A 55816-nucleotide genomic window follows, 5' to 3' on the forward strand; every position below is an offset into this window, starting at 1 on the left:
GTGGCCGCGCGACGGCGTGCCGGCAAAGCCGGAGGCCTGGCTGCTGTCGGTGGCGCGCCGGCGCGGCATCGACGCGGTGCGGCGGCGGCGGACCGGCGAGGAGGCGCGGCCGCATCTCGCGCTGATCGCCGAGGAGGCGGAAGCCATGCAGGCCAGGCAAAATGACATTCCCGACGAGCGTCTCCGGCTGATGTTCGCCTGCGCGCATCCCGACATCGAGCCGGGCATACGCGCGCCGCTGATCCTGCAGACGCTGCTCGGCCTCGACGCGGCCGCGATCGCCTCGGCCTTCCTGGTGCAGCCCTCGGCGATGGCGCAGCGGCTGGTGCGGGCGAAGGCGCGCATCCGCGAGGCAGGCATCCCGTTCCGCCTGCCCGAGCGCGAGGACCTGGCCGAGCGGCTGGACGCCGTGCTGGCGGCGATCTACGCGGCCTATTCGGAAGGCTGGAGCGATCCCGCCGGCATGGACGCGCGGCGCAGCAACCTTGCCGGCGAGGCGATCTGGCTCGGCCGGCTGGCGGCGGCGCTGATGCCGGACGAGGCGGAGGCGGAAAGCCTGGTCGCGCTGATGCTGTTCGCCGAGGCGCGGCGGCCGGCGCGCCGCGACGCGGCAGGACGCTACGTGCCGCTCGGCGAGCAGAGTTTCTTGCTGTGGGATTCCGGCATGATCGAGGAGGCGGAGGCGCGGTTGCGCCGGGCGGCAAAACTGTCCGCAGGCGAGGAGCGGATCGGCCGCTACCAACTCGAGGCAGCGGTGCAGGCCGTGCACGCGGCGCGCCGGCTGACCGGGCGCACGGACTGGGCCGCGCTGGTGACGCTCTACGACGCGCTGGCGCTATCGGGGGGATCGCCCGTGGTGGCGCTGAACCGCGCCGCGGCGGTCGCCGAGACGGTCGGGCCCGAAGCGGCGCTCGCCGGGCTCGACGCGCTGGCCGAGGACCGGACCTGGTCCGGGCGGCTGGCGGACTACCAGCCCTACTGGGCGGCGCGGGCGGGGCTGCTGGCGAAGCTGGGCGATGTGCCCGCGGCGGCCCGCGCCTACGAGCGCGCGATCGGACTGGAGCGCGACCCGGCCGTGCGCGCCTTCCTGCAGGAGAAGAAGAAGGCGCTGATGCAGTGAGGCCGCTCACCCGCCGGCTGCTTCCGCCTTCTCCCGCGCCGCGTCCTTCTCCGCCGCGTGGTCGAACCAGGCGGGATAATAGTGCTTGAAGACGGCCAGGAGGCCGCTGAGAACGACGCCCGCCCGGTCGATGGAGGACATCTTTATGCCGCCCTGGCAGACGCCGGCTTCGTCCTCGTCGATATACATGTGGCAGCGGCCGCTGCGGCACTCCCGTTTGCGGCAGCGCGCCGGGGCGCCGTCGACCTCCTGCACATGGCGGAGGATGGCGAGCAGCAGCTCGGCCAGCTCCATGCCGGCATAGAGCCGGCCGTCCTCGTCATAGGCGTAGGCGCTGCCCCAATCGTCATGGCCCGCCAGCGTGCGGCGGATGTACTCGCGCTCCTCCTCCTCGAGTTCGTCAAAACGCAGGCGGGGCTGTCTGCCGACGGGCGGCGGCGGGGCGGGTTTCGGTCTTCTCCTGGTCATGCGCGTGCTCCTTTTTCTAGGGTTGGGATTTGCCGGGGGCCGCCGGGCTTCCGGCGTGCGCGGTCGTCGCCACGCTCGCCGAAGCGCCTGGCCGTTGTCCCGATCGGCCGGCGGCCTTTCGGGGAGGATGATGAAGTCGGGAAGCGACGCCCGGGCCCGCACCATCTGTTTTAGTTTGCGGCGCGGTTTCCCAAGCGTCGCCGGCGTTCTTGCCCTACCTGGAGGGGACGCAGAATCGTTTCACCGCGCGACCTCGGTCAGGGCCCGGACCTCGGGGCTCATCACCCAGCCGCGCCACCTCCGCGCGACCGATCCGGCGCCGCCGCCCTCCCCGTCATCCGGTTCATGACCCGGGTTCCCGCGAGGGCGGTGACGTCGATTATGGGGGAGGTTTTGGGGGGGTGGAGAAAGCTGGGTGAAAATTTTTTGAGGGGCGCGGCCCTTATCTCTCCCTTTGCGGGAGAGAAAGCGATTTCAACATCTTAGCTGGAGCGTGAGCGGAGGCTAAGTGTTGGAAATCGCAAGAGAGGGGATTTGTTTCGTCCACGCCGCGGACCCCCTCTCTTGCAAATTCCAAGGACTTGGCTGCGCCAAGCCCAGGAATTTGCTTCCTCCCCCGCAAGGGGGGAGATAGGGCGCTGCGTCGCCGCAGCGGTTAATCGCCGAGGTCGGGATTTGCATCGAACTCGCCCTGGAACCTCTGCGGAAACCGTGCCCATCAGAGGGAACCCGCGCCCGCGTATCAGTGGTGCAACTCATGCGGCGCTGGCGATTTGAGCGGCGACGGCGACGCGCGTTATCTCCCCCCGTGCGGGGGAGAAAGGATTTTCTCGATCTTGGCGAAGCCAAGTCGTTAGAAAATCCAAGAGAGGGGAACCCTCGTAAAGCGCCTACCCCTCGCCCTGCCTGCCCCGCGCTTCCTGCAGGATCGCCAGGCACACGCCGTCGATATTCTTCAGCACCTCGTCGTTCCAGAGCCGCAGCACGCGAAACCCCGCCGCCTCGAAATGGCGGTCGCGGACGGCGTCGCGCGCCGACTCCGCATGCCGGCCGCCGTCGACCTCGACGATCAGCCGCGCCTCGAAGCAGACGAAATCGATTATGTAGCCGTCGAGCGGAACCTGCCGCTTGAACTTCAGCCCGCCGAGCTGTTTGCCGCGCAGCGCCTGCCACAGCACGTTCTCGGCATTGGTCGAATCGGCCCGCATCGCGCGGGCGAAGGCGCGGTGGGACGGCGGGACGGGCTGGCGCAAAATGGATCCTCACAAACTCATACGTTTCGATCCGAAACGCCTACGCAAACGCGTACCGACAACCCCTAGGTTCACATTTTGTTCGACCGGCCTTGCGTAAACAGGATAAGCTTACGAACGAATCGGTTTGCTAGGGGCTACTATTGAAACTTGTTGATATATTCACGGACTTTCTGCGCGATACCGTCAACCTAAATCAAACCCGCATCGATCGTTTGGAGGAAAATATCCAAGCTTTGCAATCTTTCATTCGGAAGTCCAATTGGACTCCCAGGATTAAAGGGTTTGAAGAGCAAGGCTCCTGGGCGCATGACACAATCATTAAGCCGGTAGACGGAGGTGAGTTTGATGCCGACTTGTTGGTTATGGTTGATCCGGTAGAGGGCTGGAGCGCTAGTGATTACGTTAAAACTTTGGGGCAGCAATTTAGTCAAAGTGAGCTGTATGCCGATAAATGCAAGGTCTGGGACTATTGCGTCACTATAACTTACGCTGGGGATCGAAAGGTCGATATAGCTCCGTGCGTCGCTAGCCGCGTCTCAGAAATATCTTTAGAAGTCTGCAACAAAAAAGAAAACACTTTTGAGAGGAGCGAGCCAGTTGAATACACGAAATGGCTGAAGGAGAGAAACGACTATTCGGGATTGAATTCGTTTAGGAAGGCCACAAGGTTAATTAAATATTTGAGAGATATTAAGACGAGATTTACGTGCTCTTCAGTCCTGCTAACAACTTTACTTGGAAAACAAATTGAGTGGTTTGACAAAGGAACAAGTGATTTTTCTGATACCCCGACCACTCTGAGAACGATCTTTGCTCGACTGGATGACTGGTTACAGGAACGACCATACAAACCTCGCGTAGAGAACCCAAAACTTTCGACGGAGGACTTCGCAGGTAGCTGGACGGAAGACCAATACCGTAATTTCCGTAGCTTCATCCATAAGTATCGAGGATGGATCGACGACGCTTACCAAATGGAAGGGCGGTCAGAGAGCATAGCTGCCTGGCGTAAAGTGTTTGGTGACGATTTCGCGAAGGGGGAAGAGATCAAAGCTGTTAAATCGACTTTGGAGGAGGCTTCAGGGGTAAAGTCTCTGTTGCTCGCATCCGCAGCGCATCTCGACGGCTTGGTCGATGTGGTTCAAAAGTTTGGCCTTTCAATACTTCCTGGCAATTTTAATCGGCCTTCTCACATGCAATCGCCGCCGTGGAAGCAACTCGCGTCTCCGTCGAGCAATGTAACCGTCATTGCAGTATGGCATCGTGGACAACATAGCTCCTACGGTAGAGCGGTTCTCCCCGGCGATGTTCTTCCACGAAACGGCGGGCTTTGGTTCGACGCTAAAGTTAACGCAGGTCAGACAGTACCTTCGGGTTATCGAGTTCAGTGGAGGATAACCAACACCGGAGCTATGGCATTTGCGCGGCGTCAGTTGCGAGGTGGATTCTATCCGCCGACAATTGGGAGTCGACTCTGGGAGTCTCTCGAATATCGGGGCGTACACATCGCCGAGGCGTTTATTATACGCATGTCGGACGATGTTCTTGTGGCGCAAAGCGCGCCCTTCAATGTGGTTATCGAGTGAGCGGGGGCGACACGAATGCGAAGCGATCCCATTGCCGAGAATTACTATAAACCTTTGATCCAAGCGGAAGTCTGGTCGGATTTTCTTTTTTATCTGGCCGCAGCCACTTCCATTGCCGCAATGCTGGTTAGCGGAGAAATCTACCCAACATTCAACGGCCTCATTCAGATCGTTTTTGTAATATCTGTAATTTTTATATTCGTAATTGGAGTGGTCAACCGCCTCTATCTCAGCCCTCGTGCAGAGGAAAAGAGGCGGGAAGACTTATTGTCAAATTCATTTGACGTAAATCTTACTCATGAGAATACGGTTGGTTATTTCAACAACGATCAGAAGAACCCTATTAAGAGATTAGCAGCTTCAGTCATGGAGAGCAGCTACTTTACAGCCAAAATAACGAAGGAAATGCTATTTAGGGAGCGGCTGCGAGTTGGTATTTACTCGATCATCTGGTTGGTGTCCGCCCTGCTGCGTACCACCGACCTAAGCATAATCGCTGTAGGTGCACAGGTGCTGTTCGGAGAGCAAATCCTATTTAGATGGTTCCGACTTGAGTGGCTCAGACACAGAAGTGAGCAAACTTACAAGGCGATTCAAAGACTGCTCACAACTGCAAGAACCTTAAACAAACCGAGTTCACACGCGCAGGTTTTGGAATGGTTCGCGATCTATGAGACATCAAAATCGAATGCGTCGATGACGCTATCTAATCGGATATTCCAAAAACGAAACGAGGCGCTTTCGCAGGACTGGGAGAAGATTCGCCGAGGATTGGGCTTGTAGTGCCTCACACCCCCGCTGAGTACGCCGCGATCGCGGCCATGTTGACGATGTCGCTGTCCTTGGCTGACAGCGACACGATCTGCACCGGCTTGTTGAGGCCGACGAGCAGCGGGCCGATGACGGTGGAGCCGCCGAGTTCCTGCAGCATTTTTGTCGAGATGCTTGCCGAGTGGAAGGCCGGCATGACCAGCACGTTGGCCGGGCCCGACAGGCGGCAGAAGGGGTAGCGCTTCATCACCTCGGGGTTGAGCGCGACGTCGGCGGCCATCTCGCCGTCATACTCGAAATCGACGCGGCGCTTGTCGAGGATCTTGACCGCCTCCTGCACGCGCTCGGAGCGCTCGCCGGCCGGGTGGCCGAAGGTGGAATAGGCGAGCATGGCCACGCGCGGCTCATAACCCATCCTGCGCGCGAAGCCGGCGGCTTCCTCGGCGATGTCGGCGATCTCGACGGCGTTGGGCATGTCGTGCACGGCGGTGTCGGCGACCAGCACCGTGCGTCCCCGGCAGAGCGCGATCGACACGCCGATGACCGAGTGGCCGGGGCGGTCGTCGATGACGCGCCTGATATCTTCGAGCGCGGTCGAATAGTTGCGGGTGATGCCCGTCACCATCGCGTCGGCGTCGCCCAGCGCCACCATGCAGGCGGCGAAATGGTTGCGGTCGTTGTTGATCAGCCGCTGCGCGTCGCGAAAGAGAAAGCCCTTCCGCTGCACGCGCTCGTAGAGGTAGTCGGTGTAGACGGCGTTGCGGCGGGAGAGCCGCGCATTGATGATCTCGATGCCGGGCTTCTGGAGGTCGACGCCGGCGAGGCGCGCATTCTCGCGCACGATCTCCTCGCGGCCGACCAGGATGGCGGTGCCGAGGCGCTGGCTGACATAGGAGACGGCGGCGCGCATCACCTGCTCCTCCTCGCCCTCGGCGAAGACGACGCGCTGCGGCTTCCTGCGCACGCGGTCGTAGATGCGGCTGAGCGTCGAGGCGATCGGGTCGCGCCGCGCGTTGAGCTCCTGCGCGTATTTCTCCATGTCGACGATAGGTTTCCTGGCGACGCCGGATTCCATCGCGGCCTTCGCCACCGCCATCGGCACCGCCGAGATCAGCCTGGGGTCGAAGGGCACCGGGATGATGTAGTTGGGACCGAATTTCGGCCGGTTGCCCTGGTAGGCGGCGGCGACGTCGTCGGGCACGTCCTGGCGGGCGAGCTCGGCGAGCGCTTCCGCCGCGGCGACCTTCATGGCGTCGTTGATGGTGGTCGCGCGGACGTCGAGTGCGCCGCGAAAAATGTAGGGGAAGCCGAGGACGTTGTTGACCTGGTTGGGATAGTCCGAGCGGCCGGTCGCCATGATGGCGTCGTCGCGGATCTGCGCCAGTTCCTCGGGCGTGATCTCGGGATCGGGATTGGCCATGGCGAAGATGATCGGGTTCTTCGCCATGGAGCGGATCATCTCCGGCGTGAAGGCGCCCTTGGCGGAGAGGCCGAAGACGATGTCGGCGCCGTCGAGCGCGTCGGCCAGCGTGCGCGCGTCGGTCTTGGCCGCATGCGCCGACTTCCACTGGTTCATGCCTTCGGTGCGGCCCTGCCAGACCACGCCCTTGGTGTCGCACAGGATGATGTTCTCGGGCGAAAAACCCATCGACTTGACGAGCTCGATGCAGGCGATGCCGGCCGAGCCGGCGCCGTTGCAGACGAGTTTTGCGCTCTTCATGTCGCGGCCGGTGAGGTGCAGCGCGTTGATCAGGCCGGCCGCCGCGATGATGGCGGTGCCGTGCTGGTCGTCGTGGAAGACGGGGATGTCCATCAGCTCGCGCAGCCGCTGCTCGATGATGAAGCAGTCGGGCGCCTTGATGTCCTCGAGGTTGATGCCGCCGAAGGAGGGGCCGAGATAGCGCACGCAGTTGATGAAGGCTTCCGGGTCCTCGGTGTCGACCTCGAGGTCGATCGAGTCGACGTCGGCGAAGCGCTTGAAGAGCACGGCCTTGCCCTCCATCACGGGCTTCGAGGCCAGCGCGCCGAGATTGCCGAGGCCGAGGATGGCGGTGCCGTTGGAGATGACGGCGACCATGTTGCCCTTGGTGGTGTAGTCGAAGGCCCTGGAGGGCTCCTCGGCGATCGCCTTCACCGGCACGGCGACGCCGGGCGAATAGGCGAGGCTGAGGTCGCGCTGGGTCGCCATCGGCTTGGTCGGGACGACCTCCAGCTTGCCGGGGCGGCCCATGGCGTGGAAGTGCAGCGCTTCCTCCGCGCTCACCGACGGGCCCGCGTTCTCCGGTTTCTTGGCCATGCGAAATATCCCCTCCCAGGGAATGCTGTCTGTGGGAAGCAGCTTTGTTTTTGTGGAGCGTTCGGGATTAAGGCTACACTTCGCCACTGTAAACCGCCAACAAGGCGGGGGCAGCGGATTTTGCCGCAAACGGAAGCAACAGGTGAACGACGAGACGCCGATCAAGCGCGAGACTGCCCAGCCGGCGGCGACGCCGATGATGGAGCAGTATGTGGAGATCAAGGCGGCGAACCCGGATTCGCTGCTGTTCTACCGCATGGGCGATTTCTACGAGCTGTTCTTCGGCGATGCCGAGGAGGCGAGCCGCGCGCTCGGCATCGTGCTCACCAAGCGCGGCAAGCATCTCGGGCAGGACATTCCGATGTGCGGCGTGCCGGTGCATGCCGCCGACGACTATCTGCAGAAGCTGATCGCGCTGGGGTTCCGCGTCGCGGTGTGCGAGCAGGTCGAGGACCCGGCCGAGGCGAAGAAGCGCGGCTCGAAGTCGGTGGTGAAGCGCGACGTGGTCAGGCTGGTGACGCCCGGCACGATCACCGAGGAGAAGCTGCTTTCGCCCGCCGAGTCGAGTTTCCTGATGGCGCTCGGCCGCGTGAAGGGCGCCGGCGACAATTCATATGCGCTCGCCTGGACGGAGATCTCGACCGGCGCGTTCCGGGTGGCCGAGACCAGTGCCGAGCGCCTGCTGTCCGACGTGCTGCGCGTCGACCCCCGTGAGCTGATCGTCGCCGACAGCGTGTTTTACGACGAGGAACTCAAAGCGACCTTCGACGTGCTCGGCCGGGTGGCGAACCCGCAGCCGGCGCAGCTCTTCGACAGTTCCGCCGCGGCAAGCCGCGTCGCGCGCTTCTACGGCATCGCGACGCCCGACAGTTTCGGCAGCTTCAGCCGCGCGGAACTGTCGGCCATCTCGGCGACAATAGCCTATGTCGAGAAGACGCAGATCGCCGAGCGGCCGCCGCTCGATTTCCCCGAGCGCGAGGAGAACGGCGCGACGCTCTTCATCGACCCGGCGACGCGCGCCAACCTCGAACTGATGCGCACGCTGTCGGGCAGCCGCGACGGCTCGCTGTTCCGCGCCATCGACCGCACGGTGACCGGCGGCGGCGCGAGGCTTCTGGCGGACCGGCTGACCGCGCCGCTGACCGACCCCGCCGCGATCAACCGGCGGCTGGATTCGGTTTCCTTCTTCCTCGCCGAGACGAGATTGTGCGAGGCGCTGCGGCTCTCGCTGAAGGGCGTTGCCGACATGCCGCGCGCGCTGACCCGGCTGGCGCTCAACCGAGGCGGCCCGCGCGACCTCGGCGCGCTGCGCGCCGGCTTCGCCGCGGCCGGCGAGATCGCGACGCTGTTCGCGAATGCGCCGCTGACCGATGAGTTGATGCAGGCAATGCGGGCGATCGCGGCGCTGCCGAAAGAATTCGCTGGGCATCTGGAGGAGGCGCTCGCCGAAGAGCTGCCGCTGCTGAAGCGCGACGGCGGTTTCCTGCGCGAAGGCTATGACGGCGACCTCGACGAGGCGCGCGGACTGGCGACGGAGTCGCGGCGCGTGATCCTCGGCATGGAGCGCGACCTCCAGGAGGAGACCGGCATCCGCTCGCTGAAGATCCGGCACAACAATGTGCTTGGCTATTACATCGAGGTGACGGCCAATCATCAGGCCGCGATGAACGGCACCGACGAATTGAAGGGCCGCTTCATCCATCGCCAGACGATGGCGAACGCGATGCGCTTCACCACGACCGGGCTTGCAGGGCTGGAAAGCAAGATCGCCAATGCCGCCGATCGCGCGCTGACCATCGAGCTCGCTGCCTTCGAGCGGCTGGTGACGGAGGCGGTCGCAGCGGCGGAAGAAATCCGCGCGGGGGCGCAGGCGCTCAGCGTGCTCGACGTGTCGGCTGCGCTCGCCTGTCTCGCGCTGGCCGAGGACTATGCGCGTCCCCTCGTGGACGACAGCCTCGCCTTCGCCATCGAAGCCGGGCGGCACCCTGTCGTGGAGCAGGCGCTGCGCCGGCAGGCCGAGGCGCCCTTCGTCGCCAATGACTGCGACCTCTCGCCGGAGGACGGCGGCAGGAACGGCGCGATCTGGCTGCTGACCGGCCCGAACATGGGCGGTAAATCCACCTTCCTGCGCCAGAACGCGCTGATCGCCATCCTGGCGCAGATGGGTTCCTACGTGCCCGCGCGGTCGGCCCATATCGGCGTAGTCGACCGGCTGTTCAGCCGCGTCGGCGCGTCGGACGACCTGGCGCGGGGGCGCTCGACCTTCATGGTCGAGATGGTGGAGACGGCGGCGATCCTCAACCAGGCCGGCGAGAGGAGCCTCGTCATCCTCGACGAGATCGGGCGCGGCACCGCGACCTTCGACGGCCTGTCGATCGCCTGGGCGGCGGTGGAATATCTGCACGAGAAGAACAAGGCGCGTGCGATCTTCGCCACGCATTTCCACGAGATGACGGCGCTCGCCGGAAAATTGAGCCGGCTTCACAATGTGACGATGCGCGTGAAGGAATGGGAAGGCGACGTGGTCTTCCTGCACGAGGTGGCAAAGGGCGCGGCCGACCGCAGCTACGGCGTGCAGGTGGCCAGGCTTGCCGGCCTGCCGGCGGCGGTTGTTGCGCGCGCGAAGGACGTTCTGGCGCAGCTCGAAAGCGGCGAGACCGCCAACAAGGCGGAAAAACTGATCGACGACCTGCCGCTGTTTTCGGCCGCGCTCCGCCGCGAGGCGCCGGCGGCTGCGAAGAGCGATCCGGTGGCGGAGGCGCTGGCCGGCATCAACCCGGACGAGATGTCGCCGAAGGAGGCGCTGGAAGCGCTTTATCGGCTGAAGGGGCTGGGGAAGTAGGTGGAGCGAGAGTGTCCGTAATCAAGTGCGGCGCGTAAACTGAACCAACGAAACCCTTGCGGCAATGTGTTTTACGGTCGCGTAGACGATAGTCCCCTCAGCGTCTTCAAGTTCGATAGGTTCATTGACTACAAATGTTGCAGGCTGCTCTTTCCGCCGTCGATCGCAATGTTTCCGCGTAGAGATAGGTCCGTCGCGACGTGTCCAAATCAGATTGAGCCTTCCCTTCAGTCCCGGAATGTACCCGGTGCTATGCATGCTGACCGAGCCGACGTTGTCGATGCGCGGAGGGCGATCTCAATGCCTTCGGATGGATCAACCTTTTCAATTATGGTGGCAGGGAAAGCCGAATGAGCTGCCAAGAGACGGAACAGACGCCTTGTTTTTATCTCAAGCGAGCACTTACCTTCCTTATCGGTCTTGACGTCAAGCGTAGTGCCATTGTCGGCTGGCAGCTTCGCTGACAATGGCGCGGCTGCCAACAGCCACATCGACGGCGGCCGTGAGGGCCGCCGAAAGACCTCAATAGACTCCAAAGCCCTCACCTCAATGCCGGGCGACGCCGGCCTGCTCGTCTCGCTCGGAGGCGGTTGCCGTCTTGAGCCCGATCGCGGCTGCCACGAGCAGCAGCAGCACGATGGCGGCGACGATCACGCCGAAGAAGGCCTGGTCGAAGGCGGCGCGGGCAAGCGCGGCAAGGCTGGCGGACTGGTCGGCGGCGAGGCCATTCGCGAGGATCAGCGCCTCGTCGAGGCTGTCGCGCGCCTGTGGCGCCACCGACATCCCTTCCGGCACGATCATGGCGTAGGTGTAGAGCGCCGACATCAGGCTGCCGAGCAGGGCGACGCCGAGCGCTCCGCCCAGCTCGAAGGAAACCTCCTCGATCGACGCCGCCATTCCCGCCCGCTCGGCGGGCGCCGACAGCATGATGGTGCTGGAGGCGGCGGTCATCGCCGCGCCGACGCCGAAACCCATCACCGCCAGCGGGGTGAGCCAGACGAAGGTGGCCTGCTGGTGCACGAGAAGAAACATTGCGAGCGCAAGTCCGGTCAGGAGGAGGGCTCCCCACAGGATCCTGGTCGGCAGCATCCGGGACAGCGCGATCCCGGTTAGGGGTCCGGCGACGAACGCGGCGATAGGGATCGGCAGGATCAGCAGGCCCGCCTCCAGCGGCGAGTAGCCGAGCACGAGCTGGAGCCGCTGGCTGAACACCAGCTCGACGCCGATCAGCGCGCCGGACGCCACCAGCGCCGTCGCCACGCCCGCCGAGAAGCGAGGGTTGGTGAACAGCGAAAAATCGATCAGCGGATGCGTGCTGCGGCGCTGGCGGCGTACGAAGATGGCAATGCCAAGGAGGCCGATCGCCAAGGCGAGCGCCGCGACCCCCCATGAGGGATCGCGCTTGCTGACTTCCTTGATGGCATAGATGAGGCCGACGAGGCCGAACATGATCTGCACGGATCCGATCAGGTCCCAAGGCCGGTCGGCGTCGCCGGGGCGGTTGGCGAGCAGCAGGGCGCTCGCCGCAAGGGCGACGACCACGACAGGCACGTTGATCAGGAAGACCGAGCCCCACCAGTAATATTCGAGCAGCAGCCCGCCGACGACCGGACCGAGCGCCGCTCCGCCGGAGGCGACGGCGGCCCAGATGCCGATCGCCAGCGAGCGCTCCTTCTCGTCGGTGAAGGTCAGCCGGATCAGGGAGAGCGTGGCGGGCATCATCATCGCCGCGCCCGCCGCCAGAAGCACCCGCGCGGCGATGAGCGCCGCCGGCGAAGGCGCGAAGGCGGCGCACAGCGAGGCGGTGCCGAACACCGCCAGTCCGGTCATGAACATCAGCTTGTGCCCGAGCCTGTCGCCGAGCGTGCCGAGCCCCGGCAGCAGTCCGGCCACGACGAGCGGATAGGCGTTGACGATCCAGAGTTTTTCGGTCGCCGTCGCGGCGAGCTCGAGCGTCAGGGTGGGCAGCGCCGTGTAGAGCACCGTCATGTCGATGACGATCAGGAAGAGCGCGCTTGAGACGACCGCCAGGACGAGCCAACGGTTTCGATGCGACATCGGAAGATTCCTCTATGCTCCGCCACTTGGCAGAGCGAGATCGCGCATATAAATACGATCGTATTGAAATGGAAGAGGAAAAATGGTTGGACGTCCGCGCAGCATCGATCGCGACAAGGTTCTCGACGCCGCCGAGGCGCTGGTCATCGAGAAGGGCGCGGCCGAACTCAGCTTCGAATCCGTCGCCCGCGCCGCCGGCATCACCAAGAGCGGCGTGCAGTACTGCTTCGGCACCAAGGAGAACCTCATCCGCTCGATGATCGAGCGCTGGGGCGCTTCCTTCGAGACGGAGGTGATGGAGCGGGCCGGCCCGGACCGCTCGCCCCGCTCCGTCATCCGGGCGCATCTGGAATCGACGCGCGACAGCGACGCCGCCGAATATTCGCGCTCGGCGGCGATGATGACGGCGCTGCTGCAGCGGCCCGAGCAGGTGGCCGCGAGCCGCGACTGGTACACCGGGCGCCTCGCCTCGCTGGACATGACGAAGAAGGCCGACCGGGACGCCGCGCTGGCGTTCCTGGCCGGCGAGGGCGTGTTCATGCTGAGGACCTTCGGGCTGATCGAACTCGGCGAGGAACAGTGGGCCGCCCTCTTCGCCGACATGATTTCGATGGCCGATCCGAAACGGCCCGAGCAGCGAGAGCCCTGAACAGGCCTCCGATGCCACGGAACGATGCGCGGGCCCTGCCGTTGGGATGGTTCAACCAGCGAAGGAGGCGAAGATGCCCCGCGGCGACAAATCGAAATACACCGACAAGCAGGAGCGCAAGGCCGACCACATAGCCGAAGGCTACGAGAAGCGCGGCGTGTCCGAGAAGGAAGCCGAGCGGCGGGCCTGGGCGACCGTCAACAAGGACGACGCCGGCGGCAAGAAGCCGGGCGGCTCCGGGCGCGGCAAGCACACCGGCAACCCGGCCGCGCACAAGGGTGGCGAGATGGGCGGCAAGGCGTCGGCCTCGCGTTCGGCGGCGGCGCGTTCCGCATCGGCCAGGAAGGCGGCTGCCACCCGCAAGCGTAGCGCCGAACACCGCGCGCATTCCTGAGGGCGGCCGGATGAAATCGAAGCTGCTGAGCGAATCCGACGGCGTCAGGCTTTTCGCACTGGTGCTCGATCCCGGCGAGGAGGCGTTTGCGGCGATCCGCGATTTCGCCGCGCGCCAGGGCATCAAGGGCGCCTCGGTCTCCGCCATCGGCGCCTTCGAGCGGGCGACCGTCGGCTGGTTCGATTTCGGCTCGCGCGACTACCGCAGGATCCCGGTCGACGAGCAATGCGAGGTGCTGAGCATGCTCGGCGACATCGGCCAGGATGCGGACGGCGCAGCGAGCGTGCATCTCCACGCCGTGCTCGGCCTCAGCGACGGCTCGACGCGCGGCGGCCATTTCCTCGACGGCGTCGTGCATCCGACGCTCGAGGTGATGGTGACCGAGACGCCGAGACATCTCTGCCGCAGGAAACGGCCGGAGCTCGGCATCGCGCTGCTCGATCTGGCTGCGCCCTAGCCGGCGGCCGGCGGGAGAAGCGTCGCGAGGCTTCTGTGCGGCGAGGCCTCTTTCCGGGGGAGAGAAAAACGGGCGCTATCGTTCGGGCTGGGTGAAGCCGGCGAAGACGACGTGGTGCTCGACGAAGTCGGGGCGGTCGACGAGATAGATGTCGTCGACCGTGTAGTAGCGGGCGCGGCCGGGCTCGTCGCCGGCGAAGGCTTTTACCGCGTCCATGCTGACCCACCAGGAGAGCGCGGTGATCTCGGTGGTGCCGTCGCCGAGGTCGCGCAGCGTGATCTGGTGGCCGAGATTGCCGTCGGTGGTCTCCACCTCCTCGATGCCGGTCTCGGCCATGTATTTCGCATATTCGGCCGCGCGCTCGGTCGCCACCTTGCCGGTCCAGCGGCGGAGGATGACTTCATCGGGCATGGGCGCGCTCCGTTAGCGGGAGCTTATGGTGGCATGGAGAGGGGTGGGGTGTCGATTGGGGTGTGAGGCACGCTTTCACTGCGGTCGGCTTCGCCTTAGGATGACGAAGAAAGGGGCGTTAAAATCATCTGGTGACCGAGGGGCGACCCGAGGGCCGCCCCTGGCTTTCTCTAGGCCGCCATTTCCATTGGGAAGTCGGCGGGAAGTTCCAACGCTGCTGGGATGTCGGGGCCGATGCGTCCCTTCATTACATCAGCGATACGGCCTTGATTGATCTGGAAATACGACGCGATGAGCGCGTAGTTGTAACCCAGATCGCGGGCCAGTTTTATCACCGGAACCATCTCCGGTGTGACCTTGCGGTCGCGCATTGCCTTTCCTTTCTAGAAAGGTGCGACCGAATGACGGTTGACGCCGAGTCAGAGATGAATCAATGTCGCCCACGCTTGAGTGATCCGTTGTTCGGTCGCTTGTTCTGACCCGGAACTATTTCCGGGCCAGTGGGTGTCGGGGCATTTGGCCTCGACGTACCGCCCTGCTGGCGGCTGCTGAACTGACTAGGTGTTCGAGACCTCGTCAGATCAGGAAGCGGTCGTCAGATGGGTCCTATGGCTTTCTCCGTTGCTCGGTGATGGTTCGAAACCCCATCGCGGTAAGGCGATGGTAGCCTTGTCCATCGACGGGATTCTTTTCGTAGGTCGCAAGGCCCTGGCGGGCGAGTCGCCGATGACTCACTAGATTTCGTATCGTTTGGCTAAGGCGATCATCTTTCCTGCCTTCCAGAATTTTCAGGTCATCTTCGGTCGCAACGAGGCGGTCACGTAGTGCTTTCGCCAATTCGGCAGTGGTTAACCCACGCCCCGGATTCGCGGATTCCGCGAGAATCTGAAGTGCGGGCAAGACCAAATCGGCTTCCGTAGTTCGTCCTGGTATTGTCAAAATGTAGCGCGAATCCATGGCGAATCTCTATATAGTGATTCGAATCCATGGATTCAACCGAATCTTAACCAAACTTTTTTACCAAAATTTCGCAGCCCTTCTTGCGCAGGACACAACCAGTTGGTTGCGGGTGGGTTGAGAGAGGGTTGGGAGAGGTTGCCATATTTGCCCTTCGTGCGAATCAGGATTATGTTCACTGTATGTTCTAAGGAGGTTGTTATGGCTAGAAACACAGGTGATGACTATCGCAAGGGTGCAGTGACAGGCAGGACCCAGTTCCAGCACGAGAACGGGGACTGGCAGAAGCGCAACGAGCGCAATGGCCAGTTCATGGAGCGCAAAGCCAGTGAAGGGCCGTTCAAGGGCGTGGCGAAAGAGCCCGACGGGCGGGATACCGAGAACTCGTAGTCGAGCGCAGCGTCCGCCTTGACCCCCCCAAGGGGGTTGGTCTCTTAATCCGGCCCGAACCCCGATGACGTCGGGGCGCCGTCGTCGTGTTTCGCCAGCCATTCCACCACCGTCGGGCGGTAACGCGTCAGGCCCTTGTAGGTCGCGAGTTCCTCGGGCAGGTCGCGCAGCACGCGATGGAGGCGCCGCGCCCATTTCTTCGAGGTGGCGAGCTCGTCCATCTTGATCAAATAGCAGCGGATCGGGAAGACCATCGCGTTGGAGCGCGGCAGGCGCCAGAAGCTCTGCAGCTCGACGCGCAGATGCACCTTCTGACCGACATTTTCGGGCGTGACGGTGGTGCGGTCCGGGCCCCATTTGTGGAAATTCTCAGGGGAAGTGTCGAGGCGCGGGTTGATGGTCATCGTCCAGTTGAGCCGCCGCGCCGGCTGGCCCTGCTGGATGTTGAGCAGGAATTTCAGCGCCCGCGTGAAGACGCCTTTTTCGTGGGCCAGCGGCACCGGCGCGTGCCACTCGAAAAAGTTCATGCCGATGTCGAAGTCGAGTGACCAGTCGGCCTGGGTGGTGACGATGCCGGCGTCCATCCAGAGATTGCCGTCGCGCTGGTCGAGGATGCAGAAGTCGCCCTGGCTCTGGCGCGTTATGTATTCCATCGGCCCATAGGGCAGGGTCGAGAGGTCGCCGAACACGAATTTCTGGTCGATGCCGAGCGGCCGGTTGATCCAGTGCCAGTTGTCGCCGTCGCGCGTCAGTGTGAAATGCTCGGGATAGCCCTTGGCCTGCTCGGTCATCAGGAGCTCGAGCAGGTCCCAGCCGGCGAGCGTCATGTGCGGCAGCGACTGGCAGCGCAGCGGGTCTTCCGCCAGCACCAGCGCGCGGTCGGCCATCTCCGAGACATAGTGCTCGTCGACGTCGATCAGGTTTTCGAGAACGCTGCCCTTGGGACCCGGCACATGCGGCTCGATGTTGACCGCGTACATGTAGCTGTCTTCGTGGAACGGGAAGGGGAAGCGGCGGATATGCTCCGGCGAGTTCCTGAAGGTGAAGTCGTCTCGGAAGGTTTCGGTGCGGAACTGGATGCCCATATGCAAGTGCCTCCCTACCGTTCAAGGACGAGCGAGCGGCCCTCGAAGCGCGACACGCAGGGCATGATCTTCTTGCCCGAGCGGTGCTCCTCCTCCGAGAGCCAGTGGTCGTTGTGCAGGAATTTTCCGTCCGACGAGATGACGTTGGTCTCGCACTGGCCGCAGACGCCGCCGCGGCAGAGATAGGGCGGGTCGACGCCGGCCGCCTCGATGGCCTCCAGCAGGCTCTGCTGCTCGCCGACGCGGATTTTCTTGTCGCTGACGGCGAGCGTGACGTCGAAGGGCAGGCCGGGCTTCGGCGCCGAGAAATGCTCGTAGTGCACGGTCTCCGACGGCCAGCCCGAGGCGGCGGCGGTGTTGCGCACCCAGTCGATCATCGGCGCCGGGCCACAGATGTAGAGATGCGTGCCGAGCGGCTGCGAGGCGAGCAGGCGGGCGAGTTCGATCTTCTCACCGCGATCGTCGTGATAGAGATGGATGCGCTTGCCGTAACGCTCGGCGAGCACGTCGCCATAGGTGAACAGCGAGGCGGTACGGCAGGCATAATGCAACTCGAAATTGCCGCTGGAGCTTGCCAACTGCGCGGTCTGCGCCATGAACGGCGTGATGCCGATGCCGCCGGCGATCATCAGGTGTTTTTTTGCCCTGAGGTCGAGCGAGAAGAGGTTGACCGGATAGGAGATGACCATGCGGTCGCCGGGCTTGACCTGGCGGTGCATGAACAGCGAGCCGCCGCGCCCGACATCGTCGCGGCGCACCGAGATCGTGTACTCGGCCGTGTTCAGCGGCGAGGACATCAGCGAATAGGGGTTGAGGCGCGGCGTCGCCCCTTCGTGCTCGCGCATCTCGACGACGACATGCGCGCCGCCGGAGAAGGTGGGGAGATGGCCGCCATTGGTCGGCCGGAAGTGGAAGCGCGTCACCAGTTCGTTGACCGGGACGACGTCGGCGACGGTGACGTCGAGTTTTGTCGTGCCGGCGCTCATCGGAAGACCTCCTCGACGGGCACTTTCTCGCTCTGGTCCTCGGCGTTGATGCAGACGCCCTGGAAGGCGGCGAGGCGGCGCGAATAGTGGTCGCGTACCAAAAGAAGAAGGCCGCAATGCGAGCAGGTGACCGGCTGCGTGGTCACGTCCTCGGTGACGCCCTTGCAGTGGACGCACTGGACGCGCCGCGCCAGCGAGCCGCGATGCTCGGTCTGGATGGAGGAATGGTCGATGCCGGCGTCGAGCGCCGCCTGCATGGCCTGGCCGATCAGCCCCTCGGTGCCCGAGAGATAGAGGCGCAGCCCCATATGCGCGGTGGCGAAGGTCTGTTTCAGCCGCGGCAGCGCGGCACCGATCGAAGGCCCTTCGTAGAAGCGGGCGGGCTTCAGCGCGTGCAGGGCGGCGAGATATCCGTCGCCTGACGCGCGCGGGATGAAGACGATCTCGGCGGCGTCGAAGAAACCCGGTGGCGCCGACTTCGCGAGATCGAGGATCGCCTCCGCCCCTTCGGCGTCGGCGATGAAGAGATGGTCGGTGCCCGGCTGGGGCGAGAGCGTCCCGTAGACGGGCCTGCTCTTGATCGTCGGTTCAATCGGCAATGCAGCCTTTCCCTATTGTCGCTTCGGTCCCTCCGGTTGCGGTCAACCTTTCGCGGTGCGCTTCAGCTTCTTCGGATCGTCGAAGGGCAGCGGCTGCGCGGTCGCCTTGATGACGCCGCTCCTGTTGTGGATCTCGAGCGGCGTGTCCTTCACGGCGGTGTCGACCGAGAGGCGGGCGATGCCCATCGATTTCTTGGCCAGCGGCGAATACATGGCGCAAGTGACGACGCCGACCTGCTTGCCCTTGTGATAGACCGGCGCGCCCTCGTCGGCCGGCTCCTTGCCCTTCAAGAGCACGCCGTAGATCTTGAAGCGCTCCTTGCCCTTCAGGCGGTAGTGCTCCTCGGCGCCACGGAAACCGGTCTTGCCGGGGCTGACGGTGAAGTCGAGGCCGAGCTCCCACAGCGTGTCGCCGGGGCCTTCGTCTGCGAACGGGTATTTCTGAGAATTGTCGTAGGGATAGAAGAGCAGGTAGCTCTCGACGCGCAGCATGTCGAGCGTGGTGAAGCGGCAGGGGATGATGCCCATCTTCTTGCCCTCGGCCAGGATGCGGTCCCAGATGACGCCGGCGTCCTGTCCGCGGCAGAAGATCTCGTAGCCGCGCTCGCCGGTATAGCCGGTGCGCGAGATCATCACCGGCAGGCCGAAGAGCTGCGTCTGCATGTGATGGAAGTAGGGCAGGTCGCGGATCCCGGGCACGTGCTTGGCGAGGTAGTCGACGGCGAGCGGACCCTGCAGCGAGAGGTCGTGCAGATTGTCGTCGAAGCGGATCGAGACGTCCTTGCCCATCGCCGCGCGGGTGAGCTCCTCATGGCCGGTGCCGGAGCCGTGCACCACCATCCACGAGTTCGGCCCGGTGCGATAGAGAATGCAGTCGTCGGTGAATTTCCCCGCCTCGTTCAGCATGCAGGCATAGGCCGACTTGCCGGGATAGATCTTTTCGGGGTCGCGCGTGGTGGCGATGTCGATGAGGTGGGCTGCATGCGGCCCGGTGATGTGGACCTTCTTCAGGCCCGACACGTCCATCAGGCCGGCCTTGGTGCGGATCGCCAGATATTCCTTGTCGGGGTCGCCGGAATAGCTCCAGGCGGTGCCCATGCCGCTCCAATCCTCGAGGTTTGAGCCGAGCGCCTTATGGCGGTCGATCAGCGTCGAAAATCTCCAGGAACGGGTCATGTCGGCTCACTCCCTCATCGTCTTTTGTTTCGGCGGCGGAGCCGTTCCCCGGGCTCTCTTCCACGCGACGATACTGAACCGATTTCGCAAGGCAGCGCAATACTGGCGTGCAAAATGTTTTCCTGTGAGGCAAGTGATTCTCGGTGGCTCGGCGAGACTTCTTCGGGCGGCACTACGGAGAGCCGACCGGAACCTCGGCGCTGCGGCCGATACGTCGGAGTCGGGCCGACCTCACCGCTTGCGGACGGACCGCCCTGACGGGCATCGAGTGGACGCCCCCGTCACAAACCCTTGAGATTCAAGGATTTCTCCGACTCGTGCACATCTGGACCGAATTGATGCGGTGCAGCACACGCGACAGCTTGACGCAGGGGCGGAATGGGCAGAAATTCCTGTGAGGCAAGTTGTTTTCATAACAATCAAAACTGCCTGGGGAGGAAAGATGGAAGCGAGATTAGCCGAAATGGCCGACGCGCGTTCGCTCGACGCGCGTATCGACCGCATGCACCAGAGAGACCGCACGGGGGCGCTGGCCTTCGTCATCGGGCTCTGGGTCACCATACTTTTCGCACTGTTCACCATGTGGCCGCTGATCGGCGAGGGCACCATACGCCTCGTGCTGGCGATCGCCGCCATCCTCGTGCTGGCCTTCAACACCGCGGCCATCGTCGCGATGCTGCGTCACTACAGCGACGACAAGTCGTTCATCTACGGTCTCGACATCAAGCATCTCGACGAGATGCGCAGCCGCAAGCGCTAGGGAGGCCGTCGTCATGGCTTATCAGCCTCCGAAACAGAGCCTGGCCGGGCAGATCGTCGATGTGGTGGTGCTGCTGGTGATGACTGTCGGCGCGCTTTACGTGCCGCTCTACATGGGACTGGCCGGCGCCGCCAAGACCCCCGCCCCGATCGAGAACCCGACCTGGGAAGCGCTCGGCCAGAACGAGGCCGAGCAGTCGCAATGGGCAGCCCTCGGCTTCCCTGACGCGGCATCGGCCAATGACATCATCACCGCCCGCTTCGACTACACCTTCAGCTGGGCGGCGCTGATCGTGATGGTGGTCGCGGTCGTCGGCTACTTCATCCTCGTCGTCCGGCTTTCCGACAAGGAATACCGCGAGGTGATCGAAGAGCGCTTCGGCAAGAACGGCAAGGGCTGAGGGGGCGCGTCATGGATATCTGGAATTATCTCGAGATCGCGGCGTGGGTGATATCGGCGATCATCGCGGGGATCATGCTCCTCGACATGATCAAGGTCGACACGACCTACGACAACGAACTGCTGACTTCATCGCGAGAGGGTGAGCTGGAGCTGACGCAAGAGCGTCACGAGCTTTGACGATGCACGGTGAACCGTCGTCCGCCGGACATCGTCCAGCTCTCTTTCATTACGCAATTCCGGACGCAAAACCGCTGCACGCTTTTGCCGGGATTGCTTTAGCTCTTAGGGGACATTCATGAGCAACGTTTCCGCTACTGCAGCGCCGGAGAGGCTTGGCCTCCTGCGCGTGCTCGGGCCCGGCCACGTCTGGGCGCTCGGCGTCGGCATCGTTCTGGTCGGCGAATACATGGGATGGAATTTCTCGGTCGGCAAAGGCGGCATGATCGCCGGCCTCGTCGCCTGCTGGGTCGCCGGGCTGCTCTACACCTGCGTGGCGATGATCGACTCCGAGGTGACCTCGACGGTCGCCGCGGCCGGCGGCCAGTATGCGCAGGCCAAGCACATCGTCGGCCCGCTGATGGCCTTCAATGTCGGCCTCTTCCTGGTCATGGCCTACACCATGCTGGAGGCGGCCAACGCCATCACCATCGGCTTCCTGCTCGATACGGTTGCGGGCATGCTCGGCCACACAGGGCTGAACCAGCAGCCTTTCATCATCATGACCATCCTGGCGCTGGCTTACCTCAACTATCGCGGCGTGCTGGCGTCGCTGAGCTTCAACCTGGTGATCACCGCCTTCGCCTTCGTGGCGATCATCCTGCTCTTCCTCGCCGTGCAGTTCGGCGCGTCGGCGGTGCCGCTCGACTTCTCGGCGGTGAGCAACGAGCCGCTGCCCTATGGCTGGCTCGGCATCGTCGCCGCGCTGCATTTCGGGCTGTGGTACTATCTCGGCATCGAGGGCACCTGCCAGGCGGCCGAAGAGGTCCGCTCGCCGGCGCGCTCGCTGCCCTTCGGCACGATGGCCGGCATCATGACGCTGGTGATTGCCGCGACGCTGACCTGGTATGTCTGCTCGGGCCTGATCCCGTGGGAGTATCTCGGCCAGGCCGGCACGCCGCTGTTCGACGCCGCCCGCGTGACCGGCAGCTCCAGCCTGATGGTCCTGCTCTTCATCGGAACGGTGTTCGCGACGACGGCGTCGGCCAACGGGTGCATCAACGATGCGTCCCGCGCCTGGTTCTCGATGGGCCGCGACCGCTATCTGCCGAGCTGGTTCGGCGCCGTGCATCCGCGCTATCGGACGCCCTACCGTTCGATCGTCTTCCTGATCCCGATCGCGCTGATCTTCGCGCTCGGCGCGCCGCTCGACCAGGTGGTGACGTTCTCGATCCTGTCGGGCCTGCTGGGCTACACCTTCATGACCTTCAACATGGTCATGTTCCGCAAGAAGTGGCCGCTCGGCACGATCAAGCGTGGTTACGTCCATCCGTGGCACCCGCTGCCGGCCTTCGTGCTGCTGGTGCTCTGCGCGGCGACCTACTTCGCGGTGTTCCTCGGCTACGGAACGCAGCTCATCGCGATGCTCTGCTTCTACATCCTCGCGTCGCTGTGGTTCCATTTCTGGCGCTACCGCTTCGTCAAGCGCGGCGACCAGTTCACCATGCCGTGGCCGCGGCCGCAGGGCTACTGAGGCTGAGATCCCCATGCTCTCGGCGCTCGAACGGATCGATCTGCCGCTCTCGCTGGGGAGCATGGGGCTGCCCTTGTTCTGTCTCCTGGGCGTCGCGGTGATCGCGGCGCTCGCCAGGAAGGAACTGCGCGACGACCTCAGGCAGCGCCGGTCGCTGCTCGACGCCGCCGCCGGGCTGCTCGACGATGCCCGCGTGACGGTCGGCAGCGACGGCTATCCGCGGCTCGCCGGGACATATGGAGGTGACAGCAGGATCAGCCTCGAAGTCGTGCCCGACAGCCTGGTGCCGCGCCGCTTGCCGCAGCTCTGGCTGAGGCTGACGCTGCTCGCGCCTGAGGCCGCCCCGCGTCCCTCGATCGGGGTGCTGGCGCGGCCGATCGGCACCGAGTTCTATTCGCGCGTGCTCGGCCTGCCCGAATCCATCGCTCCAAGTTTCACGACGGACTTCCCGCTCCTGATGCGCGGTCGCGGCGTCACCGAGGCGGCGATCGAGCGCACCAGCGGCCTGTTCCGCACGCTGTTCGCCGACCCCGCCCTGAAGGAGATCGTCATCACGCCGCGCGGCGCCGGCAGCGTAAGGCGGATCGCCGAGGGCGATCGCGGCGCGCATGTCCTCTACCGGCAGATGCGTTTTCCGGTGAGCCAGGTCTCGCCCGAATTCGTGCGCAACGCGCTGGCCGAGCTCAGGCTGCTCAACGACGCCCTCGAACCCGAACCCGCATCGTGAGGGTATCCCATGAGCCGGCCCATCAATCCCCGCCTCGTCCTCGCCCTGGCGATCCTGTTTCCGGGCGCCGGCCATGTCGCGGCGGGGCAGGCGACGCGCGGGCTCTGCTTCGCGCTCTTCGCGATCCTGTTCATGGTGCTGTCCTACGTGACCACGACTCCCGAGCATTCTTTCATCGGGCGGCACGCCGGCGGCCTCTTCGTCTGGGCGCTTTCGATCACCGATGCCTACCGTTTGGCGAAGATCCGCTACGAGGCAGTCCGCCGCGCGGCGGGATCGGGTGCCTGACATGCTGGAAAGCGGTTTTCCGACGCATCAATACATTAAATCAGAGGAATATTTTTTTCATCCCAGTTGAAAGCATCTCGCGCCTTCGCTAGTAATCGGCGAGGCTCTTTTTTTGAAAGGACAAGGCCATGTGCGGCATTGTTGGGCTGTTTCTGAAGGACAAGTCGCTGGAGCCGAAGCTCGGCGAATTGCTGTCCGAAATGCTGGTGTCCCTGTCGGATCGAGGTCCGGACAGCGCGGGCATCGCCATCTACGGATCGGGCGGCGGAAAGAAGAGCAAGATCACCATCCAGTCGGCCGATCCGAAGGGCGACTTCGCCGGCCTCGACAAGGAAGTCGAGAAGGCCATCGGCGCCAAGGTCGACGTGATCGTGAAATCGACGCACGCCGTCATCGAAGTGCCCACCGACAAGGTCGAGGCGGCGCGCGACGCGATCCTCGCGGCGCGCCCTTCCGTGCGCATCATGGGCGTCGGCGAGGTCATCGAGATCTTCAAGGAAGTAGGCCTGCCGGCCGACGTGGTGAAGCGTTTCGACCTCACCAAGATGTCCGGCACGCACGGCATCGGCCATACCCGCATGGCGACGGAATCGGCCGTCACCACCATGGGTGCGCATCCCTTCTCGACCGGTCCCGACCAGTGCCTGGTGCACAACGGCTCGCTGTCCAACCACAACAATGTCAGGCGCGAGCTGAAGCATGACGGCATGACGTTCGAGACCGAGAACGACACCGAGGTCGCCGCCGCCTTCATCTCCAACAAGATGGCGCATGGCGACAATCTCGGCCAGGCGCTGGAGAAGACGCTGACCGACCTCGACGGCTTCTTCACCTTCGTCGTCGGCACCAAGAACGGCTTCGGCGTGGTGCGCGACCCGATTGCCTGCAAGCCCGCCGTCATGGCCGAGACCGACCAGTACGTCGCCTTCGGTTCCGAATACCGCGCGCTCGCCAACCTGCCCGGCATCGAGGATGCACGGGTGTGGGAGCCCGAGCCGGCAAAAGTCTATTTCTGGGAGCATTGATGCCGACCGTCGATCTAGCCAAAACCTCGTTGCGTGAGCTCAACCACGCGCTTCATCAACTCAAGAACGGTTCGAACGAAACCGCCTGGGAGGTGATCAATCCCAAGGGCAGCCACGCGGTTGCGGCCGGCGTCGACCAGCCCGTGCAGATCGATGTGCGCGGCTCCGTCGGCTATTATTGCGGCGGCATGAACGACGGCGGCGCGATCACCGTGCACGGCTCGGCCGGCCCCGGCGTCGGCGAGAACATGATGTCGGGCACCATCGTCGTGAAGGGCGACGCCAGCCAGTATGCCGGCGCCACCGCCCGCGGCGGCCTGCTGGTCATCGAGGGCAACGCCTCGTCGCGCTGCGGCATCTCGATGAAGGGCATCGACATCGTGGTGCATGGCGATATCGGCCACATGTCGGCCTTCATGGCGCAGACCGGCACGCTGGTCGTGCTCGGCGACGCCGGCGACGCGCTCGGCGATTCCATCTACGAGGCGAAGCTGTTCGTGCGCGGCAAGGTGAAGAGCCTCGGCGCCGACTGCGTGAAGAAGAAGATGCACCCCAAGCATATCGACCGCCTGCAGAAGCTGCTCGACGCGGCCGGCGTGAAGGGCGTGAAGCCGGAGGAGTTCACCCGCTACGGCTCGGCCCGCACGCTCTACAATTTCAACATCGACAACGCCGACGCGTATTGAGCGGACCGGGGGCACAAGAATGACCTACAAGAACCCACCGACCACGCCGCGCAAGTCGGCCACGTTCGACGACTACACGCTGTCGGAAATCCGCCGCGCCGCGGCGACCGGCATCTACGACATCCGCGGCTCCGGTGCGAAGCGCAAGCTGCCGCATTTCGACGACCTCCTGTTCCTCGGCGCGTCGATCTCGCGCTATCCGCTCGAAGGCTACCGTGAGCGCTGCGACACCTCGGTCGTGCTCGGCGCGCGCCATGCGAAGAAGCCGATCGAGCTGAAGATCCCGATCACCGTCGCCGGCATGAGCTTCGGCTCGCTGTCGGGCCCGGCCAAGGAGGCGCTCGGGCGCGGCGCGACGCTCGCCGGCACCTCGACCACCACCGGCGACGGCGGCATGACCGAAGAGGAACGCGGCCATTCGAAGACGCTGGTCTACCAGTACCTGCCGTCGCGCTACGGCATGAACCCACGCGACCTCAGGCGCGCCGACGCGATCGAGATCGTCGTCGGCCAGGGCGCCAAACCCGGCGGCGGCGGCATGCTGCTCGGCCAGAAGATTTCCGACCGCGTCGCCGCGATGCGCGACCTGCCGCAGGGCATCGACCAGCGCTCGGCCTGCCGCCATCCCGACTGGACCGGCCCCGACGACCTTGAGATCAAGATCCTCGAAATCCGAGAGATCACCGACTGGGAGAAGCCGATCTACATCAAGGTCGGCGGCGCCAGGCCCTATTACGACACCGCGCTGGCGGTGAAGGCGGGCGCCGACGTGGTCGTGCTCGACGGCATGCAGGGCGGCACGGCGGCGACGCAGGAGGTGTTCATCGAGAATGTCGGCCAGCCGACGCTCGCCTGCATAAGGCCGGCGGTCCAGGCGCTGCAGGACCTCAACATGCATCGCAAGGTGCAGCTTATCGTCTCGGGCGGCATCCGGAACGGCGCCGACGTGGCGAAGGCGCTGGCGCTCGGAGCCGACGCTGTGTCGATCGGCACAGCGGCACTTGTGGCGCTGGGCGACAACGACCCGCGCTGGGAGGCCGAGTACAATGCGCTAGGCACCACGGCGGGAGCCTATGACGACTGGCACGAGGGCAAGGACCCCGCCGGCATCACCACGCAGGACCCGGAACTGATGAAGCGGCTCGACCCGGTCGCGGCCGGCCGTCGCCTCGCCAACTATCTCAAGGTGATGACGCTGGAGACGCAGACCATCGCCCGCGCCTGTGGCAAGAACGACGTGCACAATCTGGAGCCCGAGGACTTGTGTGCGCTGACCGTCGAGGCGGCGGCGATGGCGCAGGTGCCGCTTGCTGGCACGAACTGGATACCTGGAAAGGGCTTCTGATCCAATCGACTGCTGGCGACAACAATACTAAAAACAGCCAGGGGAACATTCAAAAATCAAATGGGGAATTCCATTGGCAACTGATCTCGCGCAATTTGCAAGGAAGAACGGCGTCAAATATTTCATGATCTCCTACACTGACCTGTTCTCGGGTCAGCGCGCCAAGCTGGTGCCGGCGGCGGCGATAGGGGACATGCAGAAAGAGGGTGCGGGCTTTGCCGGCTTCGCCACCTGGCTCGACCTGACGCCGGCACATCCCGACATGCTGGCGGTGCCTGATCCGGATTCGGTGATCCAGTTGCCGTGGAAGCCGGAGGTCGCCTGGGTGGCGGCCAACTGCGTCATGGAGGACAAGTCGGTGGCGCAGGCGCCGCGCGACACGCTGAGGCGGCTGGTCGCGGAAGCGGCATCCGAAGGCATGCGGGTGAAGACCGGCGTCGAGGCCGAGTTCTTCCTGATCTCGGCAGACGGCACGGCGATCTCCGACGCGGCGGATACGGCCTCGAAACCCTGCTACGACCAGCAGGCGATCATGCGCCGCTACGACGTGATCGCCGAGATCTGCGACCACATGCTGGCGCTCGGCTGGGGCCCCTACCAGAACGACCATGAGGACGCCAACGGCCAGTTCGAGATGAACTGGGCCTTCGACGACGTGCTGGCGACGGCCGACAAGCATTCCTTCTTCAAGTTCATGGTGCGCTCGATCGCGGAGAAACATGGGCTGCGCGCGACCTTCATGCCGAAGCCCTTCCAGGGCCTCACCGGCAATGGCTGTCACGCCCATATCTCGGTGTGGGACAAGGCCGGTAAGGTCAACGTCTTCGCCGACCCGAAGATGGAGCTCGGCCTGTCTCAGAAGGGCAGGCATTTCCTCGGCGGCATCATGAAACATGCCTCCGCGCTCGCTGCGATCACCAACCCGACGGTCAACTCCTACAAGCGCATCAATGCGCCGCGCACCGTCTCGGGCGCGACCTGGGCGCCGAACAGCGTGACCTGGACCGGCAACAACCGCACCCACATGGTGCGTGTGCCGGGGCCGGGCCGCTTCGAGCTGCGCCTGCCCGACGGCGCGGCGAACCCGTACCTGATGCAGGCGGTCATCATCGCCGCCGGCCTCGACGGTATCCGCTCGAAGGCCGATCCCGGCAAGCGCTACGACATCGACATGTACCAGAACGGCCACAAGGTGAAGGGCGCGCCCAAGCTGCCGCTCAACCTTCTCGACGCGCTCCGGGAGTTCGACAAGGACAAGTCGCTGAAAGCGGCGCTGGGAGAGGAATTCTCGTCGGCATATCTAAAGCTCAAGCACCAGGAATGGAATTCCTATGCTTCCCACTTCACCCAGTGGGAGCGCGACCATACGCTCGACATCTAGGGCGGGGCATGATCCCGGACCGAAGTCCCGCGCCGGCTAAAAGCGGGAACCGGTTTTCGGATAGGATCATGCTCCGGGAAACCAGGCAGGCGGCGAGTCAGAAGCACGGACTATGAAATATTCGATCTTCTCGCTCGCCCGCGCCGCTTTGTCGGGCCACAAGAAATGGCCGCGCACCTGGCGCGACGCCGAACCGAAGCCCCGCTACGACGTGGTGATCATCGGCGGCGGCGGCCACGGCCTCGCCACCGCCTATCACCTCGCCGCCGAATACGGCATCAGGAACGTCGCGGTGCTGGAGAAGGGCTGGATCGGTTCCGGCAATGCCGGCCGCAACACCACCATCATCCGCTCCAACTACCTGCTTCCCGGCAATATCGGCTTCTACGAGCTGTCGATGAAGCTCTGGGAGACGATGGAGCGCGATCTCAACTACAACACCATGGTCAGCCAGCGCGGCGTGCTGAACCTCTACCATTCCGACGCGCAGCGCGACGCCTATGCGAGGCGCGGCAATGCGATGCGCATCAACGGCATCGACGCCGAACTGCTCGACCGCACTGCGGTGCGCAAGATGGTGCCGTTCCTCAACTTCGACAATGCGCGCTTTCCCATCGAAGGCGGCCTGCTGCAGCGGCGCGGCGGCACCGCACGCCATGACGCCGTCGTCTGGGGTTACGCCCATGCGGCCGACCGGCTCGGCGTCGACATCATCCAGAACTGCGAGGTCACCGGTTTCGTCCGCGACGCCGGCGGCCGCGTGACCGGCGTGGAAACGTCGCGCGGAAAAATCGGCGCCGGCAAGGTCGGCATGGCGGTCGCCGGAAGCTCGTCGCGCGTCGCGGCGATGGCCGACCTCAGGCTGCCGATCGAGAGCCATGTGCTGCAGGCCTTCGTCTCGGAGGGCATCAAGCCGCTGATCCCCAATGTGATCACCTTCGGCGCCGGGCATTTCTACGTCAGCCAGTCGGACAAGGGCGGGCTGGTCTTCGGCGGCGACATAGACGGCTACAATTCCTACGCCCAGCGCGGCAACCTGCCGGTCGTGGAGGACGTCTGCGAAGGCGGCATGGCGCTGATGCCGATCATCGGGCGCGTGCGGCTGCTGCGCCAGTGGGGCGGCATCATGGACATGTCGATGGACGGCTCGCCGATCATCGACAGGACGCCGGTCGATGGGCTCTATCTCAACGCCGGCTGGTGTTATGGCGGCTTCAAGGCGACGCCCGCGTCGGGTCTGGTCTTCGCCCATCTGCTGGCGCGCGACGAGCCGCACAAGGAGGCGACGCGCTTCCGGCTGGACCGCTTCCGCCGCGGCGCGATGATCGACGAAAAGGGCCAGGGCGCCCAACCCAACCTGCATTGAGGACGGCAAGGACGAGATGCGCATAGCCTGTCCATTCTGCGGCCCGCGCGAGAACGGCGAGTTCTCCTATCTGGGCGACGCAAAGCCGAAGCGCCCCGGCCCCGATGCCGGCGAGGAGGCCGTCTACGACTACGTCTATCTGCGCGACAACGTCGCCGGCGAGATGGAGGAGTTTTGGTACCACGGCGGCGGCTGCCGCTCCTGGCTGAAGGTGCGCCGCAACACGGTCACGCATGAGATATTCTCGGTCGAAGCGGCTGCCGGCGCGGGCGCCGCGAAGGCGGCGTCATGAGCGCGGGTGGGCAGACGCACCGCCTCGCTTCGGGCGGACTGATCGACCGCGGCAAGCCGCTGGGCTTCAGCTTCGACGGCCAGACGATGTCAGGCTATGCCGGCGACACGCTGGCCTCGGCGCTCATCGCCAACGGCGTAAAACTGGTAGGCCGCTCGTTCAAGTACCATCGCCCGCGCGGCATATTGACGGCAGGCTCGGAGGAGCCGAACGCGCTGGTCGAGCTGCGCAGCGGCGCGCGCCGCGAGCCCAACACGCGCGCCACCACGGTCGAGCTCTATGACGGTCTGGTCGCCGCCAGCCAGAACCGCTGGCCGTCGCTTTCCTTCGACCTGTTGTCGGTCAACCAGTTGGCGGCGCCGATCTTCGTCGCCGGCTTCTACTACAAGACCTTCATGTGGCCCGGCGCGCTCTGGGAAAAGTTCTACGAGCCGCTGATCCGCCGCGCCGCCGGCCTTGGCCGAGCGGCGCCGGAGAGCGACCCGGACCATTATGAAAAAGCCTGGGCCCACTGCGACGTGCTCGTCGCAGGCGGCGGGCCGGCCGGACTGGCGGCCGCGCTTGCGGCGGGGCGCGCCGGCGCACGCGTCATCCTCTGCGAGGAAGACGCCACGCTTGGCGGACGACTGCTGTCGGACGGCGGCACGATCGACAGCATGCCTGCTGCCGACTGGGTCGCGCGTGCGGTGGAAGAACTCGGCGCCATGCCCGATGTCCGCATCATGACGCGCACCACGGTGACCAGCGCCTTCGACCACGGCACGCATGCCGCCCTCGAGCGCGTCAACGACCATGTGCCCGTGCCGCCCGAGCACCAGCCGCGCCAGCGCCTCTGGCGCATCGTGGCGAAGCGCACTGTGGTGGCGGCGGGCGCGCTGGAGCGGCCGGTCGTCTTCGGCGGCAACGACGTGCCCGGCGTGATGCTGGCGTCGGCGGTGCGCACCTACATCAATCGCTATGCGGCGGCGCCGGCGAAGCGGCTGGCGCTCTTCACCAACAATGACGACGGCTGGAAGACGGTGGACGCCGCGCTCGCCTCCGGACTGACCATCGCCGGCGTGGTCGACGCGCGCGCCGAGGTCTCGGCCGGGCAGCGCGCGCTTGCATCGAAGCACGGCTTCGCGGTGCTGAACGGCGTGGTCGACCATGTCGACGGCGGCAAGGCGGGCACCGGCAAGATCGCCGTGGCGCTTGCAGGCGGCGCGACTGCGACGCTCGAAGCCGACGGGCTCGCCGTCTCCGGCGGCTGGAACCCATCGGTGGGGCTCACCTCGCAGCATCGCGGCCGGCCGAAATGGCGCGACGACATCGCCGCCTTCGTGCCTGATGGCGGCCCTGTCGGCATGGTTGCGGCGGGCTCGGCCAACGGCGTCTTCTCGCTGGCGGGATGCCTGAAGGAAGGTCATGCGGCCGGCGCGGCGGCCGCGGCCGATCTCGGCTTCGGCAACAGTGCGGGTGCCGCGCCTTCCTCCGACGACGATGCCACCTATGCGCTGAAGCCCGTCTGGCACGTGAAGGGTAAGAAAAAAGCCTTCGTCGATTTCCAGAACGACGTGACGGCGTCCGACGTGGCGCTCGCGGCGCTCGAGGGTTTCCAGTCGGTCGAGCACCTGAAGCGCTACACGACGCTCGGCATGGCGACCGACCAGGGCAAGACGTCGAACACCCAGGGCCTCGCCATCATGGCGGAGCTGACCGGCCGCTCGATACCCGAGACCGGCACCACCATCTACCGGCCGCCCTATGTGCCGGTCGCCATCGGCGCGCTCGCCGGCCATCACCGCGACGAGAATTTCCACAGCGTCCGGTTGACGCCCTCGCATCACTGGGCGGCCGAGCAGGGCGCCGTCTTCGTCGACACCGGCCTGTGGAAGCGCGCGCAGTGGTATCCGAAAAAGGGCGAGAAGGACTGGCTGGAATCGGTGACGCGCGAGGTCAAGGCGGTCAGGAGCGGCGTCGGCTTCTGCGACGTCTCCACCCTCGGCAAGATTGACGTGCATGGTCCCGACGCCGGCGCCTTCCTCGACCGCGTCTACATCAACACCTTCTCCAGCCTCGCCGTCGGCAAGGCGCGCTACGGGTTGATGCTGCGCGAGGACGGCATCGTCTATGACGACGGCACCACCTCGCGGCTTGCCGAGGACCACTATTTCCTGACCACCACCACGGCCAAGGCCGGGCCGGTGATGCAGCATCTCGAATTCTGCCGTCAAATCCTGTTCCCCGAGCTCGACGTGCAGCTCGCCTCGGTCTCCGACCAGTGGGCGCAGTTCTCGATCGCCGGGCCGAAGGTGCGGGACCTGCTGAAGGAGATCGTCGATCCCTCCGAGGACCTCTCCAACGAGGGCTTCCCGTTCATGGCCGTGCGCGAGGTGCTCTTGCGCGGCGGCGTCAAGGCGCGGCTCTTCCGCATCTCCTTCTCGGGCGAGATGGCGTTCGAGATCTCGGTGCCGGCCCGCTTCGGCGACGCGCTGGTGCGCAAGCTGATGACCGCCGGAGAAAAATTCGGCGTGACCCCCTACGGCACCGAGGCGCTCGGCGTCATGCGCGTCGAGAAAGGCCATGTCGCGGGGCCCGAGCTCAACGGCATGACGACGGCGGCCGATCTCGGGCTCGGCAAGATGATGTCGACCAAGAAGGATTTCATCGGCCGCGTCATGGCCGGCCGCGAGGCGCTCGTCGCGCCCGACCGCATGGTCGTGGTGGGCATCAAACCGGTCGATCAGTCGCGGCGGCTGCGCTCCGGCGCGCATATCATCAAGAAGGGTGAGGTGCCGTCCCCCGACACCGATGGCGGCTACGTCACCTCGGTCTGCTTCTCGCCGACCTTCGACCAGTGGCTGGGGCTGGGCCTCGTGACGCATGGCCGCGAGCGCATCGGCGAGATCGCCGTCGCGCACGATCCGCTGCGCGGCGAGGATTACGAGGTCGAGCTCTGCAACCCTGTCTTCTACGATCCGGAAGGAGGACGCCAGCGTGGTTGAGCTCGACTGGACCGCAACCACGCCGCTGTCGCGCATCCATGTCGCCGGCCGCCACGGCGCGGCGCAAGGCGCCGCCGGCGTTACCCTGGCGGAACTGAGCGATTTCGAGCTGGTGCAGGTGATGGCGCGGCGCGGCCAGTGGGGCGCCGTCGCGCAGGCCTGCGCGGAAGCCTATGGCAAGGCAGCTCCCGCCAGGCCGCAGGCGGTGACTGCCCAGGGCGCGCTTTTGGTCTGGTCGGGGCCTGACCAGTTTCTCATCCTGTCGCCGCGTGGCGCGGCGGTGGAAAAGGCGCGGACGTCCTTCTCCGGCATGGCTTCGCTGTCGGAACAGTCGGACGGACGCTCGCTTATACGCATCTCAGGATTCCAGGCGCGCGACCTGCTGGCAAAGGTCTGCTCGCTCGACCTGCATCCGGCGGTGTTCCCCGTGGACGCGGCGGCTGCGACCTCGATCGACCACACCGCGGTCAATCTATGGCGCGGCGAGGACTCTTCCGGCGAAGCTGTGTTCTTCCTCCTCGTCTTTGCGACATTCGCCGAGAGCCTGTGGCGCACGATGCTCGATTCCGGCGCGGAATACGGCATCGCCATTGATGCCTCCGGGGCATGGCAGCCATGACCGGTGGGCGCTTCACCTGGCGCTTGGACGGTTCTAGATAGAAGCCCGAGGACGACCTCGGGCGTTTTGCCTCAACATGAAGGGACGACCCTTCCTAGCTCCGGGCGCAGAGGAGTTCTTTCATGAGCTGGGTCTATCTTTTCGTCGCCGGCCTGTTCGAGGTCGGTTGGGCAATCGGCCTCAAATATACTGACGGCTTCACGCGCCTGGTGCCGACCGTGCTGACCGCGGCCAGCATGGTGATCAGCCTCTTTCTTCTGGGTATCGCGCTGAAGACGCTGCCGGTCGGCACCGCCTATGCGGTCTGGACCGGCATCGGCGCGGTCGGCACCGCGATCCTCGGCGTCTACCTGCTCGGCGAACCCGCGACCGTCGGCAGGCTCGTCTGCATCGGGCTGATCGTGTCCGGCATCGTCGGGCTGAAGCTGGTTTCGTAGCCGAACACACCGGCAGTCCCGGCCTTCTTGCAGACCCCAGCACACGGTCATCCCACCTTGTGCTGGGACCTCCCGACACGCCGTCATCCTCGGGCTTGTCCCGAGGATCTATTGCGTTTCGCGATTTGCCTCGGAACATTCACCCGCGCCGGCAGATCCTCGGGACAAGCCCGAGGATGACGAAACAGGAGAGGTCGTCGCTCGTCACGGATATGCGACGTGACTGCGCATGACGGCCAGATGTGCGAGGCGGCGGAGCTCAACGATAGCCCGCCGCCTGCAGCTCGAAGAGGTCGGCATAGACGCCGCGCTTTGCGATCAGCTCGTCATGCGAGCCGCTCTCGATGATGCGGCCGCCTGACAGCACCAGGATGCGGTCGGCCATGCGCACGGTCGAGAAGCGGTGCGAGATCAGCACCGCCGTCTTGCCCTTCGCCAGCCCCTTGAAGCGCTGGAAGACTTCCGCCTCGGCCTTGGCGTCGAGGGCTGCGGTCGGCTCGTCGAGGATGATCAGCTCGGCGTCGCGCATATAGGCGCGGGCGATCGCCACCTTCTGCCACTCGCCGCCGGAGAGGTCGCGTCCGCTAGCGAAGAGTTTGCCGAGCGGCTGGTCGTAGCCGAGCGGCAGCCTGTCGATGACCTCGGCCGCGAGGCTTTGCTCCGCCGCTTCCCTGATGCGCTCGCGGTCGACGCCAGCCTCGACGCGGCCGACGCCGATGTTCTCGGCCGCCGTGAAGGAATAGCGGATGAAGTCCTGGAAGATGACGCCGATATGCGTCCTGAGGTCGACGATGTCGATGTCCCTGAGATCGACGCCGTCGACTAGGATGCGGCCTTCGTCGGGGTCGTAGAGGCGGGTCAAGAGCTTGACGATGGTGGTCTTGCCGGCGCCGTTCTCGCCGACCAGCGCCAGCGCCTCGCCGGCCTTGAGCGAAAAATTCAGGCCGCGCACGGCCCAGCGCTCGGTGTCCGGATAGCGGAAGCCGACATTCTCGAAGACGATGCCCTGGCGGATCGGCTGCGGAAACGGCTTTGGGTTCGGCGACAACGAGATGGTCGGCTTGATGTCGAAGAAGGAGAACAGGTCGTCGAGATAGAGCGACTGTCCGGCGATGTTGGTGACGCCGATCAGCATCTGGCCGAACAGGCCGTTGAGCCTCAGGAAAGAGCCGGACAGGAAGGCGAGGTCGCCGAGCGAGAACTGGCCTTCGACCGTGCGCCATACGATGTAGGCGTAGGCGCCGTAATAGGCCATGCTGGAGAGCGCCGCGAACAGGCCGCCCCAGATGGCGCGCTGGGTGGCGAGCCGCCGGTTGTCCTGCATGATGGTGTCGGCCAGCCGCTTGAAGCGGCCGACGAGGAAGGCGCCGAGTCCGAAGAGCTTTATCTCCTTGGCCGTCTCCGCACTTGCCCCGATATAGCGCAGATATTCGAGTTCGCGCCGCTCGGGCGAGCGCATGCGGTTCAGATAGTAGGAGCGCGTGTTGAACTTCGCCTCGCTGATCACCGAGGGCGCGAAGGAGACGAGGAGCAGCAGGATCAGCCAGGGCGCGTAGACCAGCAGGCCGACCGCCAGCGAGACGATGGTGACGATCGACTGGCCCTGTCCGAAGATCTGCGCGAGCAGCGCGTTGCGGCCGGCGGCCTGGCGGCGGGCGCGCTCCAGCCGGTCCTGGTATTCGCTGGATTCGAAATGGCGGAGGTCGAGGCTCGCCGCATGGCGCATCAGCTCCATGCTGACCGTGTTGGAATGCAGCTCGGAGAGCACGCTGTCGACCAGCGCGATCGCGCGCGTCAGCAGGTCCGCCGCCACGACCAGCGCGAATTCGAGCGCCAGCAGTTCGGCGACAGGCACCAGCCGGCCGCTGGCTAGCCAGTCGGAAAAGGTTGGGCCAGGCGCCGGCATGCCGGTCTGCCTGACCACCTCGTCGATGATCAGCTTGCCGATATAGAGGAGGAGCAGCGGCTGTAGGGCGCTGAACAGGCGCAGCACGATGCTCGCCACCATCAGCGGCGGACTGGTCCGCCAGACCTGCGCGAAGAAACGTTTCAGGTGCCGCAAAGTCGCCAGTTGCACGCCGAGCGGCGGCTGGTCGGCGGTGGAGCTGCGGAACGCTAGCCGGGCGGCGAAATTTTCACTGGAACTCATTCTGCGCCGAAAATGGTGATTTGCGGCCGCTTGCGCAATCCGGCATGCCGATGAAGGTTGCGCTTGCGCAACGTCAGCTATCCCTGCAATTGACATAAGTGACTGCCGTCACGCAGTTTGACCGCCCGGCATGCGTGCGCCGGCTGGAAGTGGGTGCTTGGATGACCTCTGTCGCGATCGCGCTGTTTGCCCTGTTGCTGGTCAAGCATTTCGTCTGCGATTTCGTGCTGCAGACCAAATGGCAGGTGCACCAGAAAGGCATCTACGGTGCGCCCGGAGGGCTCGTCCATTCGGGCATCCACGTGGCGGGAACGCTCATCGCGCTGGTCGCCGTGGCGACGCCCGTCTCGCTGATCGTGCCGGTGCTGATCGCCGAATATATCGTCCACTACCATATAGACTGGGGCAAGGAGAAAACGGTCCGCTATTTCGGCTGGCTGGACGGCGCCCGCTTCTGGAACGCGATCGGCTTCGACCAGCTCCTGCACGGACTGACCTACCTCGCCATCGTCGCCTATGTCGCGGGCGTGGTGGCACGTTAGACAGCAGGCGCTTGCAACGTCAGTTGATTTTTTCGACGGGAGGCGGCGTCCACGAGCCGTCCATGACCGCCGGCTTCGGCCAGTAGGCGCGTACATAAAGCGAAAAGTCGCCCTTCGGGGCCGGCAACCAGTTGGCGCGCTGAACCGCGTCCGCAGGCTCATCGGCCTGGACATAAATCGTCAGCGAGCCGTCGGCGGAAAGCTTGAGCCCCTTGTTCTTCGTGCCGACCGAGAAGCGGTTGATCGCGTTGGCGACGAAGAAATGGTGCTCGTTGTAGATCGAGAGCGACCAGAAGCCGTTGACGGGAGGCGTTCCGTCTTTGGCGAAGGTCACGGTATAGCGGTTGGCGTCGTTCAGCCGCGCGCCCGAGGCGTCGAGGTCCTGATAAAAATACTTCGTCTCGTCAGGCGAGTTGACGAGGATGTTCGACTTCGCGACCGCCGTGCGGGTGAAATAGTCCGTCCCGAAGGCGGACTCGTTGGAGATCGTGCTCCAGTGGTGCGGCAGTTGCTGGCCGTAGTTGCGGAACTGGAACAGCGGGTTCACGAGGTTCTCTTCCGCATCCCTGGCGGCCTCGATCATCGCCTGCTTCAGTTCGCGATTATCCTTTGCGGCCGCCAGCACCGCGAGCACCTGAGCATAGCGCGCTTCCTCGCCGGGCAGCGGCGGCGCATCGGCAAGCACTATTGGAAGCTCGTCGAAGAATTTTTCCGGAAACACCCATCGCGTTTCCTCTTCGCCGTGCGAAGCACCGGGAACCTTCGGCAGCTTGCTCCACTCGATGCTCTTCATGCGTCCGTCGTATTCCGCGAGCGGATACATCGCGATGCCGGTCAGCACGCTCTGGATCGCGCTCTTGTCTTCCGATGTGTCGTCCTGGGCGATACGTGGCGCAACGAGGCCGGTACTGCTGGATGACCGGAAGACGCGTGTGATGCCCTTCGGCACCTCGTCATCCCAATCGGGCCCGACGAGGAGGTAGAAGCCGGGAGTGCTGCCATGCATCTTGCCAAGCTGGACGAAGCTGTCCGTGCGCAGATCGACAATCTGATAGACCCAGAAGCGGTCGCCGAAATCCGGCACCTGAACCACCACCGGCGAAACATCCAGCGCAAGCAGGCCCAAGCCGTAGACGACGTCCTGGTTGGGGCAGGCGACGTTACGCTCTTCCGGATCGACATAGTCCGTGAGCATGGTGAGCTCGTTGAGCGGCGCTTCGAGCAGAGGGCCGACATATCTGTGTTCTTTCATCGTCGAGAACGCCAGCCGGCGGTTGTACATGTTGACCAGCGGCCAGGCCCAGAAGAAGGCGTCGCGCGCCACGTGCGCGGCATAGGCCTCGGTGATTTTCACGCTCGCATCCGGACCGGAAGGCAGCGCCTGGTCCCAACCCGGCGACGGCGGCAAGGGCTGCGGGTTGAGTTCGGCTGCGTGGGCTCCGGACGCCGACGGTGATATTCCAGCGCCGGCTGCCAGCGCGACACTCGTAAGCAGCAGGTTGCGCCTGTCGATCGATAGACTGTCGGTTGCCATCGTCATATCTCCGTGGAGTCAATTCGCGCGTGGGAACGCCTGTCCTACTGCGCCGCGACCTTCTCGACGTCGGGCATCGTCCACGCCTTGGCGAAGAACTCCTTCTTCGGCCCGTAGAGGCGGAACATCAGCTCGAACCCGCGCGCGGGATCGGTAGCCACCCAGTTGGTCTCTTTTCCGGCCGGCGCCTTCGGGCCGAAGAAGATGTCAACCGAGCCGTCGGCGTTCTTCTGCAGTTCGGCGGCGTTCGAGGCGCGACTGGCGCGGTCCATATTCTTGATCAGCGCATGCGTCTCGCGGTCATAGGCCGTCACCGACCAGTACTGCTCGACCGGCACGTTCGGCGGGACGGTCAGGCGATATGTCTTGGCCCCGTCGTAACCATCGCCGTCCTTGTCGCGGATCGAGACGAGATAGAACTGTGCCGTCCCCGGACGCTTTATTGAGATATAGCCGTAGGTGTAGAGCAGGGCACGAGCGTCGATGGCGTAGCGATCGGGATCTGCATAGGTGGTGCCTTGCCCGTCCATCGCCTCCTGGAGCGTCGGCAGCATCCAGCGGCTGTCCGGGAAGAACGGGGGAAAGCCGGCATCGTAGCGCGTTTCGAGCAGCGTCTTTGCTTCTTTGATCGCGGAATTCAGGATCGCCGTGGTCGCCTTGTCCGGGGCGAAAGTCTTACCTTTCTCGATGCCGATTGTTCGCAACTGGTCGATCATCGCGCGGTCACGCTCGAGCCAAGGCTCGCCCTGCACAACCCTGTCGAGATTTTCGTAGAAGCTCGCATCGTAACGGATGGTGCTGTCGTAATCCACGTCCTGCACGTCGGTGAAAATCGTTGCAGGAGGGTTGCCCGCGGCCGAAAGCGGGTAGAACTTGATGCCTTTGCCGTATGCGACGGCTTTCGCCACATCGGCATCGCCGTGGCTCTTCAGGCTGGAGCGTATCAGCGCATAGCCGCTGTACGTGTCCGATTGCAGAGCGATGAAGCCGTCGGGCACCTGGTCCTTGTAGCCAGGAGGAAGTATGGCGAATTTCCCGCCGGCGCCCTCGTCGACGCCCAGCAATCCGACGTCTTCAATCGCCGTCTGCCAGACTGTGACGATATTGCCCGTGACCGAGGCACGAGCATCGCCGGGTGGGATCTCGAGTACGACGGGACCGACCTCCTTGGTGTCATAGAACGCCATGAAATAGATGGCGTCGGGATTGGGGGTAAGCGTCTGGTTGTGCCAGTCGAGCGGCCGGCCCCAGTAAATGATCTGGTTCACCTTGCCTGCTGTCTTGGTCAGCATCTCCTGGCGCATCAGGTCGGTATTGACCGCCGGCATGCCCCAGATCGCCGCTTCGACGGCGCGGCGCTCGATGGCGCGCTTCTGCAGTTCAGTTGGGGAAAGATCCTGCGCCTGCGCCAGGGTTGGAGCCAGTCCGACGGTCAGAGCCAACGCCGCCATTGCCGAGAACAAACGGTTCATTCGTGCTCTCCTGCCACTGCTCGTCGAAGCGAGTATAGCTGAGAAGTACGGCGTGGCGCCAGTACTTAACCATTACTTGGCGATTGCTTGCGCGGTCGGTCTTATGGACGAGATAGCGGAAGTAGTGAAAACCCCTCCCGCCTGCGGGAGGGGTTTTCTTTGAAAGCGATTTCCGAGCCTAGGCCCTCTTCGCCAGCAGCGCCTTCGCCTCTTTCGGGCCGAGCGCGGCGGGGCGTTCGCAGGTGGTCTGCATGGCGACGAACTTTCCTGTTTCGGCCGATTTCAGGATCGCCGTCATCACGTCGACCACGTGCAGCGCCAGTTCCAGCGAGCAGCGGTGCGGGCGGTCGCCCTGGATGGCGAGCGCCATGTCGGCCAGCCCGGCGGTGCGGTAGTTCGCCATCATGCCATGGCTGTGCTTCTGGTTGGGCACGCCGAAGGGATGTTGCCAGGCCGGGGTCCTCTTCACCTCGCTGGAGCCGGTCGTGTAGCGCACATTGCCGCCGAAGAAGTTCGGGTCGGGGACGTAGACGGTGCCTTCCTCGCCGTAGAGCTCCATCGGCGCGTGGCCGTGCGCCCAGACGTCCCAGCTCGCGTTCAGCGTCACCAGCGCGCCGTTGTCGAATTCGAGCACCGAATGGATGGTGGTCGGCGTGTCGACCGGCACCTTCTGGCCGTTGCGCGGACCGTTGGCGATGGTGCGGAATTTCTGCGGCGTCGCGGCGAGCGCCGTCACCCGCCTCACCGGGCCGATGAGCTGCACCAGGTTGGTGATGTAGTAGGGGCCGATGTCGAGCACCGGCCCGGCGCCGGGCTGGAAGAAGAAGTCGGGATTGGGGTGCCAGTGCTCCATGCCGTGGCTCATCACATGACAGGTACCGCCGGTGATCCTACCGAGCTTGCCCTTGTCGATCAGGTCGCGCACGAGCTGGTGGGCGCCGCCGAGGAAAGTGTCAGGAGCCGAGCCGACGCGAAGCCCCTTCTTCGCCGCGCGCTTCTTCAGGTCCAGCCCCTCCTTGACCGACAGCACGAAGGGTTTTTCCGAATAGACGTGGCTGCCGGCGTCGAGCGCCTGCCGCGAGATCTCGTAATGCACCGCCGGTATCGTCAGGTTGACGACGATGTCGACATCGTCGGCCGCGAGCAGATCGGCGACGCTTTCCGCGCGCACGCCGTACTCCTTGGCCTTGGCCTTCGCCACCGCCGGATTGATGTCGGCGCAGGATCTGACCTCGATGCCCTTGAACAGCGGCGAGAGTGAAAAATAGGTGGTCGATATGTTGCCGCATCCAACGATGCCGACCCCGAGCTTGCGTGCCATTGTAACTCGCTCCTGAAAATGGCTGTCCGTGTTGACGATCAGTACTTGTTCACCGACTCGATCGAGCGTCGCGCGAAGCGCTCGAAGTCGTTCGGGTTGTCCTGTTCCATGATGAAATATTTCGCCGCCGACTTTTCGCGCAGTGCCGCGAGCAGGCCCTTCCAGTCGATCGTGCCGTGGCCGACATCCGACCAGCCGTCCTCGTCCTTGCCTTCGCCCGGCCTGGCGATGTCCTTGACGTGGACGGCGACGATGCGCTTGCCGTGCCTGTCGATCCAGGGCAGCGGGTCATCGCCGCCGCGCACCACCCAGGCGACGTCGATCTCCCAGCCGATGTCGGGCGCGACGGACAGGATGTGCTCCTGCGGCACGGAGCCGTCGGCGAGCTTCTTGAACTCGAAATCGTGGTTGTGCCAGGCGAAGCCGTAGCCGTCCTTCTTCGCGCGCGCGCCCACCTTCGCCAGCCGCTCGCCGAAGCCGCGCCAGCCGGCGGCCGTGGCTTCCGGCCGCGCGTCCGGGTTGAGGTAGGGGCAGATCATCGTCGTAATGCCGAGCGCATCGGCGATCTTCCGGGCGCCGTCGAAGTCGGTCTCCAGCATGTCGATCGAGAAATGGCCGGTCGGCATGGAAAGCCCGTTCCGGTCGAGTTCCTTGCGCAGGCTCGCGGGGTCGTCATAGACGCCGCCGAAACCCTCGACCTGCCTGTAGCCGGCTTCGCCGAGCAGCTTCAGCACCTTGTCCCAGGGCTGGAAGTTGCGCGCGCTGTAGAGCTGCATTGACCAGTTCATTTTTTTCCCTTTCTAAATGCCGGGCGCTTGGGGCCACCCGGTTAACTGCGATCAAAGACGTTCTCCCGAGGTCGCGTCGAAGAGCGACGCGTTCATCGGATCGAAGCCGATGGCGACGGTGTCGCCTACGTCTGGCGCGCGCTCGGAGGAGACGCGCACGGTGAGGTTCTGCTTGCCGAGCCGCGTCCAGACCAGCGTGTCGGAGCCCATCGGCTCGACCACCTCGACCGGCACCCTGGCCGAAAAGGGCCAGTCCTCGCCCGAATTGATGCCGACATGTTCGGGGCGGATACCGAGCGCGGCGGCCCCCGGCCTGGCGCCGGCGGCGTCGAAGCCGTAACTGGCGAGCGGTATGTCCAGCCCGTCGGCGACGAAGCGCGCCGCGCCGTCCCGCACGGCGACGTCGCCGTCGAGGAAATTCATGCCCGGCGAGCCGATGAAGCCGGCGACGAAGCGGTTGACCGGCCGCTTGTAGATCTCCTGCGGGGCGCCGAGCTGCTGGATGAGGCCGCCCTTCATCACGGCGATGCGGTCGGCGAGCGTCATCGCCTCGATCTGGTCGTGCGTCACGTAGATCATCGTGTTGGCGAGCTTCTGGTGCAGCCGCTTGATCTCGACGCGCAGCTCCGAGCGCAGCTTGGCGTCGAGGTTCGACAGCGGCTCGTCGAACAGGAAGACGTCGACGTCGCGCACCAGCGCGCGGCCGATGGCGACGCGCTGGCGCTGGCCGCCGGAAAGCTGCGAGGGCTTGCGCTGGAGCAGCGGCTCGATCTGCAGGATCTCGGCGGTGCGCGCGATGCGCCGCTCGATCTCGTCCCGGGGCACGCCGGCATTCTTCAGGCCGAAGGAGAGGTTCCCCTTCACCGACATCTGCGGGTAGAGCGCGTAGGACTGGAACACCATGCCGATGCCGCGGTCCTTGGGCTCCTCCCAGGTGACGTTCTTGCCCTTGATGAAGATCTGCCCGTCCGAGACGTCGAGCAGGCCGGCGATGCAGTTGAGCAAGGTCGACTTGCCGCAGCCCGACGGTCCGAGCAGCACCAGGAACTCGCCCTCCTCGATGTCCAGGTTGAGGTCCTTCAGCACCGACACGGCGCCGAAGTTCAGCGACAAATCCTTGATCGCGACGCTGGTCATGCAAGTGCTCCGGCGGCGATGGTTGTGCTTGTACCGCCCCCTCCACCACTACGTGGTCCCCCTCCCCCGTAAACGGGGGAGGATCCGAGCGACGACGCTTCCGGTTCCTCCCCTGCGAAGCGGGGGAGGGGGACCATGCGAAGCATGGTGGAGGGGGCGGAAATCATCGGCATGCTCACCCTTTGACCGCGCCGGCGGCGATGCCGCGCACGAAGAGTTTTCCGGAGATGAAGTAGATGGCGAGCGGCACCAGCCCGGTGATGAGGGTCGCCGCCATGTTGACGTTGTATTCCTTCACGCCCTGCGTGGAGTTGACGATGTTGTTGAGCTGCACCGTCATCGGATAGGTGTCGGGCCGGGTGTAGACGACGCCGAACAGAAAATCGTTCCAGATGCCGGTGACCTGCAGGATGATGGCGACTACGAAGATCGGCAGGCTCATCGGCAGCATGATGCGGAAATAGATGCCCCAGAATCCCGCGCCGTCGACGCGCGCGGCCTTGAACAGCTCCTCCGGCAGCGACGCGAAATAGTTGCGGAAGAGCAGCGTCAGGATGGGCATGCCGAAGATCGAATGCACCAGGACGAGGCCGGTCAGTGTGCCGTAGAGGCCGATCTCGCGCAGCAGGATGACGATCGGATAGAGCATGACCTGATAGGGGATGAAGGCCCCGAAGATCAGGATGATGAAGAAGGTCTCCGCTCCCTTGAAGCGCCAGTTGGCGAGCGCGTAGCCGTTCACCGAGGCGATGGCGATCGACAGGAACACCGACGGCACGGTGATCCGCACCGAGTTCCAGAAGCCCCTGGAGAGCCCGTCGCAGTTCAGCCCGGTGCAGGCGGTCGCCCAGGCCTTTACCCAGGGCTCGAAGGTGATTTCCATCGGCGGCGAGAAGATGTTGCCGAGACGGATCTCCGGCATCCCCTTCAGCGAGGTCACGACCATCACGTAGAGCGGCAGCAGATAATAGAGCGCCACCATGATGAGCGTGCCGTAGAGGATGATGTTGCGGCGCGAGAAGGCGGCGCGCGGTTTTGGGCCGCGCGGGCCGGCGAGATCCTTCGCGATGGCCGAAGCGCCGGCGACGGCGGCGGCGAGCGTGGCGGGATTCGACATCTCAGCGCCTCCGCCCGAATTCGAGATAGGCCCAGGGCACGAGGATGATCGCGACGGTCAGGAGCATCATCGTCGAGGCGGCAAAGCCCTGGCCGAGATTCTGCGCCCGGAACATGAATTCGTAGACGTATTTGGCCGGCACTTCCGAAGCGTTGCCGGGGCCGCCGCCGGTCTGCGCCACGACGAGGTCGTAGAGCTTGACGATGCCCGACGTGATGATCACCAGCGTGGTGATGAACACCGGGCGCATCATCGGGATGACGATGAAGAGATAGGTCTTCCACATCGGGATGCCGTCGACGCGGGCAGCCTTCCAGATGTCCTCGTCTATGCCGCGCAGGCCCGCCAGCATCAGGCACATGACCAGCCCCGTGCCCTGCCAGAGCCCGGCGAAGAGTATGCCGTAGATGACGATCTCCTTGGTGTAGAGCGGATCGAAGACGAAGCTCTCCCAGCCGAGGCTGCGCACCACGTGCTGCACGCCGAAATCCGGATTGAGGATCCACTGCCAGACCAGCCCGGTGACGATGAAGGAGAGCGCGAAGGGGTAGAGGTAGATGGTGCGGAACGTGTCCTCGAAGCGGATCTTCTGGTCGAGCAGGGCGGCGAGCACGAAGCCGATGAGGAGCGAGAAGACGAGCGACAGCACGCCGTAGATCGCCAGGTTCTCGATCGAGACGAGCCAGCGCTGCGACGACCACAGCCGCTCGTACTGTTCGAGGCCGACGAAGCGCAGGCGCGGCAGGAGCTTCGAGTCGGTGAAGGAATAGACGACGGTCCAGGCGGTGCCGCCAACAAAGACGCAGAGCGCCGTCAGGATCATCGGGATCGAGGCGATCTTGGCGTTGAGGTTCTTGAAGAGCGTGTTGGGCCGACGGCCATGCTCTCCTTTCCCTTGCGGGGAGCGGCGGGGGGTGGAGGTATCGGACATCACCACGACGCTGGCCTGTTCGTTGAACGTTGGGGTTGAGCGATGCGCCCCGACCTCACCCTCCCCGCAAGGGGGAGGGTGTCGCCGGCGTTTACGTTTCGCTGGACCTCAGTCGGCGTTGGCGATGATCTCGGCGAAGCGCTTCTGCGCGTCCTCGGGCGTGAGGCTCGGCGTCGAGAAGAACTGCGCCATCAGGTCGTTCATCTGCTGCGTGGTGTCCGGGCTGATCAGCTCGTCCGTCCACTGCATGGTCTTGCCGGCGGCGAGGATTTCGAGGCCCTTCTTCATGCAGTCGTTGGCGGCGGCGAGGTCGACGTCGCCGCGCACCGGCAGCGAGCCTTTCTTGAGGTTGAAGGCGACCTGGGTCGCCGGCGACATCATGACGGAGGCGAGCGTCTCCTGGGCGGCGCTGATCTCGGGATCGTCGACCTTCGGGAAATAGAAGGCGTCGCCGCCGGTCGCGATGACGGCGTTGAGGCCGAGGCCCGGCAGGCAGGTGTAGTCCTTGCCGGCGACCTGCCCGGCGACCTGGAACTCGCCCTGCGCCCAGTCGCCCATGATCTGGCCGCCGGCCTGGCCGTTGATGACCATGGCGGTCGCCTCATTCCAGTTCTGGACGTTCGACTTCTCCGCCATCTTGCGGGCGTCGTCGGCCGCCTTGAACACTTTCGCGATGTCGGGACCGCCGGCTACCGTCTCGTCCTTGTCCTTGTAGACCTTGAGGAAGGTCTCGGGCCCGACGATCGCCGCCATCAGCACGTTGAAGGCGCCCGATTCCTGCCAGGACTGCTTGCCGAGCGCGAGCGGCACCTTGCCGGCCTTCTCCAGCGCGGGACCGGCGGCGACGAACTCGTCCCAGGTCTTCGGCACCGGCACGCCGGCGTCTTCGAAGGCCTTGTTGGAGAGCCATATCCACTGCCAGGAGTGGATGTTGACCGGCACGCAGTAGATCTTGCCGTCGAGCGTGCAGTTCTCGAGCAGCGTCGGCGGATTGACCAGCTTCGCCCAGCCTTCCTTGTTGGCGAGGTCGGTGAGGTCGCGCATCAGGCCTTCCTGCACCAGCTCCTCGGCCTGGCGGCCGTGATTGAACTGGGTGGCGCCCATCGGGTCGCCGCCGGTGATGCGGCTGATCATGATGGGCCGCGCGGTGTCGCCGGAGCCGGCGATGGCGCCGTCGACCCATTTGTTGCCGGTGGCGTCGAAGGCCTTGGCGAACTCGGCGACCGCCGCGGCTTCGCCGCCGGACGTCCACCAATGCGTGACCTCGAGGTCGGTGGCGACCGCCGGAGCCGCGAAGGGCAGCGCGACCGTCGCAGCGAAGGCAGCGCTCAAGAGCTTATGACGCATAGAATTCCTCCCGAAATCTGAAACGTTACAGGTGACGAGGATAGGGGAGGCTTCAGCAATGCGCAATGCTTCTTATGGCGGATGATTTGAGGCCTGATTGCAGGTCCCGGGTGGGAGCGGCCCGATCAGATCGCAATCTTTGCAACGTTACAGCTTGCAGCGGACAACACTCGCGCCTTAAAATGACGGCGGTTGCCGTTGCGTGGGATATGCGCGATCTGTAGGCGGGGGCCATGGACAAATCGAACGACAGCAAGCCGAACGCCAGGCGGCCGGGCGACGCAGAGCCGGGCGACGCCCGGCAGCACGGCCGGAAGCAGGCGGACGCGCCGGCCGAGGCCGGCGGCCGTCCGACGCTGAAGACGATCGCCTTCATGACCGGGCTCGGCGTCACCACCGTCTCGCGCGCGCTGAAGGATGCGCCGGAGATCGGCGAGGAGACGCGACGCCGGGTGCAACTCGTCGCCCGCCAGGTCGGCTACCGGCCGAACCGCGCCGGCGTCAGGCTGCGCACCGGCAAGACCAACGTCATCAGCCTCGTGCTCAACACGGAGGAGCAGATCGGCGGCTTCGTTTCCGACATGATCTACGGCATCTCCGAGCATCTGGCGCAGACGCCCTACCACCTGATCGTCACGCCCTATTCGCGCAACAACGACCCGCTGGAGCCGGTGCGCTACGTGGTCGAGACGGGCTCGGCCGACGGCATCATCATCTCGCGCACCGAGCCGGACGACAAGCGCGTGCGGTATATGCTGGAGCGCGGCTTCCCCTTCGCCACGCACGGACGCACCGAAGTCGGCACCGAGCACGCCTATCACGACTTCGACAACTACGCCTTCGCGCAGGAGGCGGTGAAGAAGCTGCTCGGGCTCGGGCGGAAGCACCTGGCGCTGCTGGCGCCGCCCTCCTCGCTCTCCTACTACCACCACATGCGCAACGGCTTCGTCGATGCGATGGCCGAGGCCGGCCTTGCCGAGGTTCCGTTCAACACGGTGACGGTCGACCATTCGATCGAGCAGATCCGCGACCGCACCCTGCAACTGATGCAGCGCGGCAACCGGCCGGACGGTATCGTCAGCGGCGCCGGCGGCGCCACCTTCGCCATGGTGGCTGGCATCGAGGATGCCGGACTGAAGGTGGGCGCCGACATCGACATCGTGTCGAAGCAGTCGGCGAAGCTGCTGCATCTTTTCAGGCCAGAGCTGCACGTCGTCAACGAGGACGTCAGGCTCGCCGGACGCGAGTTGGCCCGCTCGGTGATCGGCTGCATCGACGGCGAGCCGGCCGAGGCGCTGCAGAGCCTGAGTTCGCCAGGGCCGGTTCTGGCGCGGGGGGAATAGCGACAAGGCCGTCGCCTGCCGGCTTGACTCCTGTCGGCTTGACTCGGGGCCGGGCTCTGGCCGAGATGTTGCCCATGGTCGAACAGAACACCCACATTGTCGCCCGGCTGGCCGGCATCCCAAAGGCGGGATGCCGGGGTGTCGATTACGCGACCTGAATACGCGCAACGCCGACCTCGGCCTCGCCCCTCGCGGACGAGGTCCTACCGGCTTGGAACGTGCCTCGTCCTCCCTTGATGAGGAGATGAACATGGCACAGAATATCTACGACAATCCCGACTTCTTCACCGGCTACAGCCGGTTGCCCCGCCAGGTGCATGGGCTGCGCGGCGCGCCCGAATGGCCGGCGATCCGTTCCATGCTGCCGCCGCTCGCAGGCAAGCGCGTCGTTGACCTCGGTTGCGGCTTCGGCTGGGCTTCGCGCTGGATGCGCGAACAGGGCGCGGCCTCCGTGCTCGGCATCGACCTGTCGCGGAACATGATCGCCCGCGCCAGAGCCGACACCGCCGACCCGGCGATCGACTATCGGATCGCCGATCTGGAGACGCTGGAATTGCCTGAGGGCGCCTTCGACCTTGCCTACAGCGCCCTGACCTTTCACTACGTGAAGGATTTCCGGCGCCTTATAGGCATGATCCACAAGGCGTTGGCGGCGGATGGCGATCTCGTCTTCACCATCGAGCATCCGGTCTTCATGGCGGCGTCGCACCCGCACTGGATCGCGGATGACGAAGGACGCAAGAGTTGGCCGGTGAACGGCTACTCGATCGAAGGCGAGCGCCGGACCGACTGGTTCGCCAAGGGCGTGCTGAAATATCACCGGACGCTCGGCACGACGCTCAACGCAATGATCGATGAGGGTTTCGAGATTCGTCGCGTCGAAGAATTCGCGCCGACGCGCGAGCAGGTCGCAGAGATGCCCGAACTGGCCGAGGAGCTGGAGCGGCCGATGCTGCTGCTGGTCTCGGCGTCGAAGCCGGCGCCGTAGGGGCGCGCGGTCGCCCGCGCGAGCTGTCGCCCGGCAGGAGCACGATCTCCGGCCAGGCGACGGGCAGTTTCACGCCGGACCGACGATGCCCCAGGTGACGCCGAAGGGGTCCTTCAGCTGGCCGTATTTGTCGCCCCAGAACGCGACTTCCAGCGGCAGGGTCACCTCGGCGCCGGCATCGACCGCGCGCTTCCACCACGCATCCGCGTCGTCGACGACCAGATGCAGGCCGATGTTTCGCGGCGGCTCGTCGGGAGTGCCGTGCTCGGGGAACGGGTCGTTGAACATCATCGACCCGCCGTTGATCTTCACATGCACATGCATGGAGCGGCCGTCGGGCGTCTCGCGCCGGTCGATGAGCTTTGCGCCGAAGGCCTTCTCGTAGAAGGCGGTCGCCGCCTTGCTTTCGCTGACGGTGAAATAGGCGATCACGCCCGGGATGGACGGGCTCTTTTCTTCGGCCATGGTCTTTTCCTTTCCTGCGGATTTGTGTCCTGTCAGATCGTCTTCAGCAGCTCGGCGAGCTGGTCGGCGCACTGGCCCCAGCCCTCGTGGAAGCCCATCTTCTCGTGGGCCTCGCGGTCCTCGACGGTCCAGTGGCGCGCGCGCGCCGTATAGCGGGTCCGGCCGTCGCCGAGATCGTCGAAGGTGACGATCGCCGTCATGAACGGCTTTTCCGAAGGCTGCCACGCCTCGGTGAAGGCGTCGGTCATGACAAGCCTTTCGTTCTCGACGACTTCCAGGAAGACGCCGGGATTCGGGTAATCCTTGCCCTCGGGGTCGCGCATCACGACGAGGCTGGAGCCGCCTGGCCTGACATCCAGCGACACGCCGGAGATCGTCCAGGGGCGCGGCACGAACCACTGCTTCAAGAGTTTTGGCTCGGTCCAGGCGCGATAGACCTTCTCGGGCGGGGCGTCGAAGATGCGTTCCAGGACGAGTTCGCGATCGGCGGGGAATTCGGCGTCGACCTTGGCTTGGACGTTCATCATTTCCTCCTGACAACAGCCCCCGTTTGGAGGCTCCATGTCCCTATGACGATTGGCCCGCACCCGTTTCGACACAGGCTGACCAAGAATCTTGGATTTTTTCAGGAGGGCTGTCAGGAGGCCTTGCCGGAAGCCTTCGACGTTTCCGCGGCCAGCCGGTCGAGATGCATGCGGATATGGGCCGCCTCGGCGGCGGAATTGGCGAGCGAGATGGCGCGGTCGAAGGCGGCGCGAGCCTCGGCATGGCGGCCGAGCTGCATCAGGAGCCCGCCCTTGACGCCGAAGAAGTGGAAATAGCCGGAGAGTTTTTGCGCCAGCGGCTCGATCATGTCGAGCGCCGCCTGCGCGCCACGCGACTTCGATACGGCGACGGCGCGGTTCAGCGTGACGACAGGCGACGGCTGGATCGCTTCCAGTCCCTGGTAGAGCAGGTCGATCTGCGCCCAGTCGGTATCCTCCGGCCGCCTGGCGCGGGCGTGCAAAGCCGCGATCGCCGCCTGTATCTGGTAGGCGCCGGGACGGCGGTGGCGCATAGCCTTGTCGATCAGCGCCAGCCCTTCGGCGATCATCTTGGCGTTCCATTTCGTGCGGTCCTGGTCGTCTAGCAGCACGACCATGCCGTCGGCGTCGAAGCGCGCCGCAACGCGCGCGTGCTGGAGAAGCAGCAGCGCGGTCAACCCCATGATCTCTGGTTCGGACGGGAACAGGCGCAGGAGCAGGCGGGCCAGCCGGATAGCCTCGTCGCAGAGCGGCGCGCGCATCGGCACGTCGCCGCCGCTCGCCGAATAACCCTCGTTGAAGACGAGGTAGACCATGGCCGCGACCGACGCGAGCCGTTCGGAGCGCTCGACCGGCCCCGGCGCCTCGAACGGCACCGACGCATCGGCTATTCGTCCCTTGGCGCGGGTGATGCGCTGCTCCATGGCGCTCTCGCCGACCAGGAAGGCGCGCGCGATCTGCCTGACCGAGAGGCCCGACACGATGCGCAGCGCTACTGCGATCTGCTGCGTCGCCGGGAGATCCGGATGGCAGCAGATGAACAGGAGCCGCAGGATGTCGTCGCGGTAGTCGGCGCCGTCGAGCCGCTCGGCGATCTCCGCCTCTGCGTCGCCGAGATCGGACAGCACCCGCTCGTCGGGCAGCGGGTCGTTCTTCGCGCGCCGCCGCACCGCGTCGATCGCCGTGTTGCGGCCGACGAAGATCAGCCAGGCGGTGGGGTCGCGCGGCGGCCCGTTCTCGGGCCAGTTCCTCAGCGCGCGCAGGCAGGCTTCCTGGAATGCCTCCTCGGCCGTGTCGAGGTCGCGGAAGTAGCGCAGCAATGCCGCCACCGCCTGCGGCCTCGCCGAGGTGAGAAGGGGGTCTATCCAGGCAATGTCGGTCATATCGTTGGGGCAACCGGGCTGAACACCCCGACGGGGCGTATTTCGTAGGAGCCGCCGCTGGGGTTGGCGTCGGAGAGTTCCTTGGCGAAGGCGACGGCCTCCTCGAGATCGGCGACGTCGATCGTGTAGAAACCGAGCAGCTGCTCCTTGGTCTCGGCGAAGGGGCCGTCGAGCACCAGCGGCTCGCCCTTCACCTTGCGCAGCGTGGTGGCGGCGGTGGTCGGCAGAAGCCGCGCCACCGGGCCGAGCTTGCCGGCCTTGGCGTATTTCTCCTGGACGACGAAGAGGTTCCGCATGACCTCCTCGTCCTGTTCCTTCGTCCAGGAGCAGATGGCGTCTTCGGAGGCGTAGCAGAGCACGGCATAAAGCATTGTCGGTTCTCCTTCATCGAGGACGAAAGAGTTAGGGCAAGCCCGACATGGCGTCGACAATAAATCGACCCCCGGCAATGGCGGCCGGTGCCTGCTGGGGCTAGTCGGTCGCGGTCCCGACGGAGGCTTCCGCCCTGCAACAATGGATTGCCCCGCCAATGCCGCGCCTGCTAATGCGCGCGGCATGCCGCCGCTCCCGAAACTCCCGGTCACCGACATCCTGCCTGCGCTGGCGCAGGCGCTCGATGCCGGCCGCAACGCGGTGCTGGTCGCGCCGCCCGGCGCCGGCAAGACGACGCTGGTGCCGTTGGCGCTGCTCGACGCGTCGTGGGGGAAGAGCGGCCGCATCGTTCTGCTGGAGCCGCGCCGGCTCGCCGCCCGCGCCGCGGCCCGCCGCATGGCCCAGCTGCTCGGCGAGGAACCGGGGGCAACGGTCGGCTACGCGATGCGCATGGAAAGCCGCATGTCGGCGAAGACGCGCATCATGGTGGTCACCGAGGGCGTTCTGGCGCGCATGATCCTCGACGATCCCGAACTGCCCGGCGTCTCGGCGGTGCTGTTCGACGAATTCCACGAGCGTTCGCTGGACGGGGATTTCGGGCTGGCGCTGGCGCTCGACGTGCAGGGCGCGCTGCGCCCCGACCTCCGCCTTGTGGTGATGTCGGCGACGCTCGACGGCGCACGTGTCGCGAAGCTGCTCGACGGCGCGCCGGTGATCGAGAGCGAAGGGCGCAGCTTTCCGGTCGAGATCCGCCATGACGAGCGCCCGGGCGGCGTGCCCGTCGAGGACGCCATGGCGAAGGCGATCCGCGAGGCGATCGCCGCCGAGCCGGGCAGCGTGCTCGCCTTCCTGCCTGGCCAGCGCGAAATCGAGCGCACGGCCGAGCGGCTGCAAGGCCGGCTGCCGGACAATTGCGACGTCGTCCCGCTCTACGGCCAGCTCGACGGCAAGGCGCAGGACGCGGCGATCAGGCCGCCGCCCGAGGGACGCCGCAAGGTGGTGCTCGCCACCTCCATCGCCGAGACGTCGATCACCATCGACGGCGTCAGGGTGGTGATCGATTCTGGCCTGTCGCGGCTGCCGCGCTACGAGCCCTCGACGGGGCTGACCCGCCTTGAAACCGTCCGCGCCAGCCGCGCCTCCGCCGACCAGCGCGCCGGCCGCGCGGGCCGCACCGAGCCCGGCGTCGCCATCCGCCTGTGGCGCGCCGAGCAGACGGCGGCGCTGCCCGCCTTCACCCCGCCCGAAATCCTGCAGGCCGATCTGTCCGGCCTGCTGCTCGACTGCGCGGCCTTCGGCGTCGCCGACCCGACGACGCTGCGCTTCCTCGACCCGCCACCCGGCCCGGCGCTTGCCGAGGCGCGGGCGCTTCTGCTGGGCCTCGACGCGATCGACGAGGCAGGCCGGCTGACCGAGGCTGGCGAGGCGATGCGCAAACTGGCGCTGCCGGCGCGGCTGGCGCACATGGTCGCCGAGGCGGCAAGGAACGGGCAGGCCGGGATCGCTGCCGAACTCGCGGTGCTCATCACCGAGCGTGGCCTCGGCGGCGACAGCGTCGACCTCGAGCGGCGACTGATGCGGTTTCGCAGCGAGCGCGGACCGCGCGCGCAGGCGGCAAGGGGGCTGGCGGAAAGGCTGGCGCGGAATGTTCCCTCCCCCTTGAGGGGAGGGTGGACGGACGCCGAAGGCGTCCGGACGGGTGGGGTCCGTGCGGCCGGGCGCAACGCCAAGGCGGTGCCTCCTGAGGCAACCCCCACCGCCGCCTTCGGCGGCACCTCCCCCTCAAGGGGGGAGGAAAAGGCCGGCGCGCTCCTCCTTCACGCCTGGCCGGACCGCGTCGCCAAGGCGCGCGGCGAGCGCGGCCGCTTCGTGCTCGCCAATGGCAGCGGTGCGCAGCTCGACGCCGCCGACCCGCTCGCCGGCGAGGCCTTCCTCGTCGTCGCCGACCTGCAGGGCAAGGCGCAGAGCGCGCGCATCGCTTCGGCGGCGGCCGTGTCGGAGGAGGATATCCGCGCGACCCTCGGCCACCGCATCGAGACGCGTACGGAAAGCGCCTTCGATCCGCAAAAACGCTCGGTGCGCGTCAGGGAAACCGCGCGCCTCGGTGCGATAACGCTCTCCGAGCGCATGCTTCCTGCTCCGACAGGGGCCGAAGCCGACCGGGCGATGCTTGCCGCCATCCGCGAGCACGGCCTGCCGCTGCTCGACTGGAGCAAGGAGGCCGAGGCGCTGCGCCAGCGCCTGTCATGGCTCCATCGCGGGCTCGGCGCGCCTTGGCCTGACGTTTCCGACGAGGCGCTCGTCGCATCACTCGACGACTGGCTGCTGCCCTTCCTTCACGGCGAGGCATCCTTCGCGCGCATCGACGCGAGCGCTCTCCACGCCGGGCTGATGTCGCTGGTGCCGCACGATCTGCAGCGGAAAATCGGCGCTCTTGCCCCCACTCATTTCGACGCGCCGTCGGGCAGTCGCGTGCCGATCCGATATGACGGCGAATGGCCGGTGCTGGCGATCCGCGTGCAGGAGCTGTTCGGCCTCGGCGCGCATCCTTCGATCGCCGACGGCAAGGTGCCGTTGACGCTGGAGCTGCTGTCGCCGGCGCACCGGCCGATCCAGACGACGCGCGACCTGCCCGGTTTCTGGCGCGGCTCCTGGGCCGACGTGCGCAGCGACATGCGCGGCCGCTATCCGAAACATGTCTGGCCCGACGATCCGCTCGCGGCGACTGCGACGGCCCGCGCCAAGCCGCGCTCGAGATAGACGAAATCCGCACAGTACGAGGCGGGATTCGCGTCCGGGAAGTCGCTCGAAATAATCCGCGCGGACGCCATGCCGACAGGCTATACAGGCGGCCATGCCGCTCAACACGCCCCATCCCGGCCAGAGCCAGAGGCTGCGCCTCAACACGCTGGTTCGGCTTCGCTGGCTCGCCATCGTCGGCCAGAGCATCACCGTCGTCATCGTCGCCTATGGCCTCGGCTTTCCGTTTCCCGTCATTCCCTGCTTCGCGCTGATCGCCTGCTCGGCGGCGCTCAACGTCTATCTGGCGCTGCATTACCCCTCGACGCACCGGCTGCCGCCGCAGGAGGCGTTCGTCATCCTCACCTTCGACGCGCTGCAGCTCGCCGGCCTGCTCTACATGACGGGCGGGCTCACCAACCCGTTCTCGCTGCTGATGGCGGTGCCGGTCGTCGTCTCGGCGACCTCGCTGCCGCTCGCCATGACGGCGCTGCTCGGGGGCATGGTCGTCGCCATGGCGACGCTGCTCGCCTTCTTCCATCTGCCGCTGCCCTGGTATGACGGCGCCGAACTCGCAATGCCCTTCATCTATGTCGCGGGCACCTGGGTGGCGCTTTCCTCGTCGATCGCCTTCACCGGCATCTACGCCTTCCGTGTCGCCGAGGAAGCGCGGCTGCTTGCCAACGCGCTGTCGGCCACCGAGCTCGTGCTGCAGCGAGAGCAGCATCTTTCCGCGCTGGACGGGCTCGCCGCCGCCGCCGCGCATGAGCTTGGCACGCCGCTCGCCACGATCGCGCTGGTCGCCCGCGAGATGGAGCGCTCCCTCGGCTCCGACCATATCCATGCCGACGACGTGAAGCTGCTGCGGTCGCAGAGCGAGCGCTGCCGCGAGATCCTGAAGCAGCTCACCAGCCTGTCGTCGGAAGGCGAGGCGCATCTGGCGCGGCTGCCGCTGACCTCGCTGGTCGAGGAGGTTACCGCCCCGCATCGCGATTTCGGCATCGCTATAAAACTGGAGCCCGGCGAACGGCACGGCCCCGAACCGGTCGGCCGCCGCAATCCCGGCGTCATCTATGGGCTCGGCAATCTGGTCGAGAACGCCGTCGACTTCGCCAAAAAGCGCGTCACCATCGGCTGGCGCTGGAACGACGAGGAGATCGCCTTCAGCATCGTCGACGACGGCCCCGGCTTCCCGCCCGAAATCGTCAGCCGCATCGGCGAGCCCTACATGTCGACCCGCCAGGGCGTCGAGCGCGGCGGCGGGCTGGGGCTGGGCCTTTTCATCGCCAAGACCCTGCTCGAACGCTCGGGCGCGACGCTGTCCTTCCGCAACTCCAACACGCCGGGCGAGGGCGCTCTGGTGGAGATCGTCTGGCCGCGCGCCGCCTTCCTTGCGCCGATGCAGGCGGCCGAACCGATGTTCGACACGGCGTGAAACGGCCGGAATCGCGGCGAAAATTGGACAAGCCGGCTGACCGGACTTATTTGAGGCCCATATTTAAGAGCGGAAGACCACGATGACCCCGGACGACACCACCGACATTGCCATGATCGAGGGCGACGCCTCGCTGCTGATCGTCGACGACGACAAGCCCTTCCTGACCCGGCTGGCGCGCGCCATGGAAGGCCGAGGCTTCGCCGTCGAGACCGCGGAGAGCGTCGAGGAGGCGGTCGCCAAGGCGCGCGCCAACCCGCCGGCCTACGCGGTGGTCGACATGCGGCTCGGCGACGGCAACGGGCTCGACGTGGTGGCGGCGATCCGCGAGGGCCGCGAAGACTCCCGCGCCGTCATCCTCACCGGCTACGGCAACATCGCTACCGCGGTCACCGCGGTGAAACTCGGCGCGGTCGACTATCTGTCGAAGCCCGCCGACGCCGACGACATCTACGCCGCGCTGACCCGCACCACGGGCGAGCGCGCAGCGCCGCCGGAAAACCCGATGTCGGCCGACCGCGTCCGCTGGGAACACATCCAGCGGGTCTACGAGATGTGCGACCGCAACGTCTCCGAAACCGCAAGGCGGCTCAACATGCACCGCAGGACGCTGCAGCGGATACTGGCGAAGCGGGCGCCGCGGTGAAAAAGAGCGAATAGGAAATAGCGAATAGCGAATAGTCGCTGCCGCATTTTCTTCCTGTTCGCTACTCGCTACTCGCTATTC

General features: G+C 65.2%; 52 protein-coding genes and 1 pseudogene. 29 read left to right on the forward strand and 24 right to left on the reverse strand.

Annotated elements, in window-relative coordinates:
• A partial coding sequence (locus D8676_RS00005; RefSeq protein ID WP_121578797.1) for a DUF6596 domain-containing protein occupies positions 1-1120 on the forward strand: 1120 nt, incomplete at its 5' end.
• A gap of 6 nt (positions 1121-1126) precedes the next feature.
• Here the strand turns inward: D8676_RS00005 and D8676_RS00010 are convergent.
• Together D8676_RS00010 and D8676_RS00015 are read right to left on the reverse strand one after the other, a co-directional pair.
• Positions 1127-1588 carry a hypothetical protein gene (locus D8676_RS00010; RefSeq protein WP_121578798.1) on the reverse strand — a complete coding sequence of 154 codons (462 nt, stop codon included), beginning with the start codon at positions 1586-1588 and terminating at the stop codon, positions 1127-1129.
• A gap of 890 nt (positions 1589-2478) precedes the next feature.
• Entirely contained in the window at positions 2479-2841 is a 363-nt protein-coding gene (locus D8676_RS00015; protein ID WP_121578799.1) for a DUF559 domain-containing protein, read from the reverse strand.
• Between the two features lie 143 nt (positions 2842-2984).
• On the opposite strand from D8676_RS00015, the gene D8676_RS00020 reads away from it, so the two are divergent.
• Both D8676_RS00020 and D8676_RS00025 read left to right on the forward strand, forming a co-directional pair.
• Positions 2985-4430 (forward strand): nucleotidyltransferase, encoded by a 1446-nt coding sequence (locus D8676_RS00020; protein WP_121578800.1) that lies wholly within the window; start codon positions 2985-2987, stop codon positions 4428-4430.
• Positions 4431-4445: 15 nt separating this feature from the next.
• Entirely contained in the window at positions 4446-5213 is a 768-nt protein-coding gene (locus D8676_RS00025) for a hypothetical protein (RefSeq protein WP_121578801.1), read from the forward strand.
• A gap of 4 nt (positions 5214-5217) precedes the next feature.
• On the opposite strand, the gene D8676_RS00030 is transcribed toward D8676_RS00025, so the two are convergent.
• A complete protein-coding gene (locus D8676_RS00030) occupies positions 5218-7497 on the reverse strand; it encodes an NADP-dependent malic enzyme (protein ID WP_121578802.1) in 2280 nt (759 codons plus the stop codon).
• A 196-nt stretch (positions 7498-7693) separates the two neighbouring features.
• Between D8676_RS00030 and mutS the strand changes: the two genes are divergently transcribed.
• Positions 7694-10339, forward strand: a complete 2646-nt coding sequence (gene mutS, locus D8676_RS00035; RefSeq protein WP_121579673.1) for a DNA mismatch repair protein MutS — start codon at positions 7694-7696, stop codon at positions 10337-10339.
• A gap of 546 nt (positions 10340-10885) precedes the next feature.
• Here the strand turns inward: mutS and D8676_RS00040 are convergent.
• Positions 10886-12397 carry an MFS transporter gene (locus tag D8676_RS00040; protein WP_121578803.1) on the reverse strand — a complete coding sequence of 504 codons (1512 nt, stop codon included), beginning with the start codon at positions 12395-12397 and terminating at the stop codon, positions 10886-10888.
• Positions 12398-12479: 82 nt separating this feature from the next.
• Between D8676_RS00040 and D8676_RS00045 the strand changes: the two genes are divergently transcribed.
• From D8676_RS00045 to D8676_RS00055, 3 genes are all read left to right on the forward strand, one after another.
• A complete protein-coding gene (locus tag D8676_RS00045) occupies positions 12480-13046 on the forward strand; it encodes a TetR/AcrR family transcriptional regulator (RefSeq protein ID WP_121578804.1) in 567 nt (188 codons plus the stop codon).
• Positions 13047-13119: 73 nt separating this feature from the next.
• On the forward strand, positions 13120-13440 hold the full coding sequence (locus D8676_RS00050) for a plasmid stabilization protein (protein WP_121579674.1): 321 nt from the start codon (positions 13120-13122) through the stop codon (positions 13438-13440).
• Positions 13441-13450: 10 nt separating this feature from the next.
• Positions 13451-13897 (forward strand): PPC domain-containing DNA-binding protein, encoded by a 447-nt coding sequence (locus tag D8676_RS00055; protein ID WP_121578805.1) that lies wholly within the window; start codon positions 13451-13453, stop codon positions 13895-13897.
• Between the two features lie 75 nt (positions 13898-13972).
• Here the strand turns inward: D8676_RS00055 and D8676_RS00060 are convergent, their stop codons facing one another.
• The 3 genes from D8676_RS00060 to D8676_RS26940 all read right to left on the reverse strand — a co-directional run bounded on the left by D8676_RS00060 (position 13973) and on the right by D8676_RS26940 (position 15265).
• Positions 13973-14308, reverse strand: coding sequence for a hypothetical protein (locus D8676_RS00060; protein WP_121578806.1), 336 nt, complete (start codon positions 14306-14308; stop codon positions 13973-13975).
• 170 nt (positions 14309-14478) lie between these two features.
• Positions 14479-14679, reverse strand: coding sequence for a hypothetical protein (locus D8676_RS00065; RefSeq protein ID WP_121578807.1), 201 nt, complete (start codon positions 14677-14679; stop codon positions 14479-14481).
• Between the two features lie 235 nt (positions 14680-14914).
• On the reverse strand, positions 14915-15265 hold the full coding sequence (locus tag D8676_RS26940) for a hypothetical protein (protein WP_147448121.1): 351 nt from the start codon (positions 15263-15265) through the stop codon (positions 14915-14917).
• 201 nt (positions 15266-15466) lie between these two features.
• Here D8676_RS26940 and D8676_RS00070 point away from each other — a divergent pair, with 201 nt between their 5' ends.
• Positions 15467-15655: a hypothetical protein gene (locus D8676_RS00070; protein ID WP_121579675.1), complete on the forward strand. Its 189-nt coding sequence runs from the start codon at positions 15467-15469 to the stop codon at positions 15653-15655.
• Between the two features lie 44 nt (positions 15656-15699).
• Here D8676_RS00070 and D8676_RS00075 read toward each other — a convergent pair whose 3' ends face one another.
• The 4 genes from D8676_RS00075 to D8676_RS00090 are packed head-to-tail and all read right to left on the reverse strand — an operon-like array spanning position 15700 to position 19501.
• Entirely contained in the window at positions 15700-16740 is a 1041-nt protein-coding gene (locus tag D8676_RS00075) for a DUF3445 domain-containing protein (RefSeq protein WP_121578808.1), read from the reverse strand.
• A gap of 14 nt (positions 16741-16754) precedes the next feature.
• Positions 16755-17726, reverse strand: a complete 972-nt coding sequence (locus D8676_RS00080; RefSeq protein ID WP_121578809.1) for a PDR/VanB family oxidoreductase — start codon at positions 17724-17726, stop codon at positions 16755-16757.
• A complete protein-coding gene (locus D8676_RS00085) occupies positions 17723-18319 on the reverse strand; it encodes a dimethylamine monooxygenase subunit DmmA family protein (RefSeq protein WP_121579676.1) in 597 nt (198 codons plus the stop codon). The genes D8676_RS00080 and D8676_RS00085 overlap by 4 nt, the downstream gene beginning before the upstream one ends.
• A 48-nt stretch (positions 18320-18367) precedes the next feature.
• Positions 18368-19501 carry an aminomethyltransferase family protein gene (locus tag D8676_RS00090; protein WP_121578810.1) on the reverse strand — a complete coding sequence of 378 codons (1134 nt, stop codon included), beginning with the start codon at positions 19499-19501 and terminating at the stop codon, positions 18368-18370.
• Positions 19502-19943: 442 nt separating this feature from the next.
• Between D8676_RS00090 and D8676_RS00095 the strand changes: the two genes are divergently transcribed.
• The 15 genes from D8676_RS00095 (at position 19944) to sugE (ending at position 33503) form a co-directional block, all read left to right on the forward strand.
• Positions 19944-20261: a hypothetical protein gene (locus D8676_RS00095; RefSeq protein ID WP_121578811.1), complete on the forward strand. Its 318-nt coding sequence runs from the start codon at positions 19944-19946 to the stop codon at positions 20259-20261.
• Between the two features lie 13 nt (positions 20262-20274).
• Entirely contained in the window at positions 20275-20661 is a 387-nt protein-coding gene (locus tag D8676_RS00100; RefSeq protein WP_121578812.1) for a hypothetical protein, read from the forward strand.
• An 11-nt stretch (positions 20662-20672) separates the two neighbouring features.
• Positions 20673-20840 (forward strand): hypothetical protein, encoded by a 168-nt coding sequence (locus D8676_RS27140; RefSeq protein ID WP_165816027.1) that lies wholly within the window; start codon positions 20673-20675, stop codon positions 20838-20840.
• Positions 20841-20958: 118 nt separating this feature from the next.
• Positions 20959-22353 (forward strand): amino acid permease, encoded by a 1395-nt coding sequence (locus D8676_RS00105; protein WP_121578813.1) that lies wholly within the window; start codon positions 20959-20961, stop codon positions 22351-22353.
• 13 nt (positions 22354-22366) lie between these two features.
• Positions 22367-23080: a hypothetical protein gene (locus D8676_RS00110; protein ID WP_121578814.1), complete on the forward strand. Its 714-nt coding sequence runs from the start codon at positions 22367-22369 to the stop codon at positions 23078-23080.
• Between the two features lie 9 nt (positions 23081-23089).
• Positions 23090-23368 carry a hypothetical protein gene (locus tag D8676_RS00115; RefSeq protein ID WP_121578815.1) on the forward strand — a complete coding sequence of 93 codons (279 nt, stop codon included), beginning with the start codon at positions 23090-23092 and terminating at the stop codon, positions 23366-23368.
• A gap of 128 nt (positions 23369-23496) precedes the next feature.
• Entirely contained in the window at positions 23497-24393 is an 897-nt protein-coding gene (locus tag D8676_RS00120) for a glutamine amidotransferase family protein (protein WP_121578816.1), read from the forward strand.
• Positions 24393-25079, forward strand: a complete 687-nt coding sequence (locus tag D8676_RS00125) for a GXGXG domain-containing protein (protein ID WP_121578817.1) — start codon at positions 24393-24395, stop codon at positions 25077-25079. The genes D8676_RS00120 and D8676_RS00125 overlap by 1 nt, the downstream gene beginning before the upstream one ends.
• Before the next feature lie 19 nt (positions 25080-25098).
• The gene (locus tag D8676_RS00130; protein ID WP_121578818.1) at positions 25099-26424 is read left to right on the forward strand and encodes an FMN-binding glutamate synthase family protein; all 1326 of its coding nucleotides are present in this window, start codon (positions 25099-25101) and stop codon (positions 26422-26424) included.
• A 73-nt stretch (positions 26425-26497) separates the two neighbouring features.
• The gene (glnT, locus tag D8676_RS00135) at positions 26498-27805 is read left to right on the forward strand and encodes a type III glutamate--ammonia ligase (protein ID WP_121578819.1); all 1308 of its coding nucleotides are present in this window, start codon (positions 26498-26500) and stop codon (positions 27803-27805) included.
• Between the two features lie 112 nt (positions 27806-27917).
• The gene (locus D8676_RS00140; protein WP_121578820.1) at positions 27918-29171 is read left to right on the forward strand and encodes a sarcosine oxidase subunit beta family protein; all 1254 of its coding nucleotides are present in this window, start codon (positions 27918-27920) and stop codon (positions 29169-29171) included.
• 16 nt (positions 29172-29187) lie between these two features.
• Positions 29188-29463 carry a sarcosine oxidase subunit delta gene (locus tag D8676_RS00145; protein ID WP_121578821.1) on the forward strand — a complete coding sequence of 92 codons (276 nt, stop codon included), beginning with the start codon at positions 29188-29190 and terminating at the stop codon, positions 29461-29463.
• Positions 29460-32447 (forward strand): sarcosine oxidase subunit alpha family protein, encoded by a 2988-nt coding sequence (locus tag D8676_RS00150; protein ID WP_121578822.1) that lies wholly within the window; start codon positions 29460-29462, stop codon positions 32445-32447. The genes D8676_RS00145 and D8676_RS00150 overlap by 4 nt, the downstream gene beginning before the upstream one ends.
• Positions 32440-33066, forward strand: a complete 627-nt coding sequence (locus tag D8676_RS00155) for a sarcosine oxidase subunit gamma family protein (RefSeq protein ID WP_121578823.1) — start codon at positions 32440-32442, stop codon at positions 33064-33066. Before D8676_RS00150 ends, D8676_RS00155 begins: the two co-directional genes overlap by 8 nt.
• A 122-nt stretch (positions 33067-33188) precedes the next feature.
• The gene (gene sugE / locus D8676_RS00160) at positions 33189-33503 is read left to right on the forward strand and encodes a quaternary ammonium compound efflux SMR transporter SugE (RefSeq protein WP_121578824.1); all 315 of its coding nucleotides are present in this window, start codon (positions 33189-33191) and stop codon (positions 33501-33503) included.
• 259 nt (positions 33504-33762) lie between these two features.
• Here sugE and D8676_RS00165 read toward each other — a convergent pair whose 3' ends face one another.
• Positions 33763-35652 (reverse strand): ABC transporter ATP-binding protein, encoded by a 1890-nt coding sequence (locus D8676_RS00165; RefSeq protein WP_121578825.1) that lies wholly within the window; start codon positions 35650-35652, stop codon positions 33763-33765.
• A gap of 161 nt (positions 35653-35813) precedes the next feature.
• Between D8676_RS00165 and D8676_RS00170 the strand changes: the two genes are divergently transcribed.
• Positions 35814-36194, forward strand: coding sequence for a DUF3307 domain-containing protein (locus D8676_RS00170; RefSeq protein ID WP_121578826.1), 381 nt, complete (start codon positions 35814-35816; stop codon positions 36192-36194).
• A 19-nt stretch (positions 36195-36213) separates the two neighbouring features.
• Here the strand turns inward: D8676_RS00170 and D8676_RS00175 are convergent, their stop codons facing one another.
• The 8 genes from D8676_RS00175 to D8676_RS00210 form a co-directional block, all read right to left on the reverse strand.
• Complete coding sequence (locus D8676_RS00175) at positions 36214-37728, reverse strand: DUF1254 domain-containing protein (protein ID WP_245426497.1); 1515 nt, start codon at positions 37726-37728, stop codon at positions 36214-36216.
• A 44-nt stretch (positions 37729-37772) separates the two neighbouring features.
• A complete protein-coding gene (locus D8676_RS00180; protein ID WP_121578828.1) occupies positions 37773-39200 on the reverse strand; it encodes a DUF1254 domain-containing protein in 1428 nt (475 codons plus the stop codon).
• Between the two features lie 178 nt (positions 39201-39378).
• Complete coding sequence (locus tag D8676_RS00185) at positions 39379-40521, reverse strand: Gfo/Idh/MocA family oxidoreductase (protein WP_121578829.1); 1143 nt, start codon at positions 40519-40521, stop codon at positions 39379-39381.
• 38 nt (positions 40522-40559) lie between these two features.
• Positions 40560-41309 (reverse strand): sugar phosphate isomerase/epimerase, encoded by a 750-nt coding sequence (locus tag D8676_RS00190; RefSeq protein WP_121578830.1) that lies wholly within the window; start codon positions 41307-41309, stop codon positions 40560-40562.
• Positions 41310-41360: 51 nt separating this feature from the next.
• Positions 41361-42446 (reverse strand): sn-glycerol-3-phosphate ABC transporter ATP-binding protein UgpC, encoded by a 1086-nt coding sequence (ugpC, locus tag D8676_RS00195; RefSeq protein ID WP_121578831.1) that lies wholly within the window; start codon positions 42444-42446, stop codon positions 41361-41363.
• A gap of 175 nt (positions 42447-42621) precedes the next feature.
• Entirely contained in the window at positions 42622-43563 is a 942-nt protein-coding gene (locus tag D8676_RS00200) for a carbohydrate ABC transporter permease (protein WP_121578832.1), read from the reverse strand.
• Between the two features lies 1 nt (position 43564).
• Entirely contained in the window at positions 43565-44494 is a 930-nt protein-coding gene (locus tag D8676_RS00205) for a sugar ABC transporter permease (protein WP_121578833.1), read from the reverse strand.
• A 108-nt stretch (positions 44495-44602) separates the two neighbouring features.
• Positions 44603-45841, reverse strand: coding sequence for an ABC transporter substrate-binding protein (locus tag D8676_RS00210; protein ID WP_121578834.1), 1239 nt, complete (start codon positions 45839-45841; stop codon positions 44603-44605).
• Between the two features lie 233 nt (positions 45842-46074).
• On the opposite strand from D8676_RS00210, the gene D8676_RS00215 reads away from it, so the two are divergent.
• A complete protein-coding gene (locus tag D8676_RS00215) occupies positions 46075-47184 on the forward strand; it encodes a LacI family transcriptional regulator (protein ID WP_121578835.1) in 1110 nt (369 codons plus the stop codon).
• A 250-nt stretch (positions 47185-47434) separates the two neighbouring features.
• Positions 47435-48172, forward strand: coding sequence for a class I SAM-dependent methyltransferase (locus D8676_RS00220; protein WP_121579677.1), 738 nt, complete (start codon positions 47435-47437; stop codon positions 48170-48172).
• Positions 48173-48241: 69 nt separating this feature from the next.
• Here the strand turns inward: D8676_RS00220 and D8676_RS00225 are convergent.
• The 4 genes and pseudogenes from D8676_RS00225 to D8676_RS00240 form a co-directional block, all read right to left on the reverse strand.
• A pseudogene (locus tag D8676_RS00225) lies at positions 48242-48619 on the reverse strand (VOC family protein); the annotation flags it as partial.
• A gap of 50 nt (positions 48620-48669) precedes the next feature.
• Entirely contained in the window at positions 48670-49161 is a 492-nt protein-coding gene (locus tag D8676_RS00230) for an SRPBCC family protein (protein WP_121578837.1), read from the reverse strand.
• Between the two features lie 113 nt (positions 49162-49274).
• Complete coding sequence (locus D8676_RS00235) at positions 49275-50543, reverse strand: RNA polymerase sigma factor (protein ID WP_121578838.1); 1269 nt, start codon at positions 50541-50543, stop codon at positions 49275-49277.
• Positions 50540-50914: a YciI family protein gene (locus tag D8676_RS00240; RefSeq protein WP_121578839.1), complete on the reverse strand. Its 375-nt coding sequence runs from the start codon at positions 50912-50914 to the stop codon at positions 50540-50542. Before D8676_RS00240 ends, D8676_RS00235 begins: the two co-directional genes overlap by 4 nt.
• 184 nt (positions 50915-51098) lie before the next feature.
• Here D8676_RS00240 and hrpB point away from each other — a divergent pair, with 184 nt between their 5' ends.
• The 3 genes from hrpB (at position 51099) to D8676_RS00255 (ending at position 55735) form a co-directional block, all read left to right on the forward strand.
• A complete protein-coding gene (gene hrpB, locus D8676_RS00245; protein WP_121579678.1) occupies positions 51099-53675 on the forward strand; it encodes an ATP-dependent helicase HrpB in 2577 nt (858 codons plus the stop codon).
• Positions 53676-53769: 94 nt separating this feature from the next.
• On the forward strand, positions 53770-55089 hold the full coding sequence (locus tag D8676_RS00250) for an ActS/PrrB/RegB family redox-sensitive histidine kinase (protein WP_121578840.1): 1320 nt from the start codon (positions 53770-53772) through the stop codon (positions 55087-55089).
• A gap of 82 nt (positions 55090-55171) precedes the next feature.
• Positions 55172-55735, forward strand: coding sequence for an ActR/PrrA/RegA family redox response regulator transcription factor (locus D8676_RS00255; RefSeq protein ID WP_121578841.1), 564 nt, complete (start codon positions 55172-55174; stop codon positions 55733-55735).
• Positions 55736-55816 lie beyond the last annotated feature (81 nt).

This window comes from Mesorhizobium sp. YM1C-6-2, from assembly GCF_003666685.1.
Lineage (GTDB): Bacteria > Pseudomonadota > Alphaproteobacteria > Rhizobiales > Rhizobiaceae > Mesorhizobium_K.

Bases quoted from the DNA above. Each gene is read 5' to 3' on its own strand.
- D8676_RS00010 (WP_121578798.1), bottom strand. From the start codon at position 1,588: ATGACCAGGAGAAGACCGAAACCCGCCCCGCCGCCGCCCGTCGGCAGA.
- D8676_RS00070 (WP_121579675.1), top strand. From the start codon at position 15,467: ATGGCTAGAAACACAGGTGATGACTATCGCAAGGGTGCAGTGACAGGC.
- D8676_RS00150 (WP_121578822.1), top strand. From the start codon at position 29,460: ATGAGCGCGGGTGGGCAGACGCACCGCCTCGCTTCGGGCGGACTGATC.
- ugpC (WP_121578831.1), bottom strand. From the start codon at position 42,446: ATGACCAGCGTCGCGATCAAGGATTTGTCGCTGAACTTCGGCGCCGTG.
- D8676_RS00095 (WP_121578811.1), top strand. From the start codon at position 19,944: ATGGAAGCGAGATTAGCCGAAATGGCCGACGCGCGTTCGCTCGACGCG.
- D8676_RS00250 (WP_121578840.1), top strand. From the start codon at position 53,770: ATGCCGCTCAACACGCCCCATCCCGGCCAGAGCCAGAGGCTGCGCCTC.
- D8676_RS00220 (WP_121579677.1), top strand. From the start codon at position 47,435: ATGGCACAGAATATCTACGACAATCCCGACTTCTTCACCGGCTACAGC.
- D8676_RS00030 (WP_121578802.1), bottom strand. From the start codon at position 7,497: ATGGCCAAGAAACCGGAGAACGCGGGCCCGTCGGTGAGCGCGGAGGAA.
- D8676_RS00215 (WP_121578835.1), top strand. From the start codon at position 46,075: ATGGACAAATCGAACGACAGCAAGCCGAACGCCAGGCGGCCGGGCGAC.
- D8676_RS00185 (WP_121578829.1), bottom strand. From the start codon at position 40,521: ATGGCACGCAAGCTCGGGGTCGGCATCGTTGGATGCGGCAACATATCG.
- D8676_RS00025 (WP_121578801.1), top strand. From the start codon at position 4,446: ATGCGAAGCGATCCCATTGCCGAGAATTACTATAAACCTTTGATCCAA.
- D8676_RS00145 (WP_121578821.1), top strand. From the start codon at position 29,188: ATGCGCATAGCCTGTCCATTCTGCGGCCCGCGCGAGAACGGCGAGTTC.
- D8676_RS00205 (WP_121578833.1), bottom strand. From the start codon at position 44,494: ATGTCCGATACCTCCACCCCCCGCCGCTCCCCGCAAGGGAAAGGAGAG.
- D8676_RS00255 (WP_121578841.1), top strand. From the start codon at position 55,172: ATGACCCCGGACGACACCACCGACATTGCCATGATCGAGGGCGACGCC.
- D8676_RS00120 (WP_121578816.1), top strand. From the start codon at position 23,497: ATGTGCGGCATTGTTGGGCTGTTTCTGAAGGACAAGTCGCTGGAGCCG.
- D8676_RS00100 (WP_121578812.1), top strand. From the start codon at position 20,275: ATGGCTTATCAGCCTCCGAAACAGAGCCTGGCCGGGCAGATCGTCGAT.
- D8676_RS00055 (WP_121578805.1), top strand. From the start codon at position 13,451: ATGAAATCGAAGCTGCTGAGCGAATCCGACGGCGTCAGGCTTTTCGCA.
- D8676_RS00090 (WP_121578810.1), bottom strand. From the start codon at position 19,501: ATGACCCGTTCCTGGAGATTTTCGACGCTGATCGACCGCCATAAGGCG.
- D8676_RS27140 (WP_165816027.1), top strand. From the start codon at position 20,673: ATGGATATCTGGAATTATCTCGAGATCGCGGCGTGGGTGATATCGGCG.
- D8676_RS00200 (WP_121578832.1), bottom strand. From the start codon at position 43,563: ATGTCGAATCCCGCCACGCTCGCCGCCGCCGTCGCCGGCGCTTCGGCC.
- hrpB (WP_121579678.1), top strand. From the start codon at position 51,099: ATGCCGCCGCTCCCGAAACTCCCGGTCACCGACATCCTGCCTGCGCTG.
- sugE (WP_121578824.1), top strand. From the start codon at position 33,189: ATGAGCTGGGTCTATCTTTTCGTCGCCGGCCTGTTCGAGGTCGGTTGG.
- D8676_RS00115 (WP_121578815.1), top strand. From the start codon at position 23,090: ATGAGCCGGCCCATCAATCCCCGCCTCGTCCTCGCCCTGGCGATCCTG.
- D8676_RS00180 (WP_121578828.1), bottom strand. From the start codon at position 39,200: ATGAACCGTTTGTTCTCGGCAATGGCGGCGTTGGCTCTGACCGTCGGA.
- D8676_RS26940 (WP_147448121.1), bottom strand. From the start codon at position 15,265: ATGGATTCGCGCTACATTTTGACAATACCAGGACGAACTACGGAAGCC.
- D8676_RS00045 (WP_121578804.1), top strand. From the start codon at position 12,480: ATGGTTGGACGTCCGCGCAGCATCGATCGCGACAAGGTTCTCGACGCC.
- D8676_RS00075 (WP_121578808.1), bottom strand. From the start codon at position 16,740: ATGGGCATCCAGTTCCGCACCGAAACCTTCCGAGACGACTTCACCTTC.
- D8676_RS00050 (WP_121579674.1), top strand. From the start codon at position 13,120: ATGCCCCGCGGCGACAAATCGAAATACACCGACAAGCAGGAGCGCAAG.
- D8676_RS00170 (WP_121578826.1), top strand. From the start codon at position 35,814: ATGACCTCTGTCGCGATCGCGCTGTTTGCCCTGTTGCTGGTCAAGCAT.
- D8676_RS00080 (WP_121578809.1), bottom strand. From the start codon at position 17,726: ATGAGCGCCGGCACGACAAAACTCGACGTCACCGTCGCCGACGTCGTC.
- D8676_RS00140 (WP_121578820.1), top strand. From the start codon at position 27,918: ATGAAATATTCGATCTTCTCGCTCGCCCGCGCCGCTTTGTCGGGCCAC.
- D8676_RS00190 (WP_121578830.1), bottom strand. From the start codon at position 41,309: ATGAACTGGTCAATGCAGCTCTACAGCGCGCGCAACTTCCAGCCCTGG.
- D8676_RS00125 (WP_121578817.1), top strand. From the start codon at position 24,393: ATGCCGACCGTCGATCTAGCCAAAACCTCGTTGCGTGAGCTCAACCAC.
- D8676_RS00105 (WP_121578813.1), top strand. From the start codon at position 20,959: ATGAGCAACGTTTCCGCTACTGCAGCGCCGGAGAGGCTTGGCCTCCTG.
- D8676_RS00165 (WP_121578825.1), bottom strand. From the start codon at position 35,652: ATGAGTTCCAGTGAAAATTTCGCCGCCCGGCTAGCGTTCCGCAGCTCC.
- D8676_RS00065 (WP_121578807.1), bottom strand. From the start codon at position 14,679: ATGCGCGACCGCAAGGTCACACCGGAGATGGTTCCGGTGATAAAACTG.
- D8676_RS00130 (WP_121578818.1), top strand. From the start codon at position 25,099: ATGACCTACAAGAACCCACCGACCACGCCGCGCAAGTCGGCCACGTTC.
- mutS (WP_121579673.1), top strand. From the start codon at position 7,694: ATGATGGAGCAGTATGTGGAGATCAAGGCGGCGAACCCGGATTCGCTG.
- D8676_RS00110 (WP_121578814.1), top strand. From the start codon at position 22,367: ATGCTCTCGGCGCTCGAACGGATCGATCTGCCGCTCTCGCTGGGGAGC.
- D8676_RS00040 (WP_121578803.1), bottom strand. From the start codon at position 12,397: ATGTCGCATCGAAACCGTTGGCTCGTCCTGGCGGTCGTCTCAAGCGCG.
- D8676_RS00240 (WP_121578839.1), bottom strand. From the start codon at position 50,914: ATGCTTTATGCCGTGCTCTGCTACGCCTCCGAAGACGCCATCTGCTCC.
- D8676_RS00060 (WP_121578806.1), bottom strand. From the start codon at position 14,308: ATGCCCGATGAAGTCATCCTCCGCCGCTGGACCGGCAAGGTGGCGACC.
- D8676_RS00230 (WP_121578837.1), bottom strand. From the start codon at position 49,161: ATGAACGTCCAAGCCAAGGTCGACGCCGAATTCCCCGCCGATCGCGAA.
- D8676_RS00210 (WP_121578834.1), bottom strand. From the start codon at position 45,841: ATGCGTCATAAGCTCTTGAGCGCTGCCTTCGCTGCGACGGTCGCGCTG.
- D8676_RS00175 (WP_245426497.1), bottom strand. From the start codon at position 37,728: ATGGCAACCGACAGTCTATCGATCGACAGGCGCAACCTGCTGCTTACG.
- D8676_RS00235 (WP_121578838.1), bottom strand. From the start codon at position 50,543: ATGACCGACATTGCCTGGATAGACCCCCTTCTCACCTCGGCGAGGCCG.